The sequence below is a fragment of the Sphingomonas plantiphila genome (assembly GCF_046000505.1).
GTDB lineage: Bacteria > Pseudomonadota > Alphaproteobacteria > Sphingomonadales > Sphingomonadaceae > Sphingomonas > Sphingomonas plantiphila.
The window spans coordinates 114,076-171,746 of the sequence record NZ_JBELQC010000002.1 but is presented as its reverse complement, the minus strand read 5'-3'; the positions used below and the strand labels follow the sequence as shown (position 1 = coordinate 171,746).

At 66.5% G+C, this 57,671-nt stretch carries 37 protein-coding genes (2 of these 37 only partly in view); 21 read left to right on the top strand and 16 right to left on the bottom strand.

All coding sequences use genetic code 11. The annotated features are described in order from the left end of the window. The 5 genes from ABS767_RS12955 to ABS767_RS12935 all read right to left on the bottom strand — a co-directional run. On the bottom strand, positions 1-531 hold the start of the coding sequence (locus tag ABS767_RS12955; protein ID WP_408078996.1) for a malonate--CoA ligase. Its footprint begins 984 nt before the window's first position; 531 of the gene's 1,515 nt are visible here — the first part of the coding sequence; it begins with the start codon at positions 529-531; its stop codon lies beyond the left edge, outside the window. After that, positions 531-1,523 (bottom strand): aldo/keto reductase family protein, encoded by a 993-nt coding sequence (locus tag ABS767_RS12950; protein WP_408078994.1) that lies wholly within the window; start codon positions 1,521-1,523, stop codon positions 531-533. Before ABS767_RS12950 ends, ABS767_RS12955 begins: the two co-directional genes overlap by 1 nt. Positions 1,524-1,533: 10 nt before the next feature. Further along, positions 1,534-3,081, bottom strand: a complete 1,548-nt coding sequence (locus tag ABS767_RS12945) for a class I adenylate-forming enzyme family protein (protein WP_408078992.1) — start codon at positions 3,079-3,081, stop codon at positions 1,534-1,536. Between the two features lie 66 nt (positions 3,082-3,147). Next, a complete protein-coding gene (locus ABS767_RS12940) occupies positions 3,148-6,027 on the bottom strand; it encodes a TonB-dependent receptor domain-containing protein (RefSeq protein ID WP_408078990.1) in 2,880 nt (959 codons plus the stop codon). Between the two features lie 116 nt (positions 6,028-6,143). Then, positions 6,144-7,346, bottom strand: coding sequence for an LLM class flavin-dependent oxidoreductase (locus ABS767_RS12935; protein ID WP_408078988.1), 1,203 nt, complete (start codon positions 7,344-7,346; stop codon positions 6,144-6,146). A 194-nt stretch (positions 7,347-7,540) separates the two neighbouring features. Between ABS767_RS12935 and ABS767_RS12930 the strand changes: the two genes are divergently transcribed. After that, positions 7,541-8,281, top strand: a complete 741-nt coding sequence (locus ABS767_RS12930; RefSeq protein WP_408078986.1) for an IclR family transcriptional regulator — start codon at positions 7,541-7,543, stop codon at positions 8,279-8,281. Positions 8,282-8,284: 3 nt separating this feature from the next. Here the strand turns inward: ABS767_RS12930 and ABS767_RS12925 are convergent, their stop codons facing one another. Further along, on the bottom strand, positions 8,285-9,508 hold the full coding sequence (locus ABS767_RS12925) for a CaiB/BaiF CoA transferase family protein (RefSeq protein ID WP_408078984.1): 1,224 nt from the start codon (positions 9,506-9,508) through the stop codon (positions 8,285-8,287). A gap of 105 nt (positions 9,509-9,613) precedes the next feature. Further along, positions 9,614-10,789 (bottom strand): acyl-CoA dehydrogenase, encoded by a 1,176-nt coding sequence (locus tag ABS767_RS12920; RefSeq protein WP_408078982.1) that lies wholly within the window; start codon positions 10,787-10,789, stop codon positions 9,614-9,616. Between the two features lie 133 nt (positions 10,790-10,922). On the opposite strand from ABS767_RS12920, the gene ABS767_RS12915 reads away from it, so the two are divergent. From ABS767_RS12915 to ABS767_RS12865, 11 genes are read left to right on the top strand one after another with little or no spacing between them, the layout of a single operon-like run. After that, positions 10,923-12,548 (top strand): AMP-binding protein, encoded by a 1,626-nt coding sequence (locus ABS767_RS12915; RefSeq protein WP_408078980.1) that lies wholly within the window; start codon positions 10,923-10,925, stop codon positions 12,546-12,548. Continuing rightward, on the top strand, positions 12,545-13,366 hold the full coding sequence (locus ABS767_RS12910; protein ID WP_408078978.1) for an enoyl-CoA hydratase: 822 nt from the start codon (positions 12,545-12,547) through the stop codon (positions 13,364-13,366). Before ABS767_RS12915 ends, ABS767_RS12910 begins: the two co-directional genes overlap by 4 nt. 8 nt (positions 13,367-13,374) lie before the next feature. Next, positions 13,375-14,142, top strand: a complete 768-nt coding sequence (locus ABS767_RS12905) for an enoyl-CoA hydratase/isomerase family protein (protein WP_408078976.1) — start codon at positions 13,375-13,377, stop codon at positions 14,140-14,142. Positions 14,143-14,146: 4 nt separating this feature from the next. Further along, on the top strand, positions 14,147-15,310 hold the full coding sequence (locus ABS767_RS12900; RefSeq protein ID WP_408078974.1) for an acyl-CoA dehydrogenase family protein: 1,164 nt from the start codon (positions 14,147-14,149) through the stop codon (positions 15,308-15,310). A gap of 3 nt (positions 15,311-15,313) precedes the next feature. Next, positions 15,314-16,375 carry an acyl-CoA dehydrogenase family protein gene (locus tag ABS767_RS12895; protein ID WP_408078972.1) on the top strand — a complete coding sequence of 354 codons (1,062 nt, stop codon included), beginning with the start codon at positions 15,314-15,316 and terminating at the stop codon, positions 16,373-16,375. After that, complete coding sequence (locus tag ABS767_RS12890) at positions 16,372-17,898, top strand: MFS transporter (RefSeq protein WP_408078970.1); 1,527 nt, start codon at positions 16,372-16,374, stop codon at positions 17,896-17,898. The genes ABS767_RS12895 and ABS767_RS12890 overlap by 4 nt, the downstream gene beginning before the upstream one ends. Then, positions 17,895-19,151, top strand: a complete 1,257-nt coding sequence (locus tag ABS767_RS12885; RefSeq protein ID WP_408078968.1) for a CaiB/BaiF CoA transferase family protein — start codon at positions 17,895-17,897, stop codon at positions 19,149-19,151. Before ABS767_RS12890 ends, ABS767_RS12885 begins: the two co-directional genes overlap by 4 nt. Positions 19,152-19,162: 11 nt before the next feature. Continuing rightward, positions 19,163-20,359, top strand: coding sequence for an acetyl-CoA C-acyltransferase (locus ABS767_RS12880; protein WP_408078966.1), 1,197 nt, complete (start codon positions 19,163-19,165; stop codon positions 20,357-20,359). Further along, on the top strand, positions 20,359-21,249 hold the full coding sequence (locus tag ABS767_RS12875; RefSeq protein ID WP_408078964.1) for an alpha/beta fold hydrolase: 891 nt from the start codon (positions 20,359-20,361) through the stop codon (positions 21,247-21,249). Before ABS767_RS12880 ends, ABS767_RS12875 begins: the two co-directional genes overlap by 1 nt. After that, the gene (locus ABS767_RS12870) at positions 21,246-21,806 is read left to right on the top strand and encodes an NADPH-dependent FMN reductase (protein ID WP_408078962.1); all 561 of its coding nucleotides are present in this window, start codon (positions 21,246-21,248) and stop codon (positions 21,804-21,806) included. Before ABS767_RS12875 ends, ABS767_RS12870 begins: the two co-directional genes overlap by 4 nt. After that, positions 21,800-22,135 carry an antibiotic biosynthesis monooxygenase gene (locus tag ABS767_RS12865; protein WP_408078960.1) on the top strand — a complete coding sequence of 112 codons (336 nt, stop codon included), beginning with the start codon at positions 21,800-21,802 and terminating at the stop codon, positions 22,133-22,135. Before ABS767_RS12870 ends, ABS767_RS12865 begins: the two co-directional genes overlap by 7 nt. An 87-nt stretch (positions 22,136-22,222) precedes the next feature. Here ABS767_RS12865 and ABS767_RS12860 read toward each other — a convergent pair whose 3' ends face one another. The 4 genes from ABS767_RS12860 to ABS767_RS12845 are packed head-to-tail and all read right to left on the bottom strand — an operon-like array spanning position 22,223 to position 40,230. Then, positions 22,223-23,173, bottom strand: coding sequence for a hypothetical protein (locus ABS767_RS12860; protein ID WP_408078958.1), 951 nt, complete (start codon positions 23,171-23,173; stop codon positions 22,223-22,225). Next, entirely contained in the window at positions 23,170-35,421 is a 12,252-nt protein-coding gene (locus ABS767_RS12855) for a LysM peptidoglycan-binding domain-containing protein (RefSeq protein WP_408078956.1), read from the bottom strand. The genes ABS767_RS12860 and ABS767_RS12855 overlap by 4 nt, the downstream gene beginning before the upstream one ends. Then, on the bottom strand, positions 35,421-36,776 hold the full coding sequence (locus tag ABS767_RS12850; protein WP_408078954.1) for a ComEC/Rec2 family competence protein: 1,356 nt from the start codon (positions 36,774-36,776) through the stop codon (positions 35,421-35,423). Before ABS767_RS12850 ends, ABS767_RS12855 begins: the two co-directional genes overlap by 1 nt. After that, on the bottom strand, positions 36,763-40,230 hold the full coding sequence (locus ABS767_RS12845; RefSeq protein ID WP_408078953.1) for a hypothetical protein: 3,468 nt from the start codon (positions 40,228-40,230) through the stop codon (positions 36,763-36,765). Before ABS767_RS12845 ends, ABS767_RS12850 begins: the two co-directional genes overlap by 14 nt. 606 nt (positions 40,231-40,836) lie before the next feature. Here ABS767_RS12845 and ABS767_RS12840 point away from each other — a divergent pair. Beyond that, positions 40,837-41,712: an SMP-30/gluconolactonase/LRE family protein gene (locus ABS767_RS12840; protein ID WP_408078951.1), complete on the top strand. Its 876-nt coding sequence runs from the start codon at positions 40,837-40,839 to the stop codon at positions 41,710-41,712. Here the strand turns inward: ABS767_RS12840 and ABS767_RS12835 are convergent. Continuing rightward, positions 41,709-43,100 (bottom strand): glycoside hydrolase family 43 protein, encoded by a 1,392-nt coding sequence (locus ABS767_RS12835; RefSeq protein WP_408078949.1) that lies wholly within the window; start codon positions 43,098-43,100, stop codon positions 41,709-41,711. The genes ABS767_RS12840 and ABS767_RS12835 overlap by 4 nt on opposite strands. Before the next feature lie 186 nt (positions 43,101-43,286). On the opposite strand from ABS767_RS12835, the gene ABS767_RS12830 reads away from it, so the two are divergent. Genes ABS767_RS12830 through ABS767_RS12815 form a run of 4 tightly spaced genes read left to right on the top strand, consistent with a single transcriptional unit; the run spans position 43,287 to position 47,458 of the window. Then, a complete protein-coding gene (locus ABS767_RS12830; RefSeq protein ID WP_408078947.1) occupies positions 43,287-44,384 on the top strand; it encodes an ABC transporter ATP-binding protein in 1,098 nt (365 codons plus the stop codon). Further along, positions 44,381-45,259, top strand: coding sequence for a carbohydrate ABC transporter permease (locus ABS767_RS12825; protein ID WP_408078945.1), 879 nt, complete (start codon positions 44,381-44,383; stop codon positions 45,257-45,259). The genes ABS767_RS12830 and ABS767_RS12825 overlap by 4 nt, the downstream gene beginning before the upstream one ends. After that, complete coding sequence (locus tag ABS767_RS12820) at positions 45,249-46,106, top strand: carbohydrate ABC transporter permease (RefSeq protein WP_408078943.1); 858 nt, start codon at positions 45,249-45,251, stop codon at positions 46,104-46,106. The genes ABS767_RS12825 and ABS767_RS12820 overlap by 11 nt, the downstream gene beginning before the upstream one ends. Continuing rightward, on the top strand, positions 46,103-47,458 hold the full coding sequence (locus ABS767_RS12815; protein ID WP_408078941.1) for an extracellular solute-binding protein: 1,356 nt from the start codon (positions 46,103-46,105) through the stop codon (positions 47,456-47,458). Before ABS767_RS12820 ends, ABS767_RS12815 begins: the two co-directional genes overlap by 4 nt. Here the strand turns inward: ABS767_RS12815 and ABS767_RS12810 are convergent. The 4 genes from ABS767_RS12810 to ABS767_RS12795 form a co-directional block, all read right to left on the bottom strand. Continuing rightward, complete coding sequence (locus tag ABS767_RS12810; RefSeq protein WP_408078939.1) at positions 47,412-48,140, bottom strand: FadR/GntR family transcriptional regulator; 729 nt, start codon at positions 48,138-48,140, stop codon at positions 47,412-47,414. The genes ABS767_RS12815 and ABS767_RS12810 overlap by 47 nt on opposite strands. An 84-nt stretch (positions 48,141-48,224) precedes the next feature. Then, positions 48,225-49,142 (bottom strand): Gfo/Idh/MocA family protein, encoded by a 918-nt coding sequence (locus ABS767_RS12805; protein WP_408078937.1) that lies wholly within the window; start codon positions 49,140-49,142, stop codon positions 48,225-48,227. A 1-nt stretch (position 49,143) separates the two neighbouring features. Further along, on the bottom strand, positions 49,144-49,779 hold the full coding sequence (locus ABS767_RS12800; protein ID WP_408078935.1) for a 2-dehydro-3-deoxy-6-phosphogalactonate aldolase: 636 nt from the start codon (positions 49,777-49,779) through the stop codon (positions 49,144-49,146). Further along, positions 49,776-50,696 (bottom strand): 2-dehydro-3-deoxygalactonokinase, encoded by a 921-nt coding sequence (locus ABS767_RS12795; RefSeq protein WP_408078933.1) that lies wholly within the window; start codon positions 50,694-50,696, stop codon positions 49,776-49,778. Before ABS767_RS12795 ends, ABS767_RS12800 begins: the two co-directional genes overlap by 4 nt. A 78-nt stretch (positions 50,697-50,774) precedes the next feature. Between ABS767_RS12795 and dgoD the strand changes: the two genes are divergently transcribed. The 4 genes from dgoD to ABS767_RS12775 all read left to right on the top strand — a co-directional run. Beyond that, a complete protein-coding gene (gene dgoD, locus ABS767_RS12790; protein WP_408078931.1) occupies positions 50,775-51,911 on the top strand; it encodes a galactonate dehydratase in 1,137 nt (378 codons plus the stop codon). Positions 51,912-52,049: 138 nt separating this feature from the next. Beyond that, positions 52,050-54,809 carry a TonB-dependent receptor gene (locus tag ABS767_RS12785; RefSeq protein WP_408078929.1) on the top strand — a complete coding sequence of 920 codons (2,760 nt, stop codon included), beginning with the start codon at positions 52,050-52,052 and terminating at the stop codon, positions 54,807-54,809. 72 nt (positions 54,810-54,881) lie between these two features. Further along, positions 54,882-56,399 (top strand): tryptophan halogenase family protein, encoded by a 1,518-nt coding sequence (locus ABS767_RS12780; RefSeq protein WP_408078927.1) that lies wholly within the window; start codon positions 54,882-54,884, stop codon positions 56,397-56,399. Beyond that, positions 56,396-57,671 carry the 5' portion of a tryptophan 7-halogenase gene (locus tag ABS767_RS12775; protein ID WP_408078925.1) on the top strand. 104 nt of this gene lie beyond the right edge of the window, so only the first 1,276 of its 1,380 coding nucleotides appear in the window; its start codon is at positions 56,396-56,398; its stop codon lies off the right edge, out of view. Before ABS767_RS12780 ends, ABS767_RS12775 begins: the two co-directional genes overlap by 4 nt.

The window sequence follows — 57,671 nt, the reverse complement described above, 5'->3', positions numbered from 1 at the left end:
GTGGCTGATCATCGCCCCCTTGGAGCGGCCGGTGGTTCCCGATGTGTAGAGGATCGCGGCCAGATCGCCGTCGTCGCGCGCTACCGTCGCAAACCGGTCGGGCTGCGCGCCCGCCTTGCGGCCGAAGCTCCCGTTCCCTGCGTCGTCCAGCGTCTCGATCGCGCGGACACCGGCGGCCGCCGCGACCGTGCGCAATTCTTCCAGCCGAGCCGGATCGCAGACGAACAGCGCAGGCTCGGCATCATTGAGGAAGTAGCCGAGCTCGCTTGCGGTATAGGCCGTGTTGAGCGGCAGGAACACCGCGCCTGCGCGTACCGTCGCCAGATACAGCACGACCATGTCGAGGCTCTTCTCGGTCTGCACCGCCACGCGATCACCGATCTGTACGCCCAACGCGCGCAGCTGATTGGAAAAGCGCGCGGTGCGATCGTCCAACTCGCCATAGGTGACGACCGCACCCTCCGGCAGGACGGCAAATTTCGCATCATCCGCCGGGAAACAGGCCGCCAGTCGCGCGTAGAGATTGGCCATCAGCGCGCGGCCGTGTTGAAGCCGGGTACGGACGGAACCGCGACCTTCTCACGCGGGATCGCCGCGGCGATCGCCTCTGCCCGTGCGAAGAGCTGCGGGTCGATCTCGAGACCCGACGCCGCGGCGTTTTCGGCAAGCTGTTCTGGGCGGCTCGCCCCCACGATCGCGGACGCGACATTGGGCTCGCGCAGAACCCAGGCAAGGGCGAACTGTGCCAGGCTAACGCCCGCCTCGTCCGCAAGCGCACGCATCGCCTGGACCGCCTCCAGCGTCGCTTCGGTCATCTTCGGCCCGATCATCTTGCCCATCGTGTCATGCGCTGCACGACTGTCCGCCGGGGCCGGGACGCCGGGGCGATACTTGCCCGTCAGGACGCCCTGCGCCAGCGGCGACCACACGATCTGCGAAATTCCGTTCGCGGCGCACAGCGGAATGACCTCCTTCTCCGGCCGGCGCCACAGCAGCGAATATTGCGGCTGGCTCGACACCAGCTTGTCCGCCCCCGGAAGCGCGAGCGCGTCGCGGATATTCTGCGGTGACCACTCGGAGAAGCCGAGATAGCGGACCTTGCCCGCCTGTACCGCCGCGGTCAGCGCCTCCATCGTCTCGTCGAGCGGCACGTCGGGGTCGTAGCGGTGGCATTGATAGAGATCGATATAGTCGGTGCCCAATCGCCGGAGCGATGCGTCGAGCTGCTTTTCGACCTGCGCGCGGCTGAGACCGCGGTCGGTATCGCTCATCGGCCCGAACAGCTTGGTCGCCAGGATGTAGCTGTCGCGCGGACGGCCAGCGAGTGTCTCGCCCAGGAAGGTCTCGGCCGCCCCGCGCCCATAGACATTGGCGGTATCGATGAAGTTGATGCCCAGGTCGAACGCACGATCCACGACGGCGACGGCCCGGTCCCGCTCGATCCCGACGCCGAAGGTCATCCACGACCCGAGCGAGATTTCCGAAACATTGAGGTCGCTGGACCCCAGCTGGCGGTAACGCATATCGGCCTCCTTATTCGCTCGGATGGTTCAGCAGGTAGCGGTCGCGCAATTCGCGTTTGAGCACTTTTCCGATCGCGCTGCGCGGCAATTCGTCGACGATCAGCAAATCCGAAAGCCGCTGCGTCTTCCCGACGCGGTCCGCGACCCACTGGCGGACCCGGACCGCGTCCGGGGCATCGGGTCCGGCCGGCGTGACGAAGCCGACGGGGGTTTCGCCCCAGGTCCGCGACGGCACGCCGACGACCGCCGCATCGGCGACATCCGGATGCTGCATCAAGACTGCCTCGAGGTCCGAGGGATAGATGTTGAAGCCGCCCGAAATGATCATGTCCTTCTTGCGGTCGAGCAGCGTCAGGAAGCCGTCGGCGTCGAAGCGACCGATATCGCCGGTGCGAATATAGCGCCGTCCGTCGGCGTCGAACCATTCGGCGTCGCGGGTCTTGCCCGGGTGGTTGAGATAATGGGTCATCATCGCGGGCGAATGTCCCACGACTTCCCCCACCTCCCCTTGCGCAACTTCGCGGCCCGCATCGTCGATCAGCCGGACGACATGGCCTTCGACCGGCTTTCCGACGGTGTGGAGCTTGTCGGGGTAGAGATGCGCCGCCAGCGTCAGCGTGCCGCCACCCTCCGTCATCCCGTAAATCTCGACCAGCCCGCCCGGCCAGCGGCGCAGCACCTCTGCCTTCAACGCGGCGGAGAACGGCGCGGAGGTGCAGGTCTTCATCCGGAAGGCGGACAGGTCGAACCGGTCGAAGTCCGGGAAGTCCATCAATCGCTGATACTGGACCGGCACCAGCATCGCGTGGGTCACCCGATACTGCTCGGCGAGACTGAGGAACCGGCCAGCGTCGAACTTCGCCATCAGCACCAGCGTCCCCCCATGGGCGAGCGCAGGCACCACGCTGACCAGCGTCGTGTTCGAATAAAGCGGGGTGGAGATCAGCGTGACCGCGTCGGGGGCGTAGCCGGTGACCCGACCGCGCAGAATATGCTGCCAGCGCATCGCGTGACTTTGCACGATACCCTTGGGCACGCCGGTCGTGCCGGAGGAATAGATAATGTTGAACGGCGCGCCCGGATCGATCGTCGGTTCGACGGGTGCCGCATTCGTAGCGCCGAGCCAGTCGTCGAATTCCGCGCTCTCCATCACCACCCGGCGCGCGCGCGGATGATCGATCGCGCCGAACTCACGGTCAGTCGCGGAATCGAAAAACATGTGCCGGGGGGCGGCATCCGCCACCATCGCGGCGAGCGCATCGGAGGTCGAGGACGGGGCGAGCGGCACGACCACCGCCCCCGCGCGGAGCGTCGCCAGCATGACGACGAGATAGTCGATCGAGGTTCGGCCGACGATCGCCACGCGATCGCCCGGAGCAACGCCGTCGCGCTGCAATGCCGCCGCCGCCCGATCGATCCGCCGGTCGAATGCGGCATAGGTCAGCGCATGGTCGCCATCGATCAGCGCGACATGATCCGGGCGTTCGGCGCCGTGCGCGCGGAGGAGGCTGGCCAGCGTGCCAAAGCTGCCGGACAGCAGGGTATCGGTACTCGCCATGGGCCTCTCACCAATAAAAATCCCGACCCGCTTCAGCGGGCCGGGAAGGGTCGGGAATATCGTCGGTCAGAAGCGCAGCTTCGCACCGGCGGTGAAGTAACGACCGATCATGTCGTAGAAATAGGGGTTGGTCTGACGCGGGATCGTCACTGCCCCCTGCGGCGCGATCGGAGGATCCTTATCGAACAGGTTGTTGACCGTCAGGAATACCTCGAAGCCATTCGTCGGCGGGCCGATCCGCTGCTTCACCGTCACGTCGGTGTAGAACATGGCGGGCACCTGGTTCTGGGCGACCGGAAGTGCCGTCGGCCCCAGCGTGCTGTCATATTTGCCCCCGGAGATATACCGGCCCTGCACGAACAGGGTGGTGCCGCTGTCATGCTGATAGGTCGCGGACCCGGTGACAGTCCATTTCGCTACCGCATCGCGCAGGCCCATGTCGCCCGCGCGATCGACCGTGATGCCTTCGTTGGTGGTCGCGAGCTCGAACGTGTGGTTGGCGAGCGCCCGCAACGACAATTGCCCGTTGCCGACCCGCGTCCGGTACCCCGCCTCGATGTCGAGGCCGCTGGTCTTCACTTCGGCGAGGTTGAGGAACGGCGTTACGATCGTGGTGATGACACCACCCGGATCCCGCGTGATCAGATCGCACAGGCTCTGGTTCCCCGCGGCGCAGCCATCGATCACCTGCTGCAGGGTAGACTGGGTGATCGCGCCTTTGATGCGGATCGAATAATAATCGACCGAGAAGTTGACGCCGGAGAATGGCGTCAGCACGACGCCGCCGGTGAACGTGTCGGCCTCTTCGGGCGACAGCGTCGGGTTACCACGCGACTGGCGTGTGATCGGTGCTACCGCGGGCGCACCCGGCCGGGTCGTATCGCGGGCGGACAGGCCGGCGGTCTGTTGCGATGCGGTGAACAGCTCCGCGATCCCCGCCGCGCGGATGTCGCGCGAGCGCGTCGCCCGGAAACGGACCCCGTCCACCGGTTCCCAGCTGACCCCGGCCTTCCACGTCCACACGCCGCCGACGGTGCTGTAGTCCGCGTAGCGAACCGCCCCGTTGATATCGAGCGAATGGAAGAACGACGCGTCCCGGGCGAGCGGGATCGCCGCTTCCAGATAGGCTTCCTTGACGTCGAACTCGCCGTCGATGGGTTGCGGGTTCGTCAGCGCGAAGCCGCCCGGCTGTCCGTTCGCCGATGACGGGAAGCCGCGGATGCCGGTGCCGTTCTTCACGCTCGCCGAAATCGGATCGACTTCCTGCCGGGCGCTTTCCTTGCGATATTCCGCGCCGAACGCGATCGAGACGGGTCCGGCCCAGGTGTCGAACGGACGCCCGCGCAGGTCGAGCATGACGTTGGTCTGATCGAGATAGAGATCCGCGATCGCGGTGCCGGAGGCATAGGCGATCGCCTCCGGGCTGGCCGAATCTTCGCCGAACAGGTCGATCGGAACGCACCCCACCCCCTGCGGCAGACCCAGCAGCGTCGACCGGCAGACCGGCTGATTGGTCGCCGGATTGATCACCGCGTCCGCGCCATTGTAGAAATTCTCGATGATCCGGTTGCCGCGGCTTTCGAGATGATAGTGGGAATGGCTGCGCTCGAGCGCGAGCGAGTAGTTCCAGTCGCCGCCTATCTTGCCCTCGAAACCGGCGACGCCGCGCCAGGTCTTGGTGTTGGTGCGGTTGACGTTGGGTGCGATTTCCTTGTTGGCGCGCCCCATGCGGAACGAGGTGATGCCGTTCGCGACCATCGTCGCGCGCACCGCAGCGGGCAGGAACGCGTTGTCGCGATAGATGATGATGCCCGAGCTGCTTCCGCTGGTGATGCTGGACGGCGCACCGACATATTTGGTGTTCACATCGCCATAGATGCCCTCGGCAAAGAAGGTCAGCGAGTCGCTGAATTCGAACTGGCCGCGCAGATACGCCGTATTGGTCCAGTTGCTCGTCGTCAGGTTGGTGCGCACCGCGGCACCGCTGCCGCCGGAGGCCACCGACGAGCCGGCATATTGCCCGGTGACGAAGGGAACCAGCGTCCCATCGGGATTGAACGACTGGTTGGCGATCGGGCATGCGACGCCGGTCGGGAAACAGCTCTGGATCGTGCCGCCATAGGTGACCAGGTTCGTCCGGATATCGGGCGCGATGATCTGGGTCGTGCCGGTCTGGGCGATCGTGCTGGGGATGATCCCCCACCCCGCTGCCGACCAGTCGCGCGCATTCGCGTCGTTGATGCCCTTCGTTTCCGCGCGCTCGAAGCTGGCGATGATGTTGCCCCGTCCGCCCGCGAAATCCATCCCGCCCGCCGCGCCATAGCGATAGGAGAAGTTGTCGCCATAGGTGGAAATGCCGGACTGCGCCTCGACCTTCAGGCCCTTGAACTTGTTGTCGATGATGAAGTTCACCACACCGGCAACGGCGTCCGAACCGTAGGCGGCGGATGCGCCGCCGGTCACCACGTCGACCCGGCTGACGAGCATCTGGGGGAAAAGCGTGACGTCGGTGGCATTCATCTGAATGCTCGAGGCGACGGTACGACGCCCGTCGAGCAGCACCAGCGTCCGCGTGGGCAGCAGCGCGCGCAGGTTGAGATAGTTGCCGCCGTTGCCGCCCTGCCCCGACCCGGAGGAACCGGTGCTGTTCTGACGCACGGAGGACGAGAAGACGGGCAGCTGGTTCAGACCGTCGATCAACGAACTGGGCGACGCGGTCTTGAGCTGTTCGTTGGAGACCACCGCGACCGGCGTCGGGGCATTGGTCCCGTCGACGATCGCACGCGACCCGGAAATCACGATTTCCTGTTCACGCTCGGCAGCCGGCTCGGGCGTTGGCGTGGGTGCCGGCGCTTCCTGCGCATGCACGCCGGTTGCGAGCATCAAAGTCAGTGCGGTGGCTCCGACACCACCCACCAGTCGCGCAAATGCTGAACTGTTTTGCATTCCAGACCTCCCCATAGACCGTCGTTGCGGTTCAAACACCGGCCCGTACGTCAGGTCCGGCTCAAGCGCGCCGAGGCGCGCAGTGCGTCGCCGGGCACCGCGTGCCCGGCGACCGATCAGGCTGCCTTAACCGGCTGAATGTTGAGCGCCTTGGCGCCGTAGCGCTGCTTGAACGCCTCGGTCTCGATTTCCTCGAGCTGGATTTCTCCCGACAGCACACCGGCCTTCCACGCCTCGTGCGCGGGGATGTTGGCGTGGAATTCGGGCATCACCTCTTTCGCGAACAGCTCGAGGCTCGAACAGATGTCCTCGTGCGTGTTCATGCCTGCCTGGTTAAGCAGGATGACCTGATCGATGTGCGATTCCTCGAACTTGCGCAGCTTGCGGCGCAGCGTTTCGGGCGATCCGATCAGGCCGCCGCGCAGGGCAGCGGCGGCGCTTTCCGGATTGGCCCGCTTCCAGTCGTTGTAGAGCTCCCACATGTTGACCGACCCGGCCGCAGGGCGCTCGCGATCCTGGCTTTGGCCATAATAGCGCAGGCAGAACTGGAAGAAGGTCGCGCCATCGGCCTTGCGCTGCGCCTCCTCGTCCGTCTCGGCGCACATGAACATCGAGACCAGCGCGATATTCGGATTGGGCTGATAGTCCGCCAGCGGGGCGCGCCGCTTGGTGAAGGCATTGTAATAGGCATGCACCCAGGCGCGCGCCGCATCCGAGCTGACGAACTGGAACCCCAGCGCGCCGAAGCCCTTCTCGCCCGCATATTGGATCGTCTCCAGCTGCGAACAGGCGGTCCACATCGGCGGATGCGGCTTCTGGCGCGGCTTCGGCACGACGTTGCGCAGCGGGAAATCGTGGTAGGGGCCGTGATACTCGACCGGCGCGTCGCCGAACATCGGGGTGATGCACCGCACCGCATCCTCGAAGATCGCGCGCTTGTCGTCGAAATTGACGTCGAACGGGCCAAGCTCGGTCACGCTGGCGCTCTCGCCCATGCCGAATTCGACGCGTCCGTCCGAAATCAGGTCCAGCGCCGCGACCTTCGCCGCAAGCTTTGCGGGATGGTTGGTCGTCAGCTGGAAGATGCCGTGACCCAGACGGATCTGCTTGGTGCGCTGCGCGGCTGCGGCGAGGAACACCTCGGGCGCGGAGCTGTGCGAATATTCCTCGAGGAAGTGGTGCTCGACCTCCCAGGCATAGTCGTAGCCCAGCCGGTCGGCGAGTTCGAGCTGGTGCAGCGCGTTGTGATAGAGATTGTATTCGCTGTCGGCGTGCCACGGGCGCGGCAGTTGCAGCTCATAGAAAATCCCGAATTTCATCCTCACCCTCCAAACGCTGTGTCGCTGCTCTGATTCACAGGAATTGCGCGATTCGCGCGCCAAGGCAAGAACAAAGTATGCTATTTCATAAACTCGTTCCATTATATGGAACTTATCGCCGGATAGATTGCGGTCTGCTCGCGCAGCGCGTAAAAATCTGGTGAAGTGCCCAATGCTTGCTTAGGAAGCCGCCGATGGAATCCACGATCGTCAAAGGGGTGAACGTCCTCGAGCTGCTGGTGCGCAGCAGGGGATCGGTCCGACTGTCTGTCATCGCAGAAGAGTTGAAGCTTCCGAAAAGCGGCGTGCATCGCCTGCTGGGGACATTGATAGAGCTGGGTTTCGTTCAGCAGGATGCCGATTCCGGCCGCTACAGCACCACGCTCAAATTGTGGGAATGGGGCCAGAACATCATCGCGGACCATCCCGCAAAGCGCGCCGCCGCGCCCTATATGCAGGAATTGCACAGGCTGACCCAGGAGACGATCAACCTCCTGGTGCTCGACGGCGACGAGGTGTTGTTCCTCGACAAGATCCTGGCCGCCCGCCCGTTGCGCTTCTCGACCCAGCCGGGATCGCGCGCGCTCGCGGTGATGACCGCGCCGGGCAAGGCGATGCTGGCGCACGAGCCCGACGCCGAACAGATCATCCAGCACTCGATCGCCACCCGCCCGCGTGCGCAGGGGCTGGACCCGCGCCAGATCATGGCCGACCTCGAAGAGGTGCGGACCAAGGGGTATACCAGCGCCAATGGCAGCTGGACGGTCGGCATCTGCAGCTATGGCGCGCCCATCATGGGTCGGGACGGCCGCGCCGCGGCCGCCATCTCCGTCACCGCACCGACCGAGCGCGTCGATCCGGCGAAGGACGCGCAGATCGTCGAGGCGTTGCTCTACACCTGCGCGCGCATCGCCGAAACGGTGGGCGAGCTTTAGCACTCAAGTCGAACTGCCGGTGACCTCGGCGATCTGGGCATCGTCATAGCCGATCGAACGCAGCACTTCGACCGTGTCCACGCCGGTGATCTTCGCCGCTGAGCGCAGCTTGCGCGGATGCCCCTCGAAGTTGAGCGGCGACCCCACCAGACGCATCTTGCCGAGCCGATCGTGATCGACCTCCGGCGTCATGTCGAGATGCCGGACCTGTGGATCCTCGAATACCTGGTCGATCGTGTAAATCGGTCCACAGGGGATCCCCACCCCCTCGAATGCTTCCACCCAGTGCGCCGTCGGTTGCTGTGCGGTCCGCTCGGCCAAGGCTTCGTGGACGGCCGCGCGGTCACGACTACGGTCGGCCTGCGACTGCCATTCGGGCTTGTCGAGCCAGGCAGGCTCGATCACGCGGCACAGATTGGTCCATTGCTTCGACGAGGATGCGCCGATGTTCACCCACCCGTCCAGCGTCGGGAAGACGCCGGTCGGCACGGCCGTCGGATGGTCGTTCCCGACCTGCACGGGAACCACCCCGGTCTGCAGATAGCGGGCGGCCTGGAAGTCGAGCATGAAAATCTGGCTTTCGAGCAGCGAGGTGTGCACCCACCGCCCCACCCCCGTGCGCGCGCGCTCGTAGAGCGCCATCATGATCGATAGTGCCAGCAGATTGCCGGACGTCAGATCCGCGACCGCGATACCGACGCGCATCGGCCCGCCGCCGGGCGCCCCCGTCACCGACATCAACCCGCTCATCCCCTGCGCAATCTGATCGACCCCGGCGCGTGCCGTATAGGGACCGGTCTGGCCGAAACCGCTGATGCTGCCAAGGATCAGCCCCGGGTTCGCCGCGTGCAGCGTGTCCCAGTCGATGCCGAGCCGGTGCTTCACCGGCGCACGCATATTCTCCACCATGACGTCGGCGCGCTTGACCAGTTCGATGAAGGCGGCGTGGCCGGCCTTCGTCTTGAGATCCAGCGTGATGACGCGCTTGCCGCGATGCATGTTCTGGTAATCGGACCCGTCGCGGCGACCGATCACCTCTTCGTCGCCCGTGTCAGGGGGTTGGACGCGAATCACGTCCGCGCCCCAATCGGCGAAATGGCGCACGCAGGTCGGGCCGGCGCGGGCCAGCGTCAGGTCCAGCACCACCAGTCCCTGAAGCGGCAGTGCCGTTTCCGGCCCCGTCGCAGTGTTCCCCTCTGTGGCGGCTTTGGTTTCCGTCGCGATCAAATGAAATCCCTTTCCGCGCAATTCATGCCGCTTTATGACTCGGCACCATATTCATCGGAATAGTGTTCCACAATATGGAAAGTAATTTATTGCAGCTGCCTTGGGTCAAAATGCCGCCAGACCGGTGATTGCGCGCCCCAGGATCAGCGCGTGGACATCGTGCGTGCCCTCATAGGTGTTGACCGTCTCGAGGTTCAGCGCGTGGCGCATCACGCCAAACTCGCCCGAAATGCCGTTGCCGCCGTGCATGTCCCGGGCCTCGCGCGCGATGGCGAGCGCCTTTCCGACATTGTTGCGCTTCACGATCGACACCATCTCCGGCGCAAACATGCCGCGATCCATCAAGCGACCGACCTGCAGCGACGCCTGCAGGCCCAGCGCGATCTCCGTCTGCATGTCGGCGAGCTTCTTCTGGTAGAGCTGAGTCGCGGCGAGCGGACGGCCGAACTGGTGCCGGTCGAGGCCATATTGCCGCGCAGCTTCGAAGCAGCATTCAGCGGCGCCGAGCGCACCCCATGAGATGCCGTAGCGCGCGCGGTTCAGGCAGCCGAACGGGCCTTTGAGCCCCTCCACCTCGGGCAGCAACGCGTCCTCGCCCACCTCCACATCGTCGAGCACGACCATGCCGGTGATCGATGCGCGCAACGACAGCTTGCCGTCGATCTTCGGCGCGCTGAGCCCCTTGGTCCCCTTGTCCAGCACGAACCCGCGGATCGCGCCGCCATGTACGTCCGACTTCGCCCAGATGACGAACACGTCGGCGATGGGCGCGTTGGAGATCCACGTCTTGCTGCCGTTTAGCCGGTATCCCTCGGCGGTCTTCACCGCGCGGGTCTTCATGCCGCCCGGGTCCGATCCCGCGTCGGGCTCGGTCAGCCCGAAGCAGCCGATCGCCTCGCCCGAGGCGAGCCTTGGCAGGTAGTGCTGCTTCTGCGCCTCGCTGCCATAGGCGTGGATGGGAAACATCACGAGGCTCGATTGCACCGACATCATCGAGCGGTAGCCGGAGTCGACCCGCTCGACCTCGCGCGCGATCAGGCCATAGGAAACATAGGAGGCACCGATGCCGCCATAGTCTTCCGGAAGCGTCGGCCCGAGCAGTCCCAGCGCCCCCATCTCGCGGAAGATTTCCGGATCGGTGTGCTCGCGCTCGAAGGCGTGCAGCACCCGCGGCGCGAGCTTGTCCTGCGCATAGGCACGGGCGCTGTCCCGCACCATCCGTTCGTCCTCTTCGAGCTGCTCATCGAGCAGCAGTGCATCCTGCCAATCATACCGCCTCACGCGCGACTCCCATCCATCGTTCCATTTAGTGGAACATTGTTCACAAATCGCTTGATCTTGCAAAGTCGCTTCTTTAGCAAGTGCAATCGAGCGGTCAGTCAGATGGTCCGACGATCGAGGGAGAGGGATTTCGATGCTGGCCTGGACCTATGCCAACATCTGGGACGCATTGGCTGCGGCCCAGCCCGAGCGGGCCGCGCTGGTCCATGGCGACAGGTCGATCGACTGGCAGACCTTCGAGCGCCGCGCGGGCACGCTGGCCGCGACTCTGCGCGAAGCCGGACTGCGGCCGGGATCGAAACTAGGCATCTATCTGCCCAACACTCCCGACTATATGATCGCCGTATATGCGGCGCTGAAAATCTCGGTCGTGCCGTTCAACGTCAACTATCGCTACGGCCCCGGCGAAATCGTCTACCTGCTGGACAATGCCGATGCCGAAGCGGTGGTGTTCGACATCGCCTATGCCGGGCATGTCCAGCACGTCCGTCGCGACCTGCCACAGGTCCAGCGCTGGATCGCGGTGCATCAGCATCGCGACCCGCTTCCCGCCTGGGCGATCGACTTCGACGAGATCGTGAGCGGCCCTGCGGCCCCACGGATCGGCGTCGAGCAACGGTCGGGCGATGACCGGATCATTATCTATACCGGCGGTACCACCGGCAAGCCCAAGGGCGTGATCTGGCGTCAGGCCGACCTGATCGGCGTCGGCAATTATTGCGCGAACGTCGCCATGGGCCTTCCGCCCCTGTCCTCGCCCGACGAGGCCGGTGTGCGCGCCGCCAGCCATCCGCCGCTGTCGACCCTGGTCGCCTGCCCGCTGATGCACGGTACCGGGCTGATGAGCGCGATCGCGGCGCTCAATTCGGGCGGGATGGCAGCGACGCTGCCGGGCACCGGCTTCGATCCGGTCAAGCTGCTCGACGAGGCCGCACGGCTGCGCGTGGCGCGCATTTCGATCGTCGGCATGGCATTTGCCGGCCCGCTGCTCGACACGCTCGATGCCCATCCCGGGCGCTGGGACCTCTCTGCCGTTCGCAACATCAACTCGTCCGGCACGATGTGGAGCATCGAAAATAAGCTGGGGTTGCTGCGCCATATGCCGCACGCGACGCTGACCGACACCTTCGCCTCGTCGGAGGGGTTTCAGATGGCGACGTCGCATTCGACGGCGAAGGCGATGGCGGACACCGGACGCTTCGTCCTGGGCCCGAACTGCGCCGTCTTTGCCGAGGATGGCAGGCGGATCGAGCCGGGCAGCGGCGAGGCCGGCCTGGTCGCCGTCGCCGGGCATATTCCCCTTGGCTATTACAAGGACCCGGAAAAGACCGCGCGTACATTCCCGGTCATCGAGGGTCGCCGCTGGTCGATGCCCGGCGACTGGGCGACGGTGGAGGCCGACGGCACGCTGGCACTGCTCGGCAGGGGCAGCCAGTGCATCAACACCGGCGGCGAGAAGGTCTTCCCCGAAGAGGTCGAAGAAGCGCTGAAGCGGCATGAGGCGGTGCGCGACGCGGCGGTGATCGGTCTGCCCGACCCGCGCTTCGGAGAGCGCATCTGCGCGGTGATCGAGCTGGAGCGGACCGCCACCAACCCCGGCCTCGACGTCCTCGCGAAGTTCGTCCGGTCGCAGATCGCCTCGTTCAAGGTGCCACGCAGCATGGTGATCGTCCCCGATCTCGGCCGCGCACCCAACGGCAAGCTCGACTATGCCGCAATCCGCAGGCTCGCGATCGGCAATGAAGGGATCGCGGCATGACGACCGATCTGGGCAGCGGCGCCTTCATCGACAGCGGCACCGAGCGGTTGCTGGGCCGGGTGGACGGGGACATCGGCTGGATGATCTTCAACAGCCCCGCCAAGCATAACGCCGTCTCGCTCGACATGTGGGCGGGGATCAGCGCGCTGCTCGCCACCTTCGCCGCCGATGATGCGGTGCGCGCGGTCGTCGTGACCGGCGCCGGCGGCAAGGCGTTCGTATCCGGCGCGGACCTGTCCGAATTTGGCGCGAAACGGAACTCTCCCGAGGCAAACGAAGCCTATACCGCGGTCAGCCGCAAGGCGCGCACCGACCTCAATGGCTTTGCCAAACCGCTGATCGCGATGATCGACGGCTATTGTATCGGGGGCGGGCTGGTCGTCGCGCTGGGCTGCGACATCCGTATCGCTTCGGCGAAGTCGGTGTTCGGCATTCCGGCGGCGAAGCTCGGGCTCGGCTATGGGCTGGGCGGGGTCGTCGATCTCGTCCGGCTGACCGGCCCAGGCGCGGCGAAGGACATGTTGTTCTCCGCCCGGCAGCTCGATGCCGCGGAAGCACTGCGGATCGGCCTGATCAACAAGGTCGTGGAGAGCGGTCTGTCGGATGCGACGACGGACTATGCCCGCATGGTCGCGCGCAACGCCCCGATGACGGTTCGCGCGGCCAAGATGGCGGTGAACGAAGCCGTCAAGGCGCTGGCGGAGCGGGACAGCGCGGCGGTCGATGCCGCCGTGCAGGCCTGTTTCGCGAGCGCCGACTATCGCGAGGGCCGCGCCGCCTTTGCAGAGAAGCGCCCTCCTGTTTTTCGTGGTGAGTGAGGACTGGCATGAGCGAGATGCTGACGATCGAAGTAGCGGACCATATCGCCACGGTGACCATGCGGCGGGCGCCGGTGAACGCGCTGGGGCTGGAACTGCGCGGGGAGCTGATCGCCGCCTTCGACCGGATCTCGGAATCGCCCGATATCCGGGTCGCGATCCTCTGTTCCGATCAGCGGGTCTTTTGCGGGGGCGCCGACCTGAAGGACCGGCCGGACCCCGACAGATATGGCGACTATGCGCACCACGCGCGCTTCGTCCGTGAGACGGGCAACGCGATCAAGGAATGTTTCAAGCCGGTCATCGCGGCCGTCGACGGCGCGGCGCTCGGGGCCGGCTTCGGGCTGGCCATGGCGTGCGACATCACGCTGGCATCGGAGAAGGCGCGCTTCGGCATGCCGGAAATCAATGTCGGGCTGGCCGGCGGCGCGGCGATGCTCAGCCGCCTGTTCCCCAAGGGCATGACGCGCCGCCTGATGTTCACCGGCGCGGCAATCTCCGCCGAAGAGGCCTGTCGCTTCGGCGCGGTGGACGCGGTGCATCCGAGTGCGGAGCTGATGCCGGCCGCGCGCGCGCTCGCCGCGGAGATCGCGTCGAAGAGCCCGCTCGGCATCCGCTATGCGAAGATCAGCTGCAACATGGTCGAGAACATGCCGGCCAAGGACGGCTATCGCATGGAGCAGAACTTCACCCAGGAACTGTCGCGCACCGACGATGCCAAGGAGGCACGCGCCGCATTCCTCGAAAAGCGCGCGCCCGTGTTCAAGGGGTACTGAGCGTATGTCCGCCATCGACTACGACGCGTTCCGCGAGGAAGTCCGGGCGTTCGCCCTGCGCGCATGTCCCGCCGACATCCGCGAGACGGTCGCCGCGAACCGCAAGATCGGGCGCGCGGAATGGAGCCGCTGGCAGCGGATCCTCTACGATCACGGATGGGGCGCCCCCAGCTGGCCGGTCGAACATGGCGGCACCGGCTGGGACGTTCGCCAGCGCTTCATCTTCGATGAAGTGACTGCGGAATGCGAATGCCCGCCGCAATATCACCACGGGCTGCGACATCTCGGGCCGGTGCTGATCGAATATGGATCGCAGGAGCAGAAGGAGCGCTTCCTGCCGCCCATCCTGACGGGTGGGCAATGGTGGTGTCAGGGCTATTCCGAGCCGGGCGCGGGAAGCGACCTCGCCGCGCTGAAGACCCGCGCGGTGCTGGACGACGGCGAGTATGTCGTGACGGGGCAGAAGCTGTGGACCAGCCACGCCCATGAGGCGGACATGATGTACACCCTGGTTCGCTCCGGCGACGGGGCGCGCAAGCAGGATGGTATCACGATGCTGCTGATCCCGCTGGACTCGGCGGGCGTGACGGTGCGCGAGGTGCGGACGATCGACGGCTGGCACCATGTCAACGAAGTGTTCCTGGAGGACGTGCGCGTGCCCGTCGCGAACCGGATCGGGCAAGACGGGCAAGGCTGGGAGATCGGCAAGTTTCTGCTGGACCGCGAACGCCTTGGCTCGGCCAATACCGCGCCGCTGACGCAATATCTGCGGCGGACGCGGGCGCTGGTGCGCGATGCGCTCCCGGGTCGCGACAATGAAGTGCGGCGCCGCGCGCTGGAGATGCGGCTGGCGCAGTGCGAAGCCGAACTGGCGGGCCAACGCGAGCTCGGTCGGCGCGCGGTCGCGACGGTGGCGGCGGGCCAGCCGCTGCGCCTGCAGCCGTCGGTGCTGAAGGCCGCGTCGTCCCGCATCCAGCAGCGGGTGAGCGAGATCGCACTCGAGGTTCAGGGCGCGGTCGCCGCGTCGCGCTACTCCACCACCGGGAACGAGGCGGTGGACGGCGTGGAATGGGTCCAGAACTACATGTTCCACCGCGCGCGCACGATCCTAGGCGGATCGAACGAGGTGCAAAAGAACGTGATCGCACGCGATCTGTTCGGAAGCTGATCCATGGCATTTGAATATCACCCCGTCACCGGAGGCGAACTGTTCGAAGTCGCCGCGAGGTTCGCCGAAGACGCGGATGCGCGTGCCGGCTCCGCGCGCCGCGGATCGGACTGGCAGGCGGATCTCGAACAGGTTTGGGACAGCGCCGTGGCGCTGGGCTGGCCGCTGTCGCTGATCCCCGAGGCACTGGGCGGCGTCGGCGGATCGGCGATCGATACCTTCGCCCTGATCGAGGGGGCGGCGCGCTACGCGCTTCCCCTCCCCCTCGTCAAATCGTCACTGCTGCTGCCGCATCTGCTCGACGATGCCGCGCTGACGCGCGTCGCCGACGGGGAACTGCGCCCGACGGTCGTCCTCGACGCCGTGTACCCGTGGCGCGCGGCCTGGCCTGACGCATCGACGCTGAGCATCACGGACGACCGGATCTCGGGCGCTGTGCTGGGCACCGAATGCGTCCCGGATTCGACCCACTTCCTGATCGCGCTGGATGGCGACGTGGTGCTGGTGCCCGCCGAGCAGGTCGAACAGCGCGTCCACCAGCGGATCGACGGCCGCCTCGCCATGGACCTGCGCTTCGACGCGGTGCCGATCGCGGCATGCTATCCGGGCAAGGACATCGACCGCGCGATCGACCTTGCCGCACTGGCGGCGTGCGTCGAGATCGTCGCGGGTGCTGCGACGGTGATCGAAGATACCGTCGGCTATCTGCGCGAGCGCCACCAGTTCGGCGTTCCGCTGTCGAGTTTCCAGGTGCTCCGCCACCATGTCGCCGACATGTACATCGCCTATCAGAACGCACATGCCCTGACCGCGGCGACCCTGCGCGCGATCGAGGACGATCCGGGCCGACTGCCAGCGCGCGAGATCGCCAGGACCAAGCTGCGCGTCGGCGAGGTCGGACGGTTCGTCGCCGAGACCTCGATCCAGCTGCATGGCGGCATGGGCATGACCGAAGAAAACCGACCGACTCGCATCGGCAAGCGGCTGATCCTGGCGGATCTCGAATGGGGGGACCGTGCCTGGCAAGCCGAACGCCTGCTCGCAGCAGAGGAAGATGAAGCATGATTTCGGCTGACGCACGTCCGGCGCGCGCGGCGCTGCCGCCGCCCCTCTCGCTCAGGACCCGGCTTGCCTATGGCATCGGCTCCGCCTCTACCGGGATCAAGACCCGCAGCTTCACCGCATTCCTGCTGATCTTCTACAATCAGGCGGTGGGCCTGCCGCCGGCGATGGTGGCGAGCGTCATCCTGATCGCGACGATCTACGACTCGCTGGTCGATCCGATCATCGGCCAGCTGTCCGACAACTTCCGGTCGCGCTGGGGGCGGCGGCATCCGTTCATGTATGCCGCCGCGCTGCCGTTGGCGCTGGGCTTCTACTTTCTGTGGAACCCGCCTGCGGGGCTGACCCATGGCCAGCTGTTCGCCTATATGCTGACCTGCCTACTCGTCGTGCGGACGTTCGATACCTTCTTCGAGCTGCCGAGCGTCGCGCTGGGCCCGGAGCTGGCGCCGGAATATAACGAGCGGACCAAGCTGATCAGCTGGCGCAAGGCGTTCGAGACCTGCGGCGGCTTGCTGATGGTGCTCGCCGGCTACCGCTATTTCATGGCGGAGAGCACCGGCGGTGTGACCGAGCGCGCCGGATACACCAGCTATTCCATCGTCGCGGCAGCGATCATCTTCGTCGTCATCCTGTGCTCGGCTGCGGGCACGCACGACCGCATCCGCTATTTGCGCCAACCGCCCAAGCGCAAACTGACCCCGCGATCGATGTTCGGCGAAATCTTCGCCACGCTAAGCAACCCGTCCTTCGTGTTCATGGCGATCGCGGGAATGATCTACATGGCCGCGATCGGCGCGCGCGCGGCACTGGAGGTGTATTTCTATCTCTACTTCTGGGATTTCGACCAGAACGAGATCGCGATCCTGACCGTTGCGCAGGTGCCGGGAAGCCTGCTGGGCGTCGTGATCGCGCCCGTGCTGGTCGGCTGGTGGGGGAAGAAGCGCGCGACGCTCGTCACATGGTTCTCGGCGATGTTCGTGACGCTGCTGCCGCTGGCATTGCGTACGATCGATATCCTGCCGGGCAACGACCACTGGATCGTCTTCCCCGTGTTGCTGGTGGAGAATGTCACGACCCAGATCTTGCTGATCGCCGGCGCGGTTCTCGTCCCGTCGATGATCGCGGACATCGTCGAGGACAGCGAGTTGAAGACGGGTCGCCGGTCCGAAGGCCTGCTGTTCTCCGCCGACAATCTGTTCCGCAAATTCGTGTCGGGCATCGGCGTGTTCGTCGCCGGCCTCGTCCTGTCGGCCGTCGGCTTCGACATGAAGACGCCGCGCGGATCCGTCAGTGAATCGCAGCTTGACCTGCTCGCGCTGCTCTACATCCCGATTTACGGCGGGCTGATCCTGATCGCGATGTGGTTCGTCAGCCGCTACCGCATCAGCAAGGAGCAGCATGAGGATAATCTGCGCCGGCTGAGCGAAATCTATGCCGAGGCGACGACGATGCCCGGCGATGCCGAGCTGTCCGACGGCAAGCCGCTGCCCCGCGAAACCCGCCCCAATCCGGTGCATCCATGAGCGGTCCGCTGGCGGGCGTCCGCGTGCTCGAGATCGGCCACTATATCGCCGGTCCGCACGCCGCCCAGATGATGGGCGATCAGGGCGCGGAGGTCATCAAGGTCGAGCCGCTGTCGGGCGATCCCTCGCGAAAGAGCCTGCAGGTCGGGCAGGTCGATGATTCGATGCTGTTTGCCTGCCATAATCGCGGCAAGCGCAGCGTAGCGGTCGATCTGCGCAGCCCCGATGCGCCACTTGTGCTCGATCCGCTGCTCGGCTGGGCCGATGTCGTCATCACCAACTATACCCGCGGGGTGCCCGAGAAGCTGGGCTTCGGGTTCGAGCATCTATCGGCGCTCAACCCGCGCGCGGTGATGGTGCATGTCACCGGCTACGACATGCGCGGCCCCTGGGCGGACTATGCCGCATTCGACGGGTCGATCATCGCGATGAGCGGGATCGCCGAAATGACCGGCAGCGAGGACGGCCCGCCCCTGCTGAGCCAGATCCTGTTTGCCGACCACAGCGTCGGCGCGCACGCCGCCTTTGCCGCGGCTGTCGCGTTGGCGGAACGCGAGCGGACCGGGCGTGGGCGCCTGATCGAGATGAACATGCTCGACGTCATGACGACCTATCTCGGCCACCAGATCTCGATGATCGGGCTGTGGAATCTCGATCCGACGCGCTCGGCCACCCGCGCCGGAACCCGCTTCGTCCACCTGTTTCCGACACGCGAGGGCAGCCTGTTCGTCGCGGCGATCACCATCGGCATGTGGCGCGGCTTCGCGCAGTTTGTCGGCCATCCGGAATGGGCGCCGCCGGGCATGATCGACGTACCCGATTTCCTGAACGACGACGCGCTCAAGACGGCGGCCATCGCGGCGGGACAACAGCGGTTCGATCACATGACCGCGCATGAAGCGATGGACGCCCTGCAACGGCTCGGCGTCACCTGCGGCGTCATGCGCAGCGCGCGACAACTCTTCGATGAAGAACAGGCCAAGGGGTCCGGGGCGATCCATCGCGTGCACTATCCCGACGGCACCGAAGTCCCCGTACCGGGGCCGGCGATCGAAGCCGGTCATGCGCCCGCTTCGCATGTCCGATCGCTCGGCAGCGACAGCGCCGATGTGCTCGGCGAGCTGGGAGTCGACGCCGAGCTGGTGGCGGAGCTTGTCCGGCGCCGGGTCATCGCCGTCCCGGAGATCGACCCGGCGCGCACCGGCTGGGTCGAACCCGTTCCGGCGCATCTGCGCCATCGCATCGCTATCTGACAGGAGCCATCATGCGCGAAGCCGCGATCGTTTCTATCGCCCGGACGGGTATCGGCAAGGCCTATCGCGGCGCGTTCAACGCGACCGAGGCGCCGGTGCTTGCCGGCCATGTGATGAACGCCGCGGTCGAGCGTGCAGGGATCGATCCGGCGCGGATCGACGACATCTTCTGGGGCGTCGGCAACCAGTGGGGCACGCAGGGGGGCAATGCCGGGCGCATGGCGGTGTTCGCCGCCGGGCTGCCGCAGAGCGTCCCCGCCTTCACGCTCGACCGCAAGTGCGGCTCCGGCCTCACCGCGCTCGCGCTTGCCGCGCGCTCGATCGTCGCGGGCGATATCGACGTCGCGCTGTCGGGCGGCATGGAATCGATCAGCCTGACGGTAAACAAGGACGCGCCGCGCTTTCGCAACGAGTCGGTGCTGGCGCGCGAGCCGCACGCCAACATGGCGATGATCGAGACCGCTGAGATCGTCGCCGAACGCTACGGCATCAGCCGCGAGCGCCAAGACGCCTATGGCGCGCAGAGCCAGCAGCGGGCCGAGGCGGGCCTCGCCAACGGCGCCTTCGCCGAGGAGATCGTGCCGATCACGGTCGAGAAGGCAATCTTCGACAAGGAGGGCAACCGCACCGGCAGCGAGACCGTCACGGTGACGCAGGACGAGGGCATCCGCCCCGGCACCACCGTCGAGGCGCTGGCGGGCCTCAAGACGGTGTGGAAGGGCGGACAGGTCATCGAGGAAGGCCGCAACATCACCGCCGGCAACGCCAGCCAGCTCTCCGACGGCGCCGCCGCGCAGATCGTAATGGACCGCGCCACCGCGCAGGCCGAGGGCAAGGACATTCTCGGCATCTATCGCGGCTTCCAGGCGGCGGGCTGCGGCCCGGAGGAAATGGGTATCGGCCCGGTGTTCGCGATCCCCAGGCTGCTCGACCGGGCCGGGCTGTCGGTCGCCGATATCGGGCTGTGGGAACTCAACGAGGCGTTCGCCAGCCAGTGCCTCTATTGCCGCGACCATCTCGGCATCGATCCCGACAAGTACAACGTCAATGGCGGCGCGATCGCGGTCGGCCATCCGTTCGGCATGACCGGCGCGCGGCTGATCGGCCACGCGCTGATCGAAGGGCGCAAGCGCGGCGTGCGCTGGGTCGTGGTGTCGATGTGCACCGCCGGCGGCATGGGCGCCGCCGGCCTGTTCGAGATCGTCTGATGCCGACGCTCGCCGCCCGACACGGACCGATCGCCTATGAGGTCGAGGGCGCCGGACGCCCGATCGTGCTGATCTGCGGACTCGGCTCGCAGCTGATCCGATGGTCGGCGCCATTCCGGCAGGCGCTGGTCGATCGCGGCTTTCAGGTGATCCGTCTCGACAATCGCGACGCTGGCAAGTCGCATGACTATCCCGACGACACCACCCCGGACCTGAAAACGCTCGCGCGGGCATTGCGCGGCGGGGAAGCGGTGTCGCTGCCCTATCGCCTGGATGATCTTGCCGACGACGTCGTGACCCTGCTCGATGCGCTGTCGATCCCACGCGCCGATATCTTCGGGGTTTCGATGGGTGGGTTCATCGCCCAGCACCTCGCATTTTCACATCCCGACCGGGTCGCGACCCTGACCCTTGTGATGACCTCCACGGGCAATCCGGACCTGCCGGGCCCCTCGCCCGAGGCGCAGGCCCTGCTCGCCCGGCGGAGCGCCGGCGGGGACGACCGCGATGCGCTGATCGAGCAAGGCATCGACAACGCGATGGTCATCGCGAGCCCGGCCTATCCGCCCGAACCCGCCGCATTGCGCGCGCGGGTTACGGCCGAGATCGATCGGGCCCACCGCCCGCTGGGCTATGTGCGTCAGCGCGCCGCAATCCTCGCGGACGGGGATCGCAGTGATCGGGTGCGCCGCATCTCCGCGCCGACGCTGGTCATCCACGGGACCGACGATCCGCTGGTCCCGCATCAGGGCGGGGAGGCGCTGGCATCCCTGATCCCCGGCGCGCAACTGCGATTGTTCGAGGGTATGGGCCATGAGCTTCCGCCGGAGCTGAACGATGCGATCGCGGATGCGGTGGCTGCATTGTCGCGCATGGAAAGCGTCGCATGAGTCCCTCCCCTCCCTATATCCTGGGCATCGGTGGAACGACGCGGGTCGGCTCCTCCTCCGAGTTCGTTCTCCGCTCCGCCCTCGCCAGGATCGAAGACCTGGGCGTCGCCACGCGATGCGTCGCCGGGCCGGACCTCGTCCTGCCGATCTACGAGGCGGGCGCCGCCGACCGATCGCAGGCGGCAGCGGCGCTCGTCGCGCTGATGCGCGACAGCGCCGGCGTCGTGATCGCATCGCCAGGGTATCACGGCACCATATCCGGCCTGGTCAAGAACGCGCTCGATTATGCCGAGGACCTGGCGGGGGATCCGTCCCCCTATCTGTCGGGCAAGCCAGTCGGGTGCATCGCATGCGCCTATGGCTGGCAGGCCACCGGATCGACCTTGGCCACGCTTCGCACCGTGGCGCACGCATTGCGCGGATGGCCCACCCCCCTGGGTATTGCCGTCAACTCCCTCGCCTTGGCGAGCGGCCCGCACAGCAGCTTGCCGCCCGAGATCGATGCGAGCCTGAACATCCTCGCCGGGCAAATGGTGGAAAGGCTCGTCCTATGCTGATCCAGCGGTACGAACTTCGCGCGAAGGATGGCGCGCAAGCGGCTTTGCAAGACCGGCTGGAGGCAATGGCGCGCTGGCTGATCCGGCGGGGCGGCTGCACGCGCGTGGAGATCTTGTCGCACATCGCCGAGCCCGAGTGCTTGTCCTTGGTCGAATATTGGCCCGATGAAGAGTGTCGTCGGGCCGCCGGCATCGCGATGGACCGGGCAATGCTGCAAGGGATCAAGGACGCCTCCGTCAGCATCGATCAGCACGGCTTGCGCCGCCACTATCTGGCGCAAAGTCGCAGCGCGATCGAGCAAGCGGCGGGCGACGTCGAGGCAGCATAACGGAACGGTGCGGACGTGCGCACCGAGCCAGTTCCGGTGGCCGACGCGAAACGCTCGGACCGCGACCGACCGTTACCCTACCGCTGGCTAGCGCGCTTCGACGAGGACGCCGCGCCAGTCCACTGGGCCCTCGCCCGGGAATTGACACCATCCGCTGCAGTTGGTGCCATCGAAGCGGAGCCTGCCTGCCCAGGGCTTTCCGGCCCGCGTGGCATCGGCCTGGTTGGTGAACGCCAAGCTGGTCAGGTCCAGCGTCGCGCCGGTCACGGGGACTCCGGCGATCCTCACACCGCTGCCGCTGATCTCGACCGGATGGTGCTCGTCATACCATCGTCCGCCGATTCCGATCGAGGTGCGGTAGAGCCCGTAGGGCGGAGACGGCGCGCGGCTCCGCCACGAGCGCGACGGCTCGCCCGGGAAGCTGCACGTGCCCTCCCACCCCGTGCCGGCCTGTTGCAATGTTCCGCTGGACGGCACGCCTCCCGATGTCGCGCCGGGTTGACGATCGAAGCTGAACCCGCCCGCGCGGAAGAAAGGCTCTGCGATCGATGCCTCGCCGATCGCGATCGTGCCGGGCGCGATGCGGAGGGGGTGCGGCTGGAGCATCCAGCGATCGCCCTCCAGAACCTCCATCGGCCATTCCCCGACGGGCGGTTCGGGATAGAGCAGGCGTCCGCGCCAGTCGACCGGCCCCTCGCCGGGAAACTGGCACCAGCCGGCGAAGTCGCTTTCGCCGAACGTGATCGACCCCGCCCATGGCTTGCCCGCGCGCGTAGCATCGCTCTGCTGCGTGAAGCTGAGCGTGCGGCCCTTCCAGTCCGGGCGCTGCACCGGGACGCCCATGACCCGGCAGCCGTCGGCGAAGACCCAGATCTGATGGTTCTCGGGCACGATGCGACCGCCATAGCCGATCTCGGTGTCGAAGATGCCGATGAGCGGGCTGCGCGGCGTTGGCGGCAGCGGGCGCGTGAACGGCACCGGGGCGGCCCAGCGACCGCGCACGGTCCAACGATCGATATCCTGGTCGGGATTGGTCATGCCGATTGCTCCGGCTCAGAGGAGGCGAGCAGCGCCCGCACGCGCACTTGCCAGCTGTCGCCCTCAGGGAGCCGGGCAGCGTCCAGCGTGAGCGGCGAACCCTGACCCCGGATCACAAGCGGAGGGCTTAGCGAAGAGCCTGCGGCATCGAGGATCTCCGCCTCATAGGCCGTCGCCGCGTCAGATCGGGAAAAGCTGATCCGTACCTGCTCGCCTTCGATCACGGCCGTGACATCGGGCGGCGCCTGCACGCCGGTGGTCGGCAGCAATGGGGTCTCGACCCAATGACCGCTGGACCGATCGCGCACGCTGCGGAGCCGGATGCGAACCGGAGCCGCGATCGTCGCGATGTCGAGAGTAATACGGGCTCCCGCGAACAGCTGGTGCGCGCACGCACTACCGCTGGCATCGGTGACCGCCAGCTCGGTCATGTCGCGTGGATCCGCCGTACCGACCTCGATGGTCAGCGCATGGGTTTCCGCGTCGATCAGCACCGTCGCATCCGGCGGGGACAGGTTGGCGATGGTCAGCCGCGCTGCGTCGTCATCCGCACTCCACGGCCCGGCACCGGCACCGCTGACCCCGCGGACCCGCGCCCGCCAGCAATCTCCATCGGCAAAGGAGCCCACGCCCTGCGCGCGCCAGCCGTCGCCGTCCTGCACGACGACGCCCGGCACGGGAGGCTGGCCAGGCGCGTCCGGCCGATCGAACACCGCTTCGAACCGCTCGGCGCCGGGCACCGAAGCCCATTGCACCTCCAAAGCCCCGTCCTGATAGCGCAAGTCGCGGATCACGGGCGCGTCGCCCTGCCCGGAGAGGGCCGACCGGACATCGCGCAACTCGACGAGCGGTTGCGGCTTGCCGGTCTCCGAATCCGAGAACAACGTAACCGAGAACCGCCAGAAGGCGCGCGCCCGCGCGGGACAATTTGCCTCAAGCCATGCGTCGAGCGCGGTGCGTATCTGCTCGGGCAGCTCGGGTGTCACGACGGTCGCGGGGAGCAGCAGCACCGGGATCATCGTCTCGATCGGCGCGTCACCCGCGCTCAGGGCAAAGCCGTAGCTGGCGGCGAACGCGACGGTCCGGCGCGTATCGAGCGAGCCGAGGAGACCTGTGAACAGCCCGACAAGCGGGCGCTGGGCCCAACTGTCGAGCATCAGTCGCTTCTCGACAACCTGCTCGGGACGAACCGGCGCGGCAAACGCGACAAAGGGTGTCCGATACACAAAGCCCGCCGCCGTCTCGGCCTTCGCGCTCTCGATCAGCTTGCTGTTGCGATCCACCGCGAAACCGGCGGTCGCGTCGCGCACCTGGGTTACGCGCAGATTCCCGAAGGTGAAGCACCATTCCAGAGCGACGTGCGCCGCGACCGGCTCGGGAAAGCTGTAGATGCGCGTATCGCTGGCAATTTCTCCGGGGGCGAGCAACGTCGTCCGGTCGTCCAGCCTGCATTCGATCTCCGGCCAATCGTCGTCGCCGGGATTCGATTGCGCCACCAGCGTGAGTGTGTGCCAATTGCCGTGCGCGCTCTGCAGCGTGACAAACCAGCTATGCGTCTGTTCCGACATGTCGGTGCGCGGCAACTCGAAGGCAGCCGCGCCGCCGGACTCCCTCCCCGCCCAATGCACCTCCCACGCATCCGCCACCGCTCCGGCAAGCTCCGCGAAGCTGCGCAGCGCGGCAGCGAGGATGGGCGTGTTGGCGGTGGGCATTTGCGTCAGCCCGGCAAGTGCTGACCGGAGGGCCGCCGCCGCTTCGGTATAGCAAGCGAGCGCGTCGAACAGCCGATCGACCTCATTTGCGGCCATCGATGGTGCTGCCCCGCCGCTGTTGAAGGTGACTTTCAGCGCGATGCGGTCCTGCTCGGCGGTTTGGTGGGCGAAGCGGACGACGTAATTCCATCGGCCCACATCGGCGAGGCCATCGGGAGGCGGAACGCGGGTTGACTGGTCCAACAGCGTCGGCGCCTGGGGATGCACGCGAAGCGGTAACGGGACGATGGCTGTGCCGAGATCGAAATCCACATACGGGTCGTTGAAGCCGACCCAGTCGGAACTCGCATACCAGTCGTCGGGTTCGGAACCTGGGATCGCCAGCCGCTTGCGCCGGTTGAACTCCAGCTCGGTCGCCGGGTAGCGCAGCTGCAGCGCGATTTGCTCCTGACGATGCAACTCCGGCACGGTGAGAACCGACGTCACATAGCCGTGCCCGGCGGCAAGCACCAGCTTGGGATCGGTGAGATTGACCGCCACTCCCCCCGCCGCCGCCTGTTCGAGCGTTCCGACGAGCCGAGGTGCGGTCGCCCTATTGTCCCATGGGGCGGCGACCTCGCTGTCGAACTGGATCAACGCGGCGGCGGCATAGCCATCGCTCAACGACCCAAGCAGCATCTGGCGAAGCGCCTTGCGACCGGCGGCAATGGCGTCGTCCGGGCAGTCGATACCCGCCAGAATCGGCGAAAGCCCCTTCGGAATCGCCTGAGCCAGCCGCCGTTTGGTATCGATGATCGCGTCGAGTGCGTCGGGTTCGACGCGATAGGCTGCGGTCGCCATGTCGTGCGCCAGCAGCCGCTCCACATCGGCGAGGAAGGACGTCGCCCAAAGATCGAGATCGATGGCGTGATAGTCCCGCGGCTGAGCCTCCTCCAGCGTGCCATCCGGCTTGAGCGCACGCACGGACACCTGCGCCCGATCCTTCAGCGTCGTATCGAGCGGTCGCAGCGCGTAGCTGCGGGGCTGGGAAGCCCCTAGGCCCGGAACGTCGCAGCGCGGACGCACGTCAACCATTTCGAGACCACCGCCAGCGTTGCTGAGCGCCCAGAGCTCCGTAGCCGGCTCCGCTTCGGTGCGCCCCGTGGCGATCCGCAGATTGGGCAGGGCTTTTTCGAGCCGCGCGATGAAGGGCCGCAGCGAAGCCGTGCCCTGTTCCGCCGCATCCGGATCCGCCGCGAGGCGAAGCGGAGACAGCGGCGTTTCGACCGTCGCGATCGGATCGGGCCCCTCCGGCGCGTTTGCTGCGCAGAGATCGATCGGGCGCTCGATCCTCAACGCGGCGCGAACCGGGAATATCGCGCGATCGGGAAGCACGGCGCCGGTACCCAGCTCAGCCTCGAGCAGGGCGTCGGCCGGCGGGATCAGGTACAGCGCATCTGCGCGAATGAACCCCACCGAAGCATTGGCGCGCAGCAGCGCTTCGACCGTGACATCGATCCCGCGTGCCTTGAACCGTCCGAGCAGGGCAGCGAAACTATCGTCCGGCGCGACGGTCTCGATGGCGTCTCCGACCTCGGCACGGATCGTCGCACCGGCGAGCAGGAGACCCGGCATGGCCGCATTGGCCGCCATCCAGCTCGCGGGGTTGACGCCCCATGGTTCAGCGATCGCGGCCGGCGTCCAATCGCCCATCGCGGGCGTTCGGGCCGGCGGGACGATGATCAGCGCACCTGCCGTCAAGGTACTGCTATCATATGCGATCTTTGCCGCCAGCGCGTCGATGGTCCCGCCTGCCCGCGCCGCGAACGCCTCGAAGCTTTCATCGGCCTCGACTTGCGTCTCCACGCCGCCGAGCGATAGCGAAAGACCTGCCCTCAGAATGCCCGGAAGCCGAGCATTGAGGCGCACGATCGAGAGCGCGTCCGGGGCTGACGTCCGCGAGGCGATCGCCGCAAGCGTGTCGCCCGCACGGATGGTGCATGGCAGGCGAAGATCGGCGGGCCAGGCGGCGCGTCCGGGGAGCGCCGCGCCGCCATCACGCAGCGGCGCATCCGCGTTGAACAGGAAGATGTCGGTCGCCGGGACGCCATGCTCGAACGCAAGCCGCTCGAGCGTCCTGCCCGCGCCCGCAATGCTGCGAACCCGCAACAGGATCGGCGCCCCGGGCGCGAACATGCCGGCCGTGTCGATATTCCGTTTATGCAGCTCGGGTTGCCTGATGGACGCGGCGATGCTCGCCAGCGTTTCGCCCGTCCCGACGCGATAGCAGCAGGTCGCCAAGGATGCGCCGGCGCGCAGAATACCGGGGACATCGGCATTTGCCTGCAGGATCTGCAAAAGGGTCGGTGACGCCTTTTTCGCGACAAAGGCGGCACGCACCTGCTCCAGCGTCGGAATGCTGTCGTCGCCGCTCAGCGGGATCGTCACGATGAAGTCGTTATAGTTGAGCCGCGCGCCCGCCGCGAATACCACGACGTTGGCGTTGTGCTTGGCGAGATCCTCGAGCGTCGTGTGAAACCCGTCGAGCAGTTGCGCAAGCGACGGAACCGGCGCGTCGGCAGCACCCGGCACCGGAATGGGCACCCAACGCTTGTCGGTCGCGAGCACGGCCTTTTCGCGCAGCGGCAAGGCAAGGTTGCTCGGGTCTGCGATCATGACTTCCGGATCGCAGCCTGCCGGCGCCAGCGCGCGCATCGTCGACTTTCCGTCGGCAACGGCAAATTCGGGCACCTGCACCGTCGCCTGCTGGAATATGTCTTCGACACGCACCCCGGCATTGGCCGAGGCGAGTGCGTCCGCGTCGGTGCCGAAGCGCGTGCGCAGCGAAGCGGGCGTGCACGGCGCTCCCGACGTTGCGGGCACCCGCACATCCGTCCCCGCCGCACAGGCGCGTGCGTAGAGATAGCTAGCCGCGAGATAATTGCGCAGCGGGGCGATCCCGGTCGCCAGCGGCTGGGGCTTCCCGTCGGCTGCAACCATCAGCGTGGTGTGCAGCGTCGCCTTTATCTCCGGCTGGGCAACTTGGTACCACAGCTGACCGAACTGTTCCGCCTGACGTCCGGCGAACGCCGCTACCCCTTGCGCCGCCTGACCGGCGGACGGCTGGAGGTCGGCCGGTTGGAACGTCGCGCGCGCAACCAGCCGCGCCGGATCCCCTGCGCCGCCCAGCACCTCGTACGTCAATGTCGTCGCCGGCCAGCTCCCGGGCCCGGCCAGCGGATCGCGGTAGCGCAGCGGCAAGCGAAGCGTGTGCTGCGCCCCAGCCGCGGTCCGGTTTCCGAACAGGTCGTTGAACCATATCGCGATCTCTGCCGGCTCGGCGTCCCGGGCAATCCCCGCATAGGGGTCGCTCGCGGCGGGAGGGAAGCCCGGCACATCCGGAAGCTTCGATCTGCGGAAGCGGTGGATCGGGATGGTGCGGATCATCGACCACCGGTCACTGTCCGGTGTCCCGTCGTCCGCGCGCGCGAGCTGCGGCGCCAGGGGCTGCCCTTCGCGCCCCTGCGCGTCCTCGACAAGGCTATAGCCGGTAATGCTGTAGAGCTGACGCGTGCGATCGTCGGCGCTTGCCGCACGCTCCTCGTCGGGGCGCTTCAGGTCCAGCCCGAAGCCGACTTCTCCCGGGCCGAGTGTGGCCTGGCGCTGCGTCGGACCCGCTGCGTCGGCGACGGCATAGAGCATCGCGGAGCCCGGATCGACTGCATCGCCAACGATGGCGGCGTTGCTGAAAGAATGCAGTGTACGATCGGCATCCTTCGCCTTGGTCTGCGAATCAAGTTGCACGATCAACGTCAGCGTCGCGCGGCCGTGCTGGTCGAATGCGGCCTCCGGCAGCAGCGCAGCGCCGCCCGGGCGCTCCAGGCGCAACCAATAGCCGCCTCCCCCGACCACGCTGCACTCCCAGACGAGCGTCAGGAAGTGCGCAACCTGATCGCTGGCGAGCGAGGCGAAATGATCCCGTGCCTCCGCCGCGTCGGCGATCGCCTCGGTGCGGCCGCTGCGCGTTTCCGTCGACAGATTGGCCTTGATGAGGAAGCTGGCGTCGCGGTCGAATGCCTCGCTCGTCAGACCGTTGGTCATGCCCGCGCCGGGCGAGAGCGACCAGGCGAGGTCGAGGATCGGCATATCCGATGACGGCTTGATGCCGCCTTCGTCCGTCTCGATCTGACCGAGGTGGACCAGCAGCTGCGCCAGTCGCTGGCGATCGTCGGGATCGGCCCCGATCAGCTCGAGCGTGTCGGCGGCGCCGGGAATGCGCTGCACCACGACGTCGATGGCGGTGGCCCAGCTCCAGCTGGCGACCGGCACGGCGGGAACCGAAGCGTTCGCCCCGGCCTGGAGCAAGTCGAAGCCATAGCCCGTCGCTCCGTCGCGCGCTGTCGCACGCAGGTCGTCGGACAGCAGCCACAGCGAGGGGTGCGCGAGAGCCGGGGGCGTCACGGCAAAGCGAGGCGGATTGACGGCGCGCCAGCGGATCATGTGCGTGACCGGATAACGCACCGGCAGCTCGCGATACGCCGGAAGCGCGCGCAGACCCGGTCCAGCCAGAAGCGGGCGAAGCGTGGTGGCCGGATAGGCCCGCAGGTGCTCCTCGCGCAATTTCAACTCGATGGCGCCGGCCAGATCCGTCGTGACGATCATGCCGGGCGGCAACGTTCCGTCGGCGCGCGCGCTGGACGCGAGGCCCTTGTTAAGGGCGGTAGCGGACCCGTCGATTCCGGCTTCGAACGTGTCGATCCGTTCACCCTCGCCCAGAACCCGGTTCACGGCAAACGTCAGCCATGGCAATTCCAGATTCGAACTGACCTTGAGGTTGAGACGGATCGCATCGGGGCCACCTTCGGACGGTTCCGGTCCCGCGATCTGCTGCCCGATCAGGTCGAACAGCGCGGTCATCTCACCTGCGGCGTTGTCGCCGTCGGGAGGCGCCGGAAGACGCAGGCCGTGGAGCATGAACCGGGAGATCTGGCCCGCGACGCTGGCTGCCACGCTCGGCTGGTGCAGACGCCCGACTAGCGTCTCCAGATCGAGCACGGGCACGTCGTGAAGGTGCAATGTGCGATCGGTGCGCACCTCAAGCAACCCCTCGATCTTTTCCGCGCACAGGGCAAACGCTTCGAGCGGCAGGCCGGCCGATTGTGCATTGTCGAGGAGCGTGCCTTCGGTCGTGATGAACTTTGCCCCGCGGACCGGCACGGCCGCCAGCGGCTGGAGAATGTCGCCGGACGAGACCAGGCCCCGGAACGCCGCGCTCACGCGGTCGAGCAACAGCCGCTCGGCAAGCGTGGCGAGCGTATCGCCGGGCGCCACGACCGCAACCGTATCCCGCGGCAGAACCGAATATGTACCCGCCGAATTCAGCTGGTAGAATTCGAGGTGCCACGCGTCGAAGGCAGAACCGTGCACCCGGTCGTAGGTGAAGCACAGCGCGGCGGCGATCCCCTCGATCGTATCACCGGCGAGCACCGGCCAGAATTCCGGCTTCTCAAGATCGTCGAAGTGGCGCGGAACCAGAATCGACTCCTCCGCGGCGAGATCGGTCATCTTGGGATTAAGCGCGACGATCGCGCCTGCATACCAGGCGACACGCTCCGTAAGGTGCGCCTCGGGCCGGTGACCGAGCCGGACATACAGCGCGGCGGCGGCGGTTCGGGGCTCGAGCTCCAGCGGCTCGGGATAGGTGAATTCGCTCATCGCGATCGCCGCCCCCGGGCGAAGCAAATGCGGCGTCGTCGCAAGGGCGCTTTCGAACCAGGGCTTCGTATCGGTGATATTGAAGCGCGCGGCCAGGCTCGCGAGCGTATCGCCCGCGCGCACTTCCGCCACGAAATCGGGAAGAGCGACCTCCTTGCCCGGCGTTACCGGCCACCCCGCCGCGCTTTCCGCGACGGCCTGCACCGACATGCCGAGTTCGAGCATGACGCGCTCGCCCGCCGCCGGCACGGCGAGGTGGGGATTGAGCGCGCGCAACTCAGACACGGAGATGCCGAAATGGGCAGCGATCGTCTCGAACGTCGCACCTTCCACTCCGGTCCATGCCGCGGGTTGCCGCGGAAAGCGGAGCGCGACCTTACGAAGCGTGTCCTCCTTGGTGAAGCTGATCGGATATGCCGCGAGATGGTCGCGCAGTGCCTGCGTCGTCGCCTTGGCGAGGAGCAGGAAATAGTCGCGGAACACCATGCTGGCGAAGGTTTCGACCGGCCCGTTGTCGCTGCGAGGTCGCCGATCGGCGGCACGCGCGCTCGCCTCACGCGGGTCTAGTCGATCGAAATAGTGCCGCACGGCATCCTGATAGGCCTGATCGATCGGGCGGAACGTGCTGAAGTCGCGGGTATGTGCGCCTTCGGCTTCATGAGCCGGATCGTGCCACGTCCAGACAAGTTGGGGTGGCAGCGCGAAGGGCACCACCGATTGGTTGAGGCTTTCTTCCGGCGGGGCGGCGCCGACGAACAGGTGCAGATTGTGCGACAGGAACCGATCGATCGAGTATAGGCTGAACCCCTGAGCGATCGCCTGCGGAAGCGCCAGTTGCTCGACGATCTCGATCAGCGCGCCGAGCGGGACGAGCGGAGCTGGATCTTCGACGTTCTCCGCGAGATAGCCCGCAGCGGCCAGGACCCAGCGGAATACGGCTTCGCTCAGCACGGCGAACGGGGTTTCCTCGGGCGTATTGGCCTGTGCGCTGGCCGCAACGCTCTGGAGATGCGTATCGGCGAGCGTTCGCGCATCCGGCGGTACCGCAGTCTCGGCCGTCAGCAGGAACACGACACGTCGTTTCGGTTGAGCGTCGCCCAACGCCGCGAAGAAAGCCCGGCCCTCTTCATCCGACGCGTTCGCCAACGGCGCCGCGCCCCATTCGATCGGAACGTCCGCGACGGTCAGGGCCGGGGTGATCATCATCTTGACGGCGTGCTGCGCCCCGTCCGGAAAGACGCCCCGGTCGATGTCGAAATCGAGCCACCAACCGCCATCGGCGTCGACCACCCCGTTTCTCGCCGCGCCTCCGCGCGCCACAGTCGCGCGCCCGATCGCTGCCAGCGTCTCGCCCCGGCGGCGCGCCGGGACGTGCGCATCGCTCATGAGGCGTAAGCGGGTGCGGTCGCTCTGTCCCGCGGCGAGGCGCCATGGCGCTTGCCCGCCGCTCGCCAGTTCGAAGCTCGCGCTCAGTTTGATGTCGTAGGTGAAATGCAGGCGGACGAACCAGACCTTGACCGAAGCCTCCGCTCTCGCTTCGACTTCGACGGTCACGTTGGTGGGTGCGAACGCTTCCAGCGTCAGCGTCGCATAGGCGCCGATTTCCAGCGTGACCAGCACACTGACGACCGAGAAATCGACCTTGCCCTGCAGCGTTCCGACGATCCCGACAGTACCGCGCGCCCAATAATAGAGCGCAGGCGCCTGGCTGCGATCGGTCGGGTTGAACCATCCCAGCACCCCCTCGAGAATGCCGACGACGTTCAGCGTCAGCGTCGCATTGAGCGGCCCCTTGCGAAAGGTGCGCCCCGCGCCGATCGAGAGGCCGACGCCAAGCTCCAGAACGGGCGAGAAGGTCCCGTTGGTGATCCGGGGAATGCGATCCGAGGTCGCCCCATCGAGCAGGCCGAGATAAATGCCGCCCTGACCGTTGAAATAGGTGATTTCGAGCGCGAAGCTGTTGCTGAAGTCCCGATTGTGCGGAAATCCAAGATCGACCTTGAAATTACCGTTGGTGAAGACGTCGACCGCGATCGTGCCGAGCGTAAAAGATGCTGCCCCGAGCTGCAGCTGGCGGAACGCGTCGGGCACTTGCAACTGTGCGTGGAACACCCCCACCTCGGCGGTGACCTTGCGATAATATAGGTCGAAGCTCAAACCGGCGAGGCTGCCAGCGCGCGCGCCTCCCAGACCGACCTGGATGCCGTAGAGATCCGGATCGCGCAGGATCAGCTTGAGCGCGACCGTATCCATGATCGTACAGTCGAGCCCGAACAGCCATTGCCGGGACGCATCGAACCGAATCCCGCTGGTATCGCTGACCGGAAGCCCCGAGGCGGGTTCCGTCGGCTCGGCCATGTTCCGCCCGAGCAGGTTCACCGACTCCGCGATGCTGGTGAACCTCACCTCCGGCTGAGCCAGAGCGATCCGCTGACCGATGCCGAAATAGCGCAGATCGAACAGCGCCTGTCCCTTGCCGGGCAGCGCCGGCGGATCGTCCTTGACCGCATCCCATTCGAGTGCGTCTGCGCCCGCATAGTCCTGCCCCAGGACTTGCCCTTCGACGAGCAGGCGGACCGAGCCCTGCCCTTGCGCGCGATCGTAGACGATCCCGACCTTGCGCACCGCAGCAAAGCCGGCGTCGACGTGCACGTCATAGGTCAGCCGGATCGTGCTGTTCCGTCGGTCGAGCTGAAGCTCGAACCTGTCGAGATCGATCCCGTTGAGAAAGTCCCAGGGCGGGGCCAGCCGGAAGTTCGCGTTGGGATTGGCCAGGCCCACGAAATACTCGACGATCGACCCCAGCGTCATGCCGCCCATGCGCACCGCGAGCACCTGGTGGCGATCGTCGCCCGTACCGATATATTTGACCGTCGCGGTGAGCTGGGCGCCTTTCCACCCGATCATGAACGCCCAGGTCTTCTCCCGGTCAGCGAAGGACAAGGCGCCGCCTACCGCGAACTCGTTGATGTGGGTGGTGAATTCGAGGCCGCCTTCCAGCACGGTCGGGACGGCACCCCCGCCGGCCGGGGCCGGACCGGTCGCGCGCCGCTGGATCCACGCGTGGAACAGCACACGAATGTCGGTATCGAGCAGTCTTTGCTCGACGAACATCGCCAGCGTCGCGTCGACGGCGAAGGGCTTCCCCGGAGCGGTGCTGTAAAATGCGGAAAAATCCGTCACGCGCGCTTCAGGAAACCATGTCCTCGACCAGCCGGTGAATGTTTTCACCATGTCCTTGAGGTCGAGCGGCTGGAGGAGACGCGTGTCAAATTCCCAGCTGCCATCGCCCGGATAGGCGGCGCTGGTGAGCAGCGCGAGCTTCCCAGCGCCCTCCGTTTTGGGCTCGACGGTCGTGACGGCGCTCAGTTCGCCTGCCACGCCATCCTGATCCGCATTGATCCGAAACGTCATCCGATCGAGGCTGAACACGACGATGTCCGCGTCGATCTTCCACACACCGCTTACCGCCGCATCCGCCATGAAGGATCGTTCGGGAATGCGTGCCGCGACTTCCAGCGTCTCCACCTTCAGGTCGGCCCCGAGCGAGGCGATCGGTTCGGGGAAATAGAGCTTCAGATAGTTCGCGATCGGCAAGGCGAGCGGGGCGTCTAGTTCGCCCCGCAAGGTCATGTCCGGGAACGCGACGGAGGTGGTAATGCTCGCGACGGGTGTCGCCGAAGGCAGATCGCCTGCACCACGCTTTTCGCCCAGCTGCAGCTGTCCCCAGACCGTACCGACCGGAAACCCGAGCCCGGGAACGTAGCTGAATTCGACCCCGACCTGCTTCAATTTCACATAGGGGACCGGCAAATCCCATTCGCTGGTCGAGACCAGCTGGCCGCCGACCCGCAATATGCGCGGCGCCTGTCCGATGGCCGGAGGCGTGATGTCGATCTCGAGATGATCCAGCCCGAACTGGTCGAGCGGCTGCAGTCCGTCGGGGAGCGTGAAACCCGTCGGTTGCTCATGCGGCAGCAGTGCGCTGAGAATGTTCAGCGCGCGAGATACCGTCAGCGTTTTCTCGAATCCGGCCTCCAGCTGCCAGGCGAAATCCCCGGCGAGCAATTGAGCGGTGAAACGCACGCGATCCGGAACGCCGGCCAGGGTCGCATCGGCATACAGGAAAATCGTCGATGCGTAGCTTGGGCTGCCGCTCTCGACATCCGGTTCGATCGTGTCTGTGCACAGCAACAGTCCGACCGGCCCGATCCGCAGCGCCGCAATGTCGAGCATCGCGGTTGCAGCGGCCGTCAGATTGAGCAGCGGCGGAAGGTTCGCACGCCCTTCGAACTCGAGCGTACCGGTCAGCGGGAGTGGCGCAGAGCCGAGAAACGCCGCATAGCGCTCCAGTCGTGATCCGGCGATGACCAGACGCGCTTCGAACCGCGCGGTGAGACCGCCACCTGCGACATGCACCGCGACAACGATGCGGGCGCTCGTAACCTTGAGCAGGCCAACCTCACTGGGCTGGACCATGAGGCCGCCCCCCTGCGCGTTGGCGTCTTGCGGGCTCGACAGCGATGGCGGCAGTCCAGGAAACAGCGTGCTGATCGGCGTCTCCGCCGTGCCACCGGGCGGCGTCACCGCGAGCGCGAACTCGGCGCCCCCCTCCTCTCCAATGGAACGACCGGTGAGGCGAAAGGTCCACAGCTGCGCCTGAAAGCTTTGGGACCATTGCAGCCAGGCGGTCGCACTGTCCTCCCCGGGTGCGCCGGCTCCCACATTCAGTTCAGCCAGCGCCAGCGCCGTCGCGTAGCGGCCCCAATTCGGCGTGGCGGGAGTAACGGCACCGAGCCCACGGACCTGGTCCAGCGCGGCCCGGATGTCGGCGACCGCCATCACTCCTGCTCCACCGGTATTGCCTGAGCGTCATCGGTCACGCCGGCAGGGAAAATACGCACGGATGCCCGACCGGCACTCGTCAGAAGATACTCGATATTGTTATGTCGAAAATTGTCGGGAAGCGGCGTACGGACGACCGGTTCCGCGGTCCGCTTCTTTTTCTTCTTCTTGCTGGTACCGCCCCAGCTCGCGCCGCCGCGTTTGCGCTTGGCACCCAGAAGCCGCTGCCTGCCGAGCACCAGGTCGTCATCGTCATCGACGATTGCGGCCACCTCTGCATCAGGGATCAAATAGGTGATTCCAGCATCCGATTTGGTGCTGTCGGCGGTTACCGGTTTGCTGTTGTCCCCCATGGTGGTCCAGGAATGGACGTCGCGCTGCTGGCTGACGGGGTCGCCGCCATTGTAGACGATATTGTTATGGTCGACGGACTTGGTGGTAAGACCCGTCTCGAACAATTCCATCGCCTTGATCTGCGGGTGCTTATGCGTGTTGTTGTACCCTGCGCTCGCCACGATACGCTTCGGTGCGACATTCTTGGCAAACTTCTTGAATATCCAGGTGTCGTCGGTCTCCTTTTTATTCGTCGGATTGCGCGACGTGTTAATGGCGCCATGATGCGGGAGCGTCATGGCATAGCAGTCCGCTGGGCCGACGCCGGCGCCGTACAGTGCATTGATCCCGTGCATCGTCACCCAAGTCGCATCACCGGTCAGCATGATGCTCTTGCCGTTCATCTCGAAGACAAGGACCATCGAGGAAGCGTTGGCCTTGCTGGGGTACAAGGGCTTTGTCGCCAGCTTCACGGGATCGGCATTCGCGATAACGACGCGGCAAAGGCATTTTTCGCTGAATGGATGGAGCGGGGTACCATCGCTCTTGAGGTCTGACCGGTATTTCTCGATGACCTTCAGAATTTTGGCATCGCTGGGCTTCATTGCGTCGGCTAGCTTGCGAACGGCCGCTTTCGCCCCGCTCTTCCAGGCCATGCCGCCTCGATATACGCTATTCACCTCGATCTTGAGCTTGGCCGGCCGGGGAAGCGTATACAGATCCTCGCATCTTCCCCAATGATCCTCATCGGCGTGCGAGAAGGCCACGAACTCTATCGTGTGGGTGATGACCCTATCCGCCTTCGCCAGATCGTAGAAGCCAGCGATGCGCGCCAGGATCCATTTGACCGCTTGATCGTCGCCATCGTTCGACTTTCCGGACTTTCCCAGGTCGAAGATCGCTGTCGCCGTCGGCACCTTGCTGGTCTTGTCGGCATAATATTCGATCCAGTTGGTGTTTGCCTGCCCGCAGGCGAGCACGAACACGCGGAGCGCCTCGATCTTCTTATCGTCCGCCATCGTCGTCTCCCACCAGTGTTCGTCCGAGCAGAGGCACGTTCTCCAGCCGTTCGGCCGAAACGTCGTCGGCCACGTAGGCGGCGTACCAGCCGACCGCCTGTTCCCCGGTCTGATCAGGGTTCCCGAACAGGTAGATATTGTTGCGACCAGGCGGGAACGACAGGCCCAGCAACCGCACCGCGAAGTTGCGCAGGCAGAGCGTGTAGTTGTTCACCGCGTTGCCCGGATCATGCACCAGGAATTCGATGCTCTTGAAGCCAAGCGTCATCAATCCTTGCAGGGGGAGCGCTGCTCCCAGACGCGAATCCGCGCCGGGCAGCTTGATCCCCAGATACACCGGCGGGATCACGTCGCGTTCCGCCGGGGACCATGCGACAAGAATGTCCATCGCCAGCGGCGCGCTGTTGGCGAGCGCCCCAAGACTGCCCAACTCGATGCGATAGACAAGGCCGTACCATTGTGAGTCCAGCTGCTGTTGATCGATCGGTGCGCTGATGTTGACATAGCCCAGCGACGCGGGCGTGGCCGACGCGGCATCCGTGGTGGCTGGTGGCGGGCTCGTGATCAGCCGCTGCAGCCGCACGGGAAAGCGCGACACGAGCGAATCCTCCCGCGCGACGCTGCCGGGCAAATCCAGGGTCAGCGCCTCGTCGCGCAGCGAGAATATCGGCTTGCCCGCATCGCTTGCCCGCATGTCCAGCGCCAGATTGGCAAAACGCAGGCTGCCGTCACGCAGCTCGGGCACTTCGGCGATCGTGTAATAGGGGCCGAAGCAGAACGGGTCGAACGCGCCCGGCCAGTAGAAGCGCAGGCGTCCCGCCATCTGGAAGCTTGCCTGGGCGCCGCTGGCGACGAGCTGTACTGAGTCGAGCTCCACGCTCTCGATCGCGCCGCCCTGGGGAAGCTCGATCAGATAGCGGTCGCGATTGGCAAAGACGAAGCGCCCGCCCGCCACGCCGGTCGCCGAACGTTGCTCCTGAAAGCTGCCCACCAGCAAGATGTTGGCGCCGCGATCCGCGGCTCTGACCACGCAATTGCTTCCGAACAGACGATTGAGGGTAAGTTCGGCGGCGCAGAACCGGCTGACGATCGCCGAGTTTTCGATGCGGACGGTGAGCTGTGAGACCCGAAACGCATAATCGGTGTCGGCAGCGAAATAGAGATCCTCGGCGCCGCGATAGTCGATCAGTCCGAACAGCGGCGTCGAGGAGAAGCGCGGCTGACCTCCCTCGAACCGAATCTGACTGGCTGCGAAGCCGAGATGATGGGCGGCGAAACGTCCGTCGTCGAGGCCGGCACGCAGCGCGGCCATGTCATCGGCCGGTCCCGTCAAAGACAGTTCCGCAGAGAGCACCAGGACACCCGACCAATCAGGGTCGTCCACGATCCGGACGAAGTCGGCATAGTTGAGGTCGCCGCGGTCGACCGCGCGGCGAGCATCGGCGATCTGGCGCGCGATATCGCGCGCTGCAGTGGCAGCGCCGGTCGGTGAGGCGACTTCGGGCCAGGTCCATCCGGCCGGGTCGCTCGCCAGTTGCGCGATGGACAGCCCCTTGGCGTATTTGACGACGAGGTAGCAGGGGGCACGACCGCTTCCTTCGGGTGGCGCCCAGCACTCGGGAGAAAAGCGGAAGGTCCATTCGCCGATCGTCACGCAAAGCTGGCCTGCATCGCGGGCCAGCACGTCACGCTGCTGGGCAGTGGTGACCGCGCCGGCGGCGCTGATGGCGGCGTCGAACGCAGGCCGGTCGGCAAAGGCAGGAAATCCGCGATCCTGAAGATAGGCGGCAAGCCGGTCGAGGATCGCCGCGTCCCAGACCTGCGTCGCGGGATCGTCCCGCAGCCGCGCGATGTCGGCAGCGGTGAGGCGATAGGGCACCGCCCCTGAGGTTGCGAACTCGGCCGGGTCGCCCAAGACCATGAACAGCTCGGATGCCTGAAAGGCCTGACGCAGCCGTCCGCGCGCCTTGGTGAAACGCAACGATGCCACCGCCGCATCCGCGGGGCCGGTATGGCCAAAGCCGATCCAGTCCCAACCGCCGTCGGCGCCGATTGCGACGCCCAGCCCCTGCGGCGTGATCGCCACGCCCGCCGCGCCACCCGGCAACGCGGCCGCAAGCGCGCCGTCCGCCCCGTGGTTCGTCAGCGCGGCGATTGCAGCACGGCGGGCCGGCGCGAGGATGGCGGCCTCGAAGTCGCGGCCCTGCCCGACATCGGCTGCGGCGGCCCCGGACAGCGGGACCATCGGCAGCGCGGCTTCTGCCCGATCGGGCAGCGCCGCAACCTTGAACTCCAGCAAAGACAATAGCGGCGACTCGCCCGGGGGCGCAGGAGCGAAGAGCGCGGCCTGCTCCGGCTGCGCAAAATAGTCCCCGTCCGCCTGAATCCACGGCGTCGTCGCCTGCATGGTGAGGCGGCCATCGATCGGATCGGCAAATGCCGGGCGTCCCGGTACGAAGGTCACCGTTGCCCCAGTGGCCGGCATCGCAACATATTCGAGCCCCGATGCGCCGCACATCAGGCGGATCACCTCACCGCCATGCCCGTCTTGCTCCACCGCAAAGCTCCCGGCAGGGGCGAGATGAAGGACGCCAAGCCCGGCGCCGCCCAATTGCGCCGGCGCGACATGAAAAGCGAGCCGCGCAGCGCGATCTCCCTCCCCCATGGGCCGGAGCCGGATTGCACGGCCCTCGCGTGTGCGGAATGTGCTGTCGAACAGCGGCGCGTCGCAAAAGGCAAAGTGCGTCCGATCGACATCCTCGAGCCGCACCGGGTCGATTTGCACGTCGAACCTCAGCGGCTGCCCCGCCGTCTCCGACAGAACCGGGAACGCGATCGTCTCCACCGCACCGGACTGCGGATGCTGCCGAAAATAGCGCAACCCGCAACCCAGCTGTCGAAACGCTTCGCTACCGGCAGGAAACTCCAGTTTGAACCGCCAGCAACCGGGGGCGGCACCAAAACCCAGCGCCGCATCGATCGCGGCCGCTCCCCCCGCGGGCGTACGCAGTGCAACTGCCGGCGGAGCAGCATGCGAAAAGGTGAACGCCTGCCCCAGGTTGTCCGGCCGAAGCGCCGTACCGGGTCGCACGTCCAGCGCATAACCGCCCAGTTCGACAGCGCCTCCTGCCGGGCCCACGGTCCAGTCGCTGCGATCGACATCGAATTGTCGAGTCCGCCATCGCTCGACCGGGTCGCGAGGATTCTCCACCCACAGAAAGACCGGCGGGGAGTCCGCATGCGCATCGCCGAGGAAGCGATCAAGCGCGGCCGCAAACTCCGTTTCGACCGGCTCGGGCAGGAACACGTAGCTGCCGTTCTCCGCCTTCATCGTTTCGGTCAGCGACAGGGTCTCGCTGTCGGGTGCGAAGCCCGGGGCCCGAAACAGCACCGGTCGGTCTGAGGGCTCCAGCATCCAGATCGTGCCGCGGCGTCGAAAGCGCGATTCGGTCATCGCCACGACTCCACCCGGCAATTCTCCCGCAGACGGCTTCGCGGGCAAGCATGGCGACGCGCATAGACGGGCGGCGTCATAAGCGGTCGAGTCCGCGAACTTGGCTCAAGTCCGCTTGACCGCTCGCACTACCGGATAATCGCCCCCGCATCGCGAATCCCCCCAACGCTTTGGAAGCTCGCGTAAATTCCCTTAAAGATCAAACAGTCATTTCAACTTCCTCCGCCGGTCGGTATTCTTGTCACCCCCGATCGCAGTCATCGAGTTAGAATATCTTGAACGATAAGTTCGCTCGACAGTGCCATCACCACCAGAACCGACCCACGCGCTCATAAGTGGAATGCCAATAAATGCCGCGACGCGCGGCGATCGCTTTCGCGACGCTAATGGCCATGAGTGAGCAATTAAAGACCAGCTTAACGCGATGGATTGATTGCAGCGCCGCATGGGAACGAGTCTGGCGAGATAGATCAGCAGAAATGCAAGCGGCTGCGCCCGCCCCGCGCCCTCCCCCAGGGACCCGGCGCGACCCAATCCGCTGTTCCCCGCCGGGCATCATCCCCTATATGGCCTGCCCGTAACCGCGCGCCGCAAGAGAGTTCGCCAATGCACCTAGACGATGTCCACATCATTTCGCGGGACCGCCGCGATCAGCTTGGCGAAGGGCCGCTCGCGGCGCGCGATGGGGCGCTCTACTGGGTCGACATCATCGAACAGCGGATCAACCGCCTGTCGCTCTCCGACGGCGCTGTGAGCAACTGGGTGATGCCCGAGATGGTCGGCTGGGTGATCGAGCGGCGCGATGCGCGCGGCCTGGTCGCCGGGTTCCGCAGCGGGGTGAAGGCGGTGGTTCTCGACCCCGCGTCGCCGACGCCGGTCTCAATCGAAGCGCTGGTCGACCTGCCCGCGGACGAGCCGGCGATCAACCGTATGAACGATGCCAAGGCCGATCGCGACGGGCGGCTCTGGGCCGGCACCATGCCGGTCAGCTGCGACGTGCCGACCGGATCCTTCTATCGCATCGAGGCAGATCGGTCGCTTACCCGGATGGACGACGGCTATCATGTCGCCAACGGGCCCGCGATCAGCCCCGACGGACGCTGGCTGTTCCACACCAACACCGTGCTCGGGCAGATCTATCGCTTTTCGCTCGACGGCGCGACGCTTGGGCCCCGGGAGCTGTGGCTCCAGTTCGAATCCGACTGGGGCCATCCCGACGGCATGACCTTCGATGCCGAGGGCGGTTTGTGGGTGGCGCATTGGGGCGGGTCGCGGGTCAGCCGCTTCGACCCGGACGGCAAGATCGAGCGTGCGATCCACGTCCCCGCCAGCCAGATCACCAGCATGGCCTTTGCCGGCGACTCGTTCGACCGGATGTTCATCACGTCCGCCGCCGACGGCATCGATGAGCCGCATGGCGGTTGCCTGTTCGAGGTCGATCCGGGAGTCGCAGGCCTGCCGCCCCACCGCTTTGCAGGCTAGCCCGTCGTGACGCCATCCGGTCCGAACTGAAGCCGGGTCGTCAGCAGCGCGCGGAATTCGTTGTAGCCGCCGGTGCCGGGGAAGAAGGCGTGGAAGAACAGCTGCGGCGCGCCGTCAAGCCCGGGCGCGACCGAGGCGTGACCCGGCGCCCACCACGTCGTCGTCGACTTGAGCAGCGGATCGCCCTGCTTGACGTACGGACCAAAGATATGGTCGGCTACCGCGACGCCGATGCCATAGGCGGGCGTGCCGAAATCGTTTCCGGCATAGAACATCCAGTAGCGACCCTGCTGCTTGGTGACCCACGGCCCCTCGATCAGATGCCCCTCCCAGTCGAGGTCGTTGGTGAGCACCAGATGCTCCTCGCCCACCCGCTCGCCGGACTCGGTCAGCCGCTGCGCATAGATCGGCGTGCTCATCGCATCGAGGATCGCCTCGGCCTCCGGGATATCGGCGAGCGCGGCCTTTACCTGCTGCCAGTTATCGAGCACCGCCTCGATCAGCGGCTGCATCAGGAAGAAGCGTTCCATCGGGCGCTGTGAGTTCGCCCAGGGCTGGAGCGCTGCGGCAAGCGACGCGGTGCGACGGTCTGCCTCGGTCGCGAACACTTGGTCGATCAGGTCGGGTCGCTGGCGGAACAGTCCGGCGAGCGGACGTGGCCATACGCCGTTGGTGTCGCGCTTCCACAGCAGGTAGCGCTCGCCATCGTCGTCGATGAAGATGTGCGAATCGATCACCCCGCCGCTCATCACGGGCTGGGCCGCATCGCCGGTCAGGCCGGTCGTGTTCACGGCGTGCGCGGTGATCAGTGGGTGGCCGAGGTCGCGCCACGGGCCGAACGGGCTGTCGCTCTTCGCCAGCCCGATGGCGAGCGCGTTCGACTTCTGCCGCGCGGTATAGACCAGCCAATACTCGTCGCCGACGCGCGCCATTTCCGGCGCCCAGAAGTCGCCGACATGGCGGCCATGCGCGGTCCAGTCGGGCGCCTCGCCCTCGGCGAAGACGAAGCCTTTGTGGGTCCAGGTCTTCAGGTCATCGGAGTGAAGGATCGGAAAGGCATCCGGCGCGTCGTTGGAGGTTGCGACCAGGATATAGCCCTGATCGGTCTTCAGCACCGCGGGATCGCCGTAACCGCAGGTGATCCGCGGGCTCGCATTCTCGGTCAGCAGGGGCTGCCAGTCCGGTGCGGGCAGATTGCTCGGCGCGGGACCGCTCAGGACGTGCGGACGCCGGGTGGCGAAATCGTCGGCGACCCGATTGAAGAAATCGACATACGCGGAGTGATCGCCGGAGGTGAGTTGATAGGTGCGTTCGGCGTCGCCACGGCGCACGATGATCTGGCTGTGCGGCGCTTGTGCCGCTGCGATGGTTTCGAACTGGATGGTCATGAGCGGTTTCTTTCGGGGTCACACGAACGGTTCGCCAGCGCTAAACCACATTTATAAGATAAATGCGAGTGTGGTTTCCTCGCGCGTTTTTGGGCACACCCTTGAGCCTGCCCGGCAAGCCACGCATTGACGTCAGGCGGGCTTTTGCTAAAAAGTGCGATAAATAAGATAATATGGGATGCCCTAGTGAGCCTCGAGCTTCGTAACCTCCGCAAGGTCTATGGAGACACGCCCGTACTCGACGACGTGTCGTTGAGCATGAGCGATCGCGAGTTCATCGCGTTCCTCGGGCCGTCGGGGAGCGGCAAGTCCACGCTGCTCCGGATCATTGCCGGGCTCGAGACCGCCGATGCCGGCGAAGTGGTGCTGGATGGCCGGCGGATCGACCAGTTGCACCCGGGCGCGCGCGACGTGGCGATGGTGTTCCAGGCCTATGCACTCTACCCGCACATGACGGTGCGCGAGAACATGGCGTTCGGGCTGCGCAATGCGCGGGTTCCGCAAGCCGAGATCGACGCACGCATCGCCCAGGCGGCGGCGGTGCTGGAGATCGAGAGCCAGCTCGACAAGAAGCCCGCCCAGATGTCGGGCGGCCAACGCCAGCGCGTCGCGATCGGCCGCGCGATCGTCAAGCATCCCAAGCTGTTCCTGTTCGACGAACCGCTGTCGAACCTCGATGCGGCGCTGCGTACACGGACGCGGGTCGAGCTCGCCCAGCTCCGCCGCCGCGTCGATGCCGCGATCATCATGGTGACGCACGACCAGGCCGAAGCGATGACGCTAGCCGACCGCATCGTCGTGATGAACGATCGCCGCATCCAGCAGATCGGCGCGCCGATGGATATCTACACGCGCCCGGCGAACAGCTTCGTCGCGCGCTTCGTCGGGTCGCCCGCAATGACCCTGCTGCCAGCCGCGCTGCTACCCGGGGACGGCCCAGCGCGCGTGCGGCTGGGTGACGGTACCGAAGTGACGACGCGCATCGATCGCGCCGCGCTCCCGTCCGGCCCGGTCGAACTCGGGCTGCGTCCGGAACATGTGCGGGTCGCGACCGGGGGCAATGCGACGTGCGACGCCGAAGTGCTGCTGGTCGAGCGGCTCGGCGACCGCACTCTGGTGTATGCCAAGCTGAGTGACGGACAGGAGATCACTGCCGAGGATGCCGGGCTGAGCGCGGTAAGGCTGGGCGACCGCGTGCCTCTGCGCATCGATGGCGCGGCGGCGCATCTGTTCGACTGCAAAGGCGATGGCCACCACGCGCAGGTCGTGGATTCCCCTGCATGAGACGCGGTGACCGGCTCGCCAATTTCGGCTTCGTCGCGCCGTTCCTGGCGATCTACCTGTTCATCCTGATCTATCCGCTGCTGGCGGGGATCGGCCTGAGCACGAAACGCGTCGACCTGTTCGGCGGCGGGAGCTTCGTCGGCCCCGAAAACTATGCGAGGCTGGCCGCTGATCCGGTGTTCCATGCCGCGATCCTCCAGACCTTGCTGCTCGCGGCGATGATCGTGCCGATCCTGACGGTGGTGTCGCTGATGCTCGCGCTCGCGCTCAACCGGCCGACCCGCGATGCGGCGGTGTTTCGCGGCATCTTCTTTTCCTCCTCGGTCCTCTCCGTGACGATCGTGACGCTGATCTGGCGTTTCGTGCTGGCGCCCGATGCCGGTCTGCTGGGTGAGGTTGCGCAAGCGCTCGGCACGCCGCCGCTGCCGTTCCTGAGCGATCCGACGCTCGCGCTGTGGGCGCTGGCGATCACCACGATCTGGTGGTCGATCGGGCTGCCGATGATGCTGTTCCTCGCCGGCCTGCAGCAGATACCGGGCGACATCTACGAGGCCGCCGCGCTGGACCGCGCGAGCCGCTGGACGATCCTGTGGCGCATCACCCTGCCCTCGCTCCGCCGCACATTGGTGCTGGTGGTGATGCTCCAGACCGCGGCGCAGCTCCAGCTGTTCGGGCAGACGCAGCTGCTCACCGCAGGCGGTCCCAACGGCGCGACGCGGACGATGGTGTTGTTCATGTTCGAAACCGCGTTCTGGCGCTGGGAACTCGGCTATGCCGCTGCAGCGGCGGAGGTGCTGTTCCTGCTGATCGTCGCGCTGACGCTGGCGCAATATTGGTTCACGATGCGGACGTCGGAGGCAGGCAATGGCCGCTGATCGCACCGCGCCCGTGTTTCGCCCCGGCGAGGGGCGGATGCGCCCCGCCACGCTGATCGCACTGCTGCTCGCGGCGGCGGTGATGCTCGCGCCGCTGATCTGGACGATCCTGCTCTCGCTCAAGTCGAACCAGGCGCTGGTCGGCAACAGCGGCGCGGCGCTGCAATTTCCCTACACGCTCGAAAACTATTGGGCGATCCTGTCGGGCGATCAGGTATTCCGCTGGCTGCTCAACAGCCTGATCGTGTCGATCGGCACGACGGTCGGCGTGCTCGCGCTGTGCAGCCTCGCCGGCTATGGCTTTGCGCGGTTGGAGTTTCCGTTCCGCCGGACGCTGTTCGTGTTCGTCCTGCTCGGCCTCGCGATCCCCGAACAGGCGGTGATCCTGCCCCAGCACCAGCTGTTCGCCGCACTCCACCTTCACAACAGCTATCCCGGGCTAATCCTGCCCGGGCTGGCTGGCCCCTTTGGCGTGTTCTTCATGACCCAATATTTTCGTGCGATCCCGCGCGACCTTGACGAGGCGGCGATGCTCGACGGCGCGTCGCGGCTGCGCATCTTCTGGAGCGTGCTCCTGCCGCTCACCCTGCCCGCGCAGGCGACGCTCGGCGTGTTCACCTTCCTGGCGAGCTGGAACAGCTATTGGTGGCCGCTGATCTCGGCGACGCGCAGCGACATGTACACGCTGACCGTCGGCCTGGCCTCGGCGCAGATGAACTACGCACAGACCAGCGGCCTAGGCTTCCTGATGGCGCAGGCCGTGTTCGCATCGGTGCCGATCTTCATCGTCTATGTCCTGTTCCAGAAGCACATCGTCCAGTCGATGGCAGGGACCGCGACGCGATGAGGATCGCGCTCGCACTCGGCCTCGCCCTGCTCGCCACCGGCTGCGGCAGCAGCGGCGCGGACGACGGCAAAATCTATCTGCAGCGCTTCTTCGGCGAATGCGGCGCGGCATACGGCACCGCGACCGATGTCGCCGCGGCAAAGGGCGAATGCGGGATCATCACCTCGATGATCAACAAGTTCAACGCCGAGACCCGCGGCGCCCCGGTCAGCAGCAACGTAGTCGCCTGGCCCGGCTATCCGCAGTTGAGCGCGCAGTTCGCTGCGGGCGACCCGCCCGACATCGTCAGCATGCATGGCGGGGTGATTTCCGACTATGCGGCGCGCGGGCTGCTCGAACCGGTCGAGCCCTATCTTGAGGCCGCCGGACTGACGCCCGATCAGTTCACCGACGCCAGCCGATCGGCCGCGACGGTCGACGGGCGGCTCTACGGGCTGCCCTGGGACACGCATGGCGGCCTATATCACATCAATACCAAGCTGTTTGCGCAGGCGGGACTGATGCGCGACGGCAAGCCGATCCTGCCACGATCGGCGGAAGAACTGCTCGCCCACGCCCGCCAGTTCAAGGCGCGCACCGGCAAGCCCTACCTTCTGCAAAGCCTGGTCGCCGATACCGCCGCCCAGACGCGGACGCTCTACACCTATCTGATGGCGCAGGATGCGGTGATCTTCCCGGATCCGCTGCACATCAAGCTGCAAACGCCCGAGGCACGGCGCGTCGTCAGCTATTTCAAGGCGCTGACGCAGGAAGGGCTGGGCACGCTCGACCAGGACACTCCGGCGGCGATCGCCGCGTTCCTGAGCGGCGAAGGCGGCATCTATCCGACCGGCACCTGGATGATTGACCAATTTCAGCAGGACGCGATGACGAAGGGGCGCCCGCTCTATGGAAGCTACGCCGTCTATCCCTATCCGCGCCTGTGGGGAAAGCATGCCGAGTTCGTCAGCGGCCATGTCTGGGTCGTCCCCAAGCGCGAGCGGACCCCGGCGCAGCGCGCGATGATCGCCCGCTTCTTCGCGTTCATGACTGCGCATAATCTGGACTGGGCACGCACCGGGCACCTGCCGGCGGTGCGCAAGGTGATCGAATCGGCCGCGTTCAAGGCGCTGCCGCATCGCGCGGATATCGCTCCGCTCGCGACCATCGGCCACCCGCTTCCCGGCTATGTCCAGCGTCAGTCAGCGATCGAACGGCTGGTCGGCGAAGAGGTCGGGGCCGCGATCATCGGGCAGAAGAGCGTCGATCAGGCGCTGGCGGACGGCGAACGCCGCGTCAACGAACTGCTCGCCGAACTGCCGGTGTTCAGCCCGACTTCCCCGCCTCGTCGATCAGCGTCATCACGTCGGTGATCAGCGCGATCATCCCGTCGCGCGCCGCGTCGGGATCGCGCGCCTCGATCGCGGTCAGCACCTCACGATGCTGCGGCAGGCTGGCGGTGCGGCCCTTGAAGCGATTGGTGAAGCGGATCGAGGTCCGCAGCGCGGTTTCGACCACGTCGCGAAACTGGACGTAGAACGGGTTCGCAGACGCGGCCAGGATCGCGACGTGGAACGCGATGTCCGCTTCCAGCGGGTCGTCCTCGCCATTCTCGGCCGCTTCCATACGCCGATACCCGGCCTGGATCAGCGCGAGGCCGGCGGCGTCGGCAGCGCGCGCCGCCAATGCGGCCGCCGCCGGCTCGATCGCGATGCGCAGCTCGGTGAACTGACGTAGCAGTTCGAGCGAGAAGGTCCGTTCGAGCAGCCAGCGCAGGACGTCGGCATCGAACAGGTTCCAGTGCGCCGGCCGCTGGACGGTGGTGCCCTTGCGAGGACGCGCGGTCAGCAGACCCTTGGCGGTCAGCATCTTGACCGCCTCCCTGGTCACCGATCGACTGACGCCATGCTGCTTGGCCAGATCAGCTTCGGTCGGGAAGACGCGCGCATCATAGTGCCCGGTCACGATCGCGCGACCCAACGCGTCGAGCAGCCCGTAGGTCAGGTTGCGCCCGCCCACCGGGGACGAACTCAGCAGCGGCGTGTCAGCCTCCATGCGGTCGGACTCCATTCCGGGCGCGGCGTGGGTGCGTCGATCGAAGAAGTTCGGATATGAGCATCATCGGGTTAGTAACGCGGGTCAACGGAATGCTGCAACGCTTTCACGGCGCGCGACCATGAAAGCGTCCGCAGCGATCCGCAGTGGTTCGCGATCGACCGCGCAAGCGCGCGCCTTGATCAGCGTGGCGAAGCGGTCATAGATCTGGGGATATTCGCGATCCGCGTCGAGCGGCTGTTCGACCCCGTCGACCAGCAGGCGCGCGCCGCCGTCGCGAAGCTCGACCCGCCGCCCGTCGCACGTGGTGATGTGGATCAGCCATTCCTCGCCGGCATCGAACCGCCAGTCGAATTCGGCCTGCCAGTCCGTACCCACGAACTCGATCGTGGCGGCGATCGGCGCCTGCCGGTTATCGGGTACGGACAGGCTTGCGGCGCGCACCAGCAGCGGCACCGGCAGGATCCGCGACAGGATCGAAAGCGCATTGATGCCGGTATCGAAAACGCCGAACCCACCGGCGTCCCAGATCCACTCCTGCCCCGGATGCCATTTGCGCACGTCCTCGCGCCACGAAACGCGGAGCATGGCGATCTCCGAGCAGGCGAGCACTGCTGCTGCGGGCGCGACGCTTGGCGCGTATTGCGAGTGCCAGGCGGTGTAGAGCACCCTGCCCTGCGCCCGGGCCAGCGCTTCGAGCGCGTCGAGTTCGCCCAGTGTGGTGGCCGGCGGCTTTTCCAGCAGTACGTCGAATCCCGCGCGCAAGGCCTCGTGCGCCAAGGCGTAGCGGGCTCCGGGAGGCGTACAGATCGCGATGGCATCTGCGGCGCCGTCCATTGCCGCGAGCAGTTCGGCGGCATCACCGTACCAGGGGACGCCGACCTCCGGGTCGCCGGCGGGAGTCGCCACGCCGACCAGTTCGAACCGCGGATCGCTGGCGACGGCCGGCAGATGCTGGTCGGCGGCGATCTTGCCGAAGCCGATGATGGCGACGCGGATCATCTCACCGCGCCTCGAGCGCGGAAACGAATGCCCGCGCCTGCGTCGCGACCTCGGCGGGAGTTTGTCCCGGCCGATAGAGCGCGCCGCCCAGCCCGAAGCCGTTGGCGCCTGCCGCGAGATAGGGCGCCATCGCCGGCGGCGTGATGCCGCCCACGATGACCACCGGCACGTCGCGCGGAAGCACGGCGCGGTGCGCCTTCACGACCGCCGGCGATGCGGCTTCGGCGGGAAACAACTTGAGCACGTGCGCGCCGGCATCGAGTGCGGCGAACGCTTCGCTGGGGGTGAAATAGCCGGGCGCCGAGACCAGGCCCGCCGCGACGGTGGCGGTGATCACGCCGGTGTTTACGCTGGGCGACACGATGATCCGTCCCCCGGCATCCGTCACCTGGGCCACCTGATCGACGTTCAGAACCGTGCCCGCCCCGATCAGCGCGGTATCGCCCAGGCGACGGGCAAGCCGCTCGATGCTCGCCAGCGGGTCGGGCGAGTTGAGTGGGACCTCGATGATGCGGATGCCGGCCTCGACCAGGGCCTCGCCCACGGCCTCGACCGCGTCCGGCGTGACGCCGCGGATGATCGCGATCAGCGGACACGCTGAGAAATGGGTCGTGAAGGCGTCGAGCGAACCGGTCATAGCAACTCCGTGATGCGGCGAATGCCGGCCAGAAAGGCGGCTTCGCCATCGATGACTTCGCCGACCCGGCCAGCCTGGCCGAGCGCGGCGGCATATAGGGCGGACAGCGCCGGCGCACCGACGAGCGCGACGGTCGCGCCCGGCGCCAGATCCTTGAGCGCAGCGCGCACGTCGCTGCCGATGAGCAGGCCGCTCGCATAGCTTGCATCGTCGCGCCCACCGCCCAAGAGGTGTCGCGCGCGGATGCCGAAGAGCGACGCAAGCAGGTCGGCGCCGCCAAGCGCATCGGTTACGCCCGCCGCAAATGCGTCGTCGGCGGTGACGGCATTCCCGAGGTGCGCAGACAGGATCGAATGGTCGCGCAGCACGGCGAAAAGTTCGCCCGTCATCATCGTGCGGAATGTGTCGATCCGCCCCCCGCGCATCGCGATCCATTTGGCGTGCGTCCCCGGGAGGCAGATCAGCCCGTCAGGCGGCACCAGCTCAGCGGCGACCGCGCCGAGCGCCTGCACCTCCTCGCCCCGCATGACATCGGCCACCGGATCGCGCTGGCACACGCCGGGAACGATGCCGATCCGGCCGGGTTCGACCCAGCAGATCGCACGCGCGAGTGCCTCCGCGTCGGCGGGACATCCGACATAGGGCGCCTCGCGCCAGCCGCGGTTCGATCCCGCCATGCCGGCAATCAGCATCGCGTGATCGCCAAGAGCGGCGCGGATTTCATCGGCGGCACGGTCGAACCCGCCCGGCTCGACCGAAAGGACGCCCTTCGCATCCTCGAGCTTCGCCACCACCCGCCCCTCGGAATCAAGCGAATAGGCGCGCCGATTGGTCGAGCCCCAATCCACCGCGATATACCCGTCGCGCCAGCTCATCGGCGGCTCGCTTTGCATCCCCAGACCATCGCCGCGGATCATACAGGCGCGCGCCACGCTTGCTAGATATAAATTATACGATAAATAGGTTTAATGCCCGGGTGGGGCTTTGAGGTGACCATGAAGATTGCGCGTATCGAGACGTTTCACGTTCCGCCTCGTTGGCTGTTCGTGCGCGTCGAGACGGAGGATGGGTGTTTTGGATGGGGTGAGGCGAGCCTCGAAGGACATAGCGAAGCGGTCGACGGCGCGTTCGAATCGCTGCGTGACCGGTTCATCGGCGCCGACCCGCGCCGGATCGAGGATGTCTGGCAGGTTGCCTATCGCGGCGGATTCTATCGCGGCGGCGCGGTGCTGATGTCGGCGCTGGCCGGACTCGACCAGGCATTGTGGGATCTCAAGGGCCGCCATTATGGCCTGCCCGCCTGGGAGATGATGGGCGGACAGGTGCGCGACAAGGTCCGCGCCTATGCCTGGATCGGCGGCGACCGTCCCGACGATGTCGGCGCGGCGGCCGCGGCGCGCAAGGCGCAGGGCTTTTCCGCCGTGAAGATGAACGCGACCTCCGAACTCGACTATCTCACCGCGCCGCGGTTCGACGATGTGGTCGAGCGCGTTCGCGCCGCGCAGGCGGCCGGCATGGATGTCGGGCTCGACTTCCATGGCCGCGTGCATCGCGCGATGGCCAAGCAACTCGCCAAGCACCTCGAGCCGCTGGGTTTGCTGTTCATCGAGGAGCCGATCCTGTCGGAGAACCCCGAAGTCCTCGCCCAGATCTCGAACCAGGTCAGCATCCCGATCGCGCTGGGCGAGCGCCTCTATTCGCGCTGGGACTTCAAGCCGTTCCTCGCCAGCGGCGCGGTCGACATCATCCAGCCGGACCTCAGCCACGCCGGCGGGTTGAGCGAATGCCGTCGGATCGCCGCCATGGCCGAGGCCTATGACGTCGCCGTCGCGCCGCATTGCCCGCTGGGGCCGCTCGCGCTCGCCGCCTGCCTTCAGCTGGCCGGTTGCACGCCGAACGTCGTGCTGCAGGAGATGTCGCTCGGCATCCACTATAATGCCGGCCACGACCTGCTGCATTTCTGCGCCAATCCCGATGTGCTCTCGCCGGTCGACGGCTTCCTGCCGATCCCGACCGGTCCCGGCCTGGGTGTCGAGATCGACGAGGCCGCGGTGCGCAAGGCGGACGCGGAGAAGGTGCGCTGGCGCAACCCGATCTGGCGCCAGGAGGATGGCAGCTTCGCCGAATGGTGATCCAAGCTGCGACATCCATTATCCGATAAATCTTATAAATCTCTTGTCAGCGGCGAAAGCACGCTTCTATAGCGACGATGAGAAGAGTCGCTGACCAGGCGGCCGGCGCGGTGTGAATTATCGAAGGGGAGGACATTGATGCGTTTGAGGACTTTGATTCGCTGTTCCGGATCCGCCGCAGCGATTGCGTTGGTCGCCGCGCCCGCCTGGGCGCAGGAAACACCCGCACCGGCTTCTGAGGCGCAAGAGGCGCAGGAGGCGCCTGCGACGCAGACCGAAGAGATCGTCATCAGCGGCTATCGCCAGTCGCTGGAATCGCAGCAGAATATCCGCCGCAACTCGACCCAGATCGTCGATGCGATCGTGGCCGAGGACATCGGCAAGCTGCCCGATATCGCCGTGTCCGACACCGCCGCGCGCATTCCCGGCGTGCAGGTCGAGCGCAGCGGCGGCGAGGCCGGTCGCGTGCTCGTCCGCGGCCTTCCCGACTTCGTCACCACCTATAACGGCCGCGAGATCTTCACCGCCGAAACGCGTTCGGTTGCGCTGCAGGATTTCCCCTCGGGCGCCATCGGCGCGATCGAGGTGTTCAAGACGTCGACCGCGAACCTGGTCGAGCCCGGCCTTGCCGGTCTGATCAACGTACGCTCGCGCCGTCCGTTCGACTTTGCCGACTTCCATGTCGCCGGCTCGGCGTGGATGACCTACACCTATCAGGCGCGCGACTATAATCCGAACGGCAACATCATGGTCTCCGATCGCTGGGATATCGGCGGCGGCGAGATCGGCGCGCTGCTCGGCCTGTCCTATACCAGCATGCACTATCGCGATTCGACGCGGTCCAACACCGACTTCGTCGCGGGTGGCGGCCCGGGCGGGACGCAGTTCCCCGACATTCAGCGCGTGACCTATGACGAGGGTGATCGCGAGCGCCCGTCGGTCAACGGCGCGATCCAGTGGCGCCCCTCCCCCGGCCTCGAATTCTATGTCGAGGGACTTTATCAGGGCTTCCGCAACAAGCTGTCGTCGCGCGAGATGGAAGCGGCGCTGTGGGGCGGATCGGGCTTTTCCAACGTCGTGACGGTGCCCGATCGCCCCGACCTGCTCGAAAGCGCGACGGTCGTCAATCCGCGCCGCGTCCAGGGCTATCAGGGCGGCACCTACAACAAGACCGATACCTATCAGATCGCTGCCGGCGGCAGCTTCGAGACCGGTGGGCTGAAGATCACCGCCGATATCGCGCGAACCGATTCGACCTTCACCGGTTCGACCGCCAGCGTCGACTATGCCTTCGCCAGCCCGCAGACGATCGAGTTCGACAGCAATGCCGACACCGGCGACGGCGGCGCGGTGTTCTCGATCCCCGGCTTCGACGCCAGCGATCCGGCCAATTACATCTATCGCGGCTTCTACGAGGAGGCGCAGCGGGCCGAGGGCAAGGACTGGCAGGCGCGCATCGACGCGGTCTACGAGACCGAAATGCCGTGGATCAAGGCATTCGAAGCCGGCGTCCGCTACACCGACCGCGATGCGCATCGCGAGTATGGCAACCGCTATTTCGATCGCGAAGGCGACCGCCGCCCCTTCTCGGCCGTGCCGCTGACCTACGAGCTGTTCGAGCCCGGTTTCCGCGGTGCCAACCCCCAGCCGGGCATCCTCACCTGGCTGTCGCCCACCTATGACAGCATCCGCGCCAATCTGGCGCAGTTGCGCGAGTTCAACCAGCCCGGTCTGACCGGCGCGCCTCCGGCCGATCCGCAGCAGACGTGGGACGCGAACGAGAAGCACTTCGCCGCCTATGGCCAAGTGCGTTACGAAATTCCGCTGGGTGGCGAAGCGAGCATCGATGGAACGATCGGCCTGCGCTACGCACGCAGCGATCTCGACCTGTCCGGTACCCGCTTCGTTCTGCCGTCGGGCGGCGGTGCCGGTGTGCAGACACCGACGGTGGTCGAGCGCAGGTTCGATGCCTGGCTGCCCAACATCAATGCGCGCATCCGGTTCACGCCGAAGATCCAGGCGCGGCTCGCCTTCACCGAAACCCAGACGCGCCCGAACTTCACCGACCTTCGCGCCTCGGGCACGCTGGACCGGCCCAATACGAACGGGTGCCTGGAGCTCAACCCGATCCCGGCGGGCTGCTATCGCACCGGCAACGGCGGCAACCCGTTCCTCAACCCGCTGACGTCGCGCAACTACGACGCCGCGCTCGAATATTATTTCTCGCGCAACGGCTTCGTGTCGGTCAGCGTCTTCCACCGCGACATGAACGGGTTCATCGAGGGGAATACCTTCACCGGCACCCTGCCCGACGGCACCCCGCTGCGCCTGAGCTCGCCGGTCAACGCGGGCAAGGGACGCATTCGCGGCTTCGAAATCCAGGGCTCGACCTTCCTCGATTTCATCGGCCTGCCGCAGTTCGGCCTGCAGGGGAACCTCACCAACCTCGATGCGCGGTCGGACTTCAACTATGACGACGGCCTGCAGCCGGACGGGTCGCCGCTGATCCGCACGGTCAATCGCGAGCTGCTGTTCGTGTCCGACTGGTCGGCGAACGCCGCCGTCTTCTACGAGGCCAACGGGCTGTCGGCGCGGCTGGCGTACAACTGGCGCAGCGAATTTCCGCTGACCTATCAGCGGCGCGGCGATCACCTCTACACCGAAGAGGCCGATCCGGTTCAGCGGCTCGACCTGTCGGTCAGCTACGACGTGGTGCCGGCGGTCACGATCTTCGGCGACTGGACCAACATCCTCGGCGATCCGTTCAGCTCGACGCTGACCCGCACCAATACGGTCAACAACGCGTTGCCGGTGGAAGGGGCGTTCACCGCGACCTATCCGCGCGTCGTCCGCTACGAGGAATCGACCCTCACCGTGGGTGTCCGCTTCCGCTTCTGACCGGGGCGGCCGGGTTCAACATGGGAGCCGGAGAGCCTTGCTCTTCGGCTCCTGTCGTTTGAGGATCGTGGCATGCGCAGCGAAGATCCCCGCGACGACCGACAGCGCACCCGCGTCGTCATCGTCGGCGGCGGCACCGCCGGCTGGATGGCGGCGGCCGCGCTGATCCGCCGGCTGCCGCATGCGTGCAGCGTGCGGCTGATCGAATCCGAGGATATCGGCATCGTCGGCGTCGGCGAGGCGACCCTGCCCCATCTGCGCGCCTTCGTGGCGATGCTCGGCATCGACGAGGCCGAGTTCATGCGCGTCACGCAGGCGACCTACAAGCTCGGTATCGAATTCCGCGACTTCGGCCGGATCGGCGACGCCTATCTCCATCCGTTCGGCAATTTCGGGATGCCGCTTAACGGCGTGCCCTTCCACCATCTGTGGTTGCGGATGCGGGCGGAGGGGCGCCACGACACGCTGTTCGACTATTCGGTGTGCAACCGGATGGCCGCGCAGGGGCGCTTCGCCTCGCCGACCAGCGAAGCAGCATCGCTGCGCTCCACCTACGGCTATGCCTATCAGTTCGATGCCACGCTGTTCGCGCCCTATCTGCGCGATTATGCGCTCGCGCGCGGGGTAGAGCGGACCGAGGGCCGGGTTGTCGACGTGACGCTCGACCCGCTGTCGGGTGATGTGGCCGCGCTAACCCTTGCCAGCGGCGAGCGGGTCGAGGGCGACCTGTTCGTCGACTGCTCCGGTTTTCGCGCGCTGCTGATCGGCGGCGCGATCGGGTCGCCTTGGGAGGACTGGTCGCACTGGCTGCCGTGCGACCGTGCGGTCGCCGCTCCCTGCGCTTCGCCCGCGGGCCCGATCGAGCCGTTCACCCGCGCCACTGCGATGGCGGCGGGGTGGCGGTGGCGCATACCGCTGCGCCATCGTGTCGGCAATGGCTATGTCTTCTCGTCCGCGCATCTCGACGAGGACGCGGCCAGCACCGCCTTGATCGACGCGCTCGAGAACCCGCCGCTCGCCGACCCGCGCGTCCTGCGCTTTCGTGCCGGGCGCCGCGCGCGCAGCTGGGACCGCAACGTGGTGTCGATCGGCCTCGCCTCGGGGTTCCTCGAGCCGCTCGAATCCACCAGCATCTATCTGGCGCAGGGCGCGGTCGAGCAGCTGATCGCGCTGTTTCCGATCCACGGGCGCATCGCCGATGCCGATCGCGACGAATTCAATCGCACGGTCGATCTGGAGTATGACCGCATCCGCGACTTCCTGATCCTCCACTATCGCGCGACGACGCGTAACGATTCCGCCTTCTGGAACGACATGCGCACGATGCGCGTCCCCGACAGCCTGGCGGAGAAAATGGAGCTGTTTCGCCAGTGCGGGCGCGTCGCGCGCTATACCCAGGGGCTGTTCTTCGAACCGAGCTGGCTCGCCGTCTATCTTGGCCAGGGGATCGTGCCCCGTCACTGGGACCAGCGCGCCGACGCGATCGATCCCGCGCAACTCGGCCCGGCGCTCGATCAGCTGCAAGCGCAGATCGCCGCGACGGTGGGCGCGATGCCGAGCCATGACGCGGCGCTGGGGCGCGGCGCATGACCGCGCGCGCGATCCGCAGCATCTGCGTCGTCGGCGACGGAGTCGTCGGCCTCTCCGCGGCGGCGGCGTTCGCGCGCGCCTTGCCGGCGGTCGCGGTGACGATCGTTCCGGCCGAACCCGATCCAGCGGCCGTCGCGGAAATTCAGTGCGCGACCTGGCCGAGCATCCATCGCTTTCACGCCGCGATCGGGCTCGACGAGCAGGAGCTGGTGCGCGCGGGGGTAGCCACGCACTTGCTCGGCACCCGCTTCGTCGACTGGCCCGACGGCGGCGACGACTGGGTGCATGGGTTCGGCGAGCATGGGCTGAAGGCCGGTACCATCCCGTTTCATAGCTTGTGGCATCGTGCCTCCCGGGCGGCGGAGGCCGCGCCGTTCTGGCACTACAGCGCCGCGGCGGTGCTGGGCGCAGCGGGGAAGTTCACCCACCCAAGCCGGGATCCGGCATCGCCACTAGGCGGCTTTCTCTATGCGCTGCGCATCGATCCGCTCCGCTATCGCGCGCGGCTGGCTGCGCTCACCGCGCCGCTGCTGCGGCACGCGCCCTTCGCCTCTGCCGAGCATGGCGACGGTGGCGCGATCGCCGCGGTGACGACGGCCGATGGGGAGCGCGTCACCGCCGATCTCTATCTCGACTGTTCGGGGCCGCAGGCGTTGCTGCGGCACCGCGAGGACCGCGCGTTCGACTCATGGGGCGACTGGCTGCCCGGCCGGACGATGGTGGCAAGCGACGTGGCGGGCGGCGCGATCGACCCGCTCGACCACGCCGAACGGGTTGCGGGCGGCTGGCGCTGGCACTCGGCGCTTGCGGACCGCACGCGGGTGATCGCGCTGGGCGAGGACGAGGGCGGCGTGGCGGTACGCTTCGGCTGTCGCACGCCATGGACGGCCAATGTCCTGGCGATCGGCGATGCGGCGACGGCGATCGATCCGTTGTTCGGCACCGCGCTCCACCTCGCGCAGGACGCGATCCTGCTGGCGCTGGAGCTGTTGCCCGGGCGCGACTTCGGGCGGGTGGAGATCGCCGAGTATAACCGTCGATGCGATGCGACGCGCGTGCGCATGCGCGACTTTCACGCGCTGCATCATCTGCGCTCGGCGCGGCGCCCTCTGCCAGATGGACTGGCGCGGACGCTCGAGCAGTTCGAGCGCCGCGGCCGGCTGCCGCCGTCCGAGGCCGAGCCGTTCGAGACGGATGCGTGGATCGCTGCGCTGCTGGGCCTCGGCGTGACACCGCATGCGGCCGACCCGGTGAGCGGATCGATCGACCTTG

Bases quoted from the DNA above. Each gene is read 5' to 3' on its own strand.
- ABS767_RS12950 (WP_408078994.1), bottom strand. From the start codon at position 1,523: ATGCGTTACCGCCAGCTGGGGTCCAGCGACCTCAATGTTTCGGAAATC.
- ABS767_RS12945 (WP_408078992.1), bottom strand. From the start codon at position 3,081: ATGGCGAGTACCGATACCCTGCTGTCCGGCAGCTTTGGCACGCTGGCC.
- ABS767_RS12940 (WP_408078990.1), bottom strand. From the start codon at position 6,027: ATGCAAAACAGTTCAGCATTTGCGCGACTGGTGGGTGGTGTCGGAGCC.
- ABS767_RS12935 (WP_408078988.1), bottom strand. From the start codon at position 7,346: ATGAAATTCGGGATTTTCTATGAGCTGCAACTGCCGCGCCCGTGGCAC.
- ABS767_RS12930 (WP_408078986.1), top strand. From the start codon at position 7,541: ATGGAATCCACGATCGTCAAAGGGGTGAACGTCCTCGAGCTGCTGGTG.
- ABS767_RS12915 (WP_408078980.1), top strand. From the start codon at position 10,923: ATGCTGGCCTGGACCTATGCCAACATCTGGGACGCATTGGCTGCGGCC.
- ABS767_RS12910 (WP_408078978.1), top strand. From the start codon at position 12,545: ATGACGACCGATCTGGGCAGCGGCGCCTTCATCGACAGCGGCACCGAG.
- ABS767_RS12905 (WP_408078976.1), top strand. From the start codon at position 13,375: ATGAGCGAGATGCTGACGATCGAAGTAGCGGACCATATCGCCACGGTG.
- ABS767_RS12900 (WP_408078974.1), top strand. From the start codon at position 14,147: ATGTCCGCCATCGACTACGACGCGTTCCGCGAGGAAGTCCGGGCGTTC.
- ABS767_RS12895 (WP_408078972.1), top strand. From the start codon at position 15,314: ATGGCATTTGAATATCACCCCGTCACCGGAGGCGAACTGTTCGAAGTC.
- ABS767_RS12890 (WP_408078970.1), top strand. From the start codon at position 16,372: ATGATTTCGGCTGACGCACGTCCGGCGCGCGCGGCGCTGCCGCCGCCC.
- ABS767_RS12885 (WP_408078968.1), top strand. From the start codon at position 17,895: ATGAGCGGTCCGCTGGCGGGCGTCCGCGTGCTCGAGATCGGCCACTAT.
- ABS767_RS12880 (WP_408078966.1), top strand. From the start codon at position 19,163: ATGCGCGAAGCCGCGATCGTTTCTATCGCCCGGACGGGTATCGGCAAG.
- ABS767_RS12875 (WP_408078964.1), top strand. From the start codon at position 20,359: ATGCCGACGCTCGCCGCCCGACACGGACCGATCGCCTATGAGGTCGAG.
- ABS767_RS12870 (WP_408078962.1), top strand. From the start codon at position 21,246: ATGAGTCCCTCCCCTCCCTATATCCTGGGCATCGGTGGAACGACGCGG.
- ABS767_RS12865 (WP_408078960.1), top strand. From the start codon at position 21,800: ATGCTGATCCAGCGGTACGAACTTCGCGCGAAGGATGGCGCGCAAGCG.
- ABS767_RS12860 (WP_408078958.1), bottom strand. From the start codon at position 23,173: ATGACCAATCCCGACCAGGATATCGATCGTTGGACCGTGCGCGGTCGC.
- ABS767_RS12855 (WP_408078956.1), bottom strand. From the start codon at position 35,421: ATGGCGGTCGCCGACATCCGGGCCGCGCTGGACCAGGTCCGTGGGCTC.
- ABS767_RS12850 (WP_408078954.1), bottom strand. From the start codon at position 36,776: ATGGCGGACGATAAGAAGATCGAGGCGCTCCGCGTGTTCGTGCTCGCC.
- ABS767_RS12845 (WP_408078953.1), bottom strand. From the start codon at position 40,230: ATGACCGAATCGCGCTTTCGACGCCGCGGCACGATCTGGATGCTGGAG.
- ABS767_RS12840 (WP_408078951.1), top strand. From the start codon at position 40,837: ATGCACCTAGACGATGTCCACATCATTTCGCGGGACCGCCGCGATCAG.
- ABS767_RS12835 (WP_408078949.1), bottom strand. From the start codon at position 43,100: ATGACCATCCAGTTCGAAACCATCGCAGCGGCACAAGCGCCGCACAGC.
- ABS767_RS12825 (WP_408078945.1), top strand. From the start codon at position 44,381: ATGAGACGCGGTGACCGGCTCGCCAATTTCGGCTTCGTCGCGCCGTTC.
- ABS767_RS12820 (WP_408078943.1), top strand. From the start codon at position 45,249: ATGGCCGCTGATCGCACCGCGCCCGTGTTTCGCCCCGGCGAGGGGCGG.
- ABS767_RS12815 (WP_408078941.1), top strand. From the start codon at position 46,103: ATGAGGATCGCGCTCGCACTCGGCCTCGCCCTGCTCGCCACCGGCTGC.
- ABS767_RS12810 (WP_408078939.1), bottom strand. From the start codon at position 48,140: ATGGAGGCTGACACGCCGCTGCTGAGTTCGTCCCCGGTGGGCGGGCGC.
- ABS767_RS12805 (WP_408078937.1), bottom strand. From the start codon at position 49,142: ATGATCCGCGTCGCCATCATCGGCTTCGGCAAGATCGCCGCCGACCAG.
- ABS767_RS12800 (WP_408078935.1), bottom strand. From the start codon at position 49,779: ATGACCGGTTCGCTCGACGCCTTCACGACCCATTTCTCAGCGTGTCCG.
- ABS767_RS12795 (WP_408078933.1), bottom strand. From the start codon at position 50,696: ATGATCCGCGGCGATGGTCTGGGGATGCAAAGCGAGCCGCCGATGAGC.
- dgoD (WP_408078931.1), top strand. From the start codon at position 50,775: ATGAAGATTGCGCGTATCGAGACGTTTCACGTTCCGCCTCGTTGGCTG.
- ABS767_RS12785 (WP_408078929.1), top strand. From the start codon at position 52,050: ATGCGTTTGAGGACTTTGATTCGCTGTTCCGGATCCGCCGCAGCGATT.
- ABS767_RS12780 (WP_408078927.1), top strand. From the start codon at position 54,882: ATGCGCAGCGAAGATCCCCGCGACGACCGACAGCGCACCCGCGTCGTC.